Source organism: Microcoleus sp. B6-A1 (assembly GCF_036705085.1).
In the GTDB taxonomy this organism is placed as follows: domain Bacteria; phylum Cyanobacteriota; class Cyanobacteriia; order Cyanobacteriales; family Microcoleaceae; genus Microcoleus.
The window spans coordinates 1-57,167 of sequence record NZ_JAUBTU010000017.1; the positions used below are offsets into that span (position 1 = coordinate 1).

Sequence of the window (57,167 nt, forward strand, 5' to 3'; positions counted from 1 at the left end):
TGGGCTGATGTGATCAACCGCGCTAACTTGGGTATGGAAGTAATGCACGAGCGCAATGCTCACAACTTCCCGCTTGATTTGGCTGCTAGTGAAGTCACCCCAGTAGCAATGGTTGCTCCTTCTATCAATGGCTAAGTTTTAGTCTGAGATTGACAAAAAGCGCTCCTAGAAATAGGGGCGCTTTTTGTTTTGGGAAAATATTTTTACTGCGACGATGGGAAGTATCGCAGCCGCCAAGGGAGTTAGATCGAGCTTATTTGAGATGGCAATTCGCGGAGATAACAGTTCCCTCGCTTCGGGTAATTGCTGTTAGGCTGGATTGAGGTTGGCTATCTGCTGGGAGACTCACTCATGATAAATTCAAGTTGCTTTAAACATCACAATACATTCATAATTTTCTAGATCGAGAAATCGGTCAATTTGTAAAGTTCCTATTTGTTCAAATCCCTGTTTTTGGTGAAACATTAAGGAACGAGTATTAGCTATTGGCTGGGAAACAATAAACAGCGAAATAAATGAATTTGGAAAAACTTGATAAATTTCTTTATACATAAATTGAGCAACACCTCTACCCATCCAATTTAACTTGGTTGCTACTCTTTCGAGATAAAAATGCCTATCGCTTGTGACTCTTTTCTTAAAAACTTCATCTTTCCAGATAATTTTATCCAAGATTTCATCAGATATTTTGGGTTGTGATATAGCCACAAATCCTAGAATTTCCCCATCGGTTTTAGCTGACACAAAATATCTGCATGAATTATTTAAGCTTTGGACAATCTCATCTTCAGTAATTTGTGTTAGCAAAAAGCCGCGCTCGATCGACGTATTTTGACCGCGCGCATGAGAATTGTGAATATTGACGATCGCCTGTATGTCCTCTCGATCGGCTTCTCTAAAAGTTAGATATTGCATTGCATAGGGTGTAGGAACGCTGTCATACATTTGCGATTTTAACGCTCAGGTTTGTCTATTCTAACAGCTAGATATAGATCGCATACCAGATTTAGTTTTGTAAATATTTTAGGGGCGATCGCCTTGGGACAATATCATGACTGTAGGTATGTCTGCACTTGTGGGCGATCGCAAATAACTTCCCGGTAGCGTCGCAACTGCTATAGTGTTTCCCAACAAATCGAATAACTCAACGCTATAACCTGTTTCTAGTCCCTCAACGTGATGCTGTTCTACAACCGTACCGATATCGCCGGCATCAAGTCCTTCTTCTGGACGGTTGCACAGCAAGATGACATCTAAATAAAGTTTCATGAAGTGCTAAGAAGCTACTGCAAAATCGGTGTATTGCCGCATCCCAGGCTCGTGAAATGCCAACACGATATCTTCCTTGGGAACCCCTGCGCGCACCAAATCCGTTGCAATCCCATCTTCTGTCCAGTCTTCCTCGATCCAGAATTTGCGATCGCGAATCCGAACGTAAACAGCCCATCGATTTTCGATTTTCGATTTTCGATTTTCGATTGAAGAATAGGAGAATAAATGACCGTTTTGTGCGTCGGTAATTAAGAATGTTTCGAGGTCGGATTGAGGAGGGCGGTACAATTATAGATACTCGGTTAAAATATGCTCTATTACTTTGGGATACTCAGTTAGTTTATCCATTGCACTATTTTCTATACTATCGATCGACCTTTTTTCCCATCGCACTGCGCGAATTGCGATCGCATCAAATCCCTGATTCAGTAAAAGCTAGGTTCAAATCATCAATCAACCCCAATTTTTGGGCCCACTCTGTTAAGTAACCCCGATCCAAATTATCAGATTGGACTTTCAGAATTCCCAAAACATCATGCCATTGTTTTTGAGACTGAGACTGTTGCCGCCAGAGCAGTTTGGCCAACACAATATCTTCAGGAGAAGCCACCCAAAATTGTTCTACACCAGCTTCGTCAAGCGCTTCTAATCGTCGTCTTGCCATTTTTGAGCGATCGAATTCAGTATTAGAATTCAGCACAATATCAGCGTTCAATACTGAAGTCATGTGAGTGACGCTCAACACCATCCCTCTACCCTCTTGAATATCTTTGACCGAACCTGGAGGGCAGTAAAAACCAGCCGTTTCTAGTGCTTCAACTAATTGAAAAATATTGTGCCGGAGCAATTCAATTACTAAATCTAAATCGCGTGTTGTTCTCGGGTCGCCATAGACAGAAGCGGCAACGCCTCCTGTAATATAATAAGAGATACCTAATGTTTCAAAAATTGGGTGCAACAGTCTAGCAATTTCGCTGGGGTCTTGCGTCCACATAGAGGGCTCACTGGTGGGGGTTAAAATTGGCAACCACTTGCTACCTAATATCGATCGAGCAAATCGCTCTTTGTAGGTTGAGGGACAAGCTTTTTTCATCCCGCGCAAGCTAACAGTTTTTGCCCAACGATTTAATTTGGCCCCCATTTGCCACCGTTGGGAATTGGTGAGTTGTCGCAGTAGGTAAAAATCAATTGCATCAGCTTCAGGAGTTTTATCATCCGACTGGGAACGGTATCCAGGTTTGATGGATATTTTCGGTATGGATTGAATCATTTTGCTTGTTGATTTCCCTAATTCTATACATCATATCAGTTAACAACGCTCACTTTAGTTCTGTCTGCACGGGTTGGCGATCGCAAATAACTTCCAGGTAGCCTCGCAACTGCTACAATGTTTACCAACAGATCGAAAAACTCAAGGCCATAACCTGTTTCTAGTCCCTCGACGAGTGCTATTGATTTACCACTCCTCGCAGTTCCTTAATGTCGATGTGGATTCCTTGACGTTTCAGATATTGGCTCAAGTTAATCTGGATGAATAAATCTTTGAGCTCTTCAGCAATCTCTGCCGGGGGATTGCCAGATAACGCAGTTGCAATTAGACGTTCTGCCATTCGTAATTCGCCACATTCAATCGCTAAAGATGCTGCGCTGCGGTGAAGCACAGAACGAGTGGGTTCAGCATCAAGGGCGCTAGCGATTAAGGCTGCGGCCTGAGTTTCTTGTTCAAAGGCTTGGCGCGTCAATTGTGCAGCCAACTCCAACGCACCTCTTAAGCTGGCGACTGCCGCTGCTTCGGCTAAATCCATTGCTTGTTTGTGGAGCGATTGAATCTGGCTCATTGGAGTACGGTTCCTTCAGGATTTTGCTTGGCACTAATAATAGAAATCGGTCGGCTGAACTCTACTACAATGATATACGCTGGCAAGCCTTGTGCGTCTGAGGCGCGGGTTTGTTCAGTTTTCAGCTTGACTCTAGTATTGATTTGACTTTGATTGCCTTTGCGAATTCCAGAAACCTCTAGCCGAGCCATTCGCTCAAATGGCAGTGTGGTAGCTGAATTTTGACTTCCTAACCAATAGTCAAATCCAGTTCCTTTGCGAGAGCGTTCAATGACTGTGAGATTTGTTAATTGCAAAATTAACAGGAATGCGATTCCATAAGCAGCCTGCTCGGTAGTATATTCTTCGTCATTCCAACATCGTCGGGTTTGCTCGGTGACTGGCTGCCAATCTAACTTGAATGTGGCAGAAAATTCTCCCTCAACTTTAAGTGTTACTCCTGGTTGGTGAGCTTCATCGGTTAGACAAATCGCACCTGCTTCTGCGATCGCCGCTCCAAAGGCAGGTGTAATTGCAGGGAGTCCCTGGCTAAGGCTTTGTAAGTTTAAGATTTGAATCTGGCTCAAAGCGACGTTGCTCTATGGAAAGTAGATATTCAATTTTACTCTCAGTTGCGACAATTTGAGTCGATAGCCACTATTTTTAGACGATCGCCTTCATCGACTTGGGGTCATCATCGCGATTGTACTATTTCCTCTACTTACACAGCAAAACTATTAACAAGTTTAACTGTAGGTCTATCTGCACTTGTGGGCGATCGCAAATAACTTCCAGGTAGCGTGGCAACTGCTACAGTGTTTCCCAAAAGATCGAAGAACTCAAGGCTATAACCTGTTTCTAGTCCCTCAACGTGATGCTGTTCTACAACCGTACCGATATCGCCGGCATAAAGTCCTTCTTCTGGACAGTTGCACAGCAAGATGACATCTGAATAAAGCTGATAGTTTATATCGTTCTCTGTTAACTTGTGAATATCGAGCTTATTTCAGATGGCAATTAGTAGAGATGTGCGATCGCGCGGGAGTCAGAAACCGGGTTTCTCACCAAAATTTCGGTGAGATGCCAAAATTATCGCAGAAACCCGGTTTCTTGGATTTGGGGCGATCGCGTGGGAGTCAGAAACCGGGTTTCTTCCCAAAATCGGGCGTGAGGATGCTTAAATTATCGCAGAAACCCGGTTTATTGGAGTAGATGCTAAACCCTAACTACCGCCAATCCGAGCGACATCGCCAGTAATCGGTAGGGTGCATCAGGCAAAAACCTTAAAATACGCCCGAAAATCTTGATGTCTGACGCACCCTACATAGGCTTTAACTATCTTAACAAATTTATAAAACCCACATTCCGCAGCCTCAACGATCACAATCGGTTTTTACTTATTTTTATCCCGCAATAAAACTATAAATTATACTAAAATACCGTACATTAACGGTTAAAAAGCTGTTTAAAGGCATAATTTATTACTTTAAAGATAGAGTCTTCTGCGTAATTATTCTGTGTGACACCCCAAAGTGCGGAATGTGGGTATAAAAGGTCAATATCTAACTATTATTGACGAAGCCTAGCACTATTGCTAGCATATAGCTTATAAAGTTGACATTATTGCTTGTGTAACTTTTATATCCAATCAGTCGTACCAGTTTCAAAGAGGTTGATTATGCGAGTTAAAGCCTTTCGCTCCTTGTTCGCACTGATTCTTAGTTGTGTAATTGCTTAGAATGGTTTTGCAAGTCCAGCTTTTGCTGCTAGCGATTCAGTCGGTTCATTCATAAACGGTTTTTGGTATGCTGTTGGTGGCATAGTTGGTGGGGCAACAGGTACTGTAGTCACCTGTTATACCGTTGATGTTCTTATTGCTTCGGTTGCTCCACCAGTTGCTGTTTATTTAGCCCCAATGTGTGCTACTACCGGAGCGGTTGGTGGATTTGGTGGTGGTTTAGCATGGGCAAAGGCAATTGCTGGAGCGCACTAGGCTTTAAGCTGTAACAGTTGGAAAAAAGTGGGTGGGTATACAATCCCACCCATTTTTAGTTTGTAGCATGACAGCGGCATAACACCGTTAGATGAATGAGCAATCGCTTAGGAGGCGTTACTAAGTCAATGGATAGAGATACATTAAACCTTAATGATCCTGTGTTTTCATCAGATTATAGAAATCCTAAAAAATCTCTAGATACAAAAACACCCATAACAAAAATATTCTTGAGTAGCATTTGACATAAAACAAAATATGCGGTATGTATGAAAATATAAATATGGGTATTTGTCCCGCAAAGGCAGATCAATAGTTAGCCATCACTTAACCTTCAGATGAATCTATATGGATCTACCTGATTTGCTTTATGAGAAACCGGCATTACCAGCCGAGGAAACCTTTGACCGCTTTGTAAAAAACTTGGAAGGTCAAAAGATTTCAGACTTCCTCCCCGGGGTGCCAAAATTTGAAAATGCTGATTATATCTTCAGCAATGATAATGTTAGCCCAGAATCACAAACTTTACAGACCGACTTTGGGGCCAGTGATTTATTTCGATATAAGCACATTCAGCTTGTCAAAAAGTATCTTTCGGAAGGTCGGATGAATCTCTGTTCAATTTTTCATAGGAACCAGTCGAGTAGGGTGCGTTAGGCGGTAGCCGTAACGCACCCATACTAATACTAACTACCCCCAATCCGGGCCACATCGCGAGCGTTTTCTTCAAACGCAGCCGTCAGCGCATCATCACCGCTTAAACCCGATGCGATCGCCCTTTCAATAGCCTGCAACACCCGCTTATAATCCCTCGGCATCACCTTCACAAACACCGACACCATCTCATCCCACGCAGCCAAAACCTTCGATGCCTTCGCACTTCCAGTCAAATCAACGTGAGTTTGAAGCATCTGCCGCAAATCGCTAATTTCCTCAACATCCTCCAATTTTTCCAAATCCACCATCGACATATTGCAGCGAGTAGCAAAATCCCCCGCCTCATCCAAAATGTAAGCAACACCGCCACTCATACCCGCTGCAAAATTGCGCCCGGTTTCGCCCAAAACTACAACTTTGCCGCCAGTCATGTACTCGCAACCGTGATCGCCCACACCTTCAACTACTGCATTCACGCCGGAGTTACGCACCCCAAAACGTTCGCCCGCCATCCCTCGGATGAAAACCTCGCCGGATGTCGCGCCGTAAAGCACTACGTTACCGACAATCACGTTTTCTTCCGCGACAAAGGTAGAAGCTGGCGACGGATACAAGATAATCTTGCCGCCGCTGAGCCCCTTGCCCAAATAGTCGTTAGCTTCGCCTTCGAGTTCCAGGGTGACACCCTTGGGCACGAATGCGCCAAAGCTTTGCCCAGCGCTGCCTTGGAAGTGCAGGTGCACCGTGTCATCCGGCAAACCTTCCCAGTTGCGTTTGGTGATTTCGTTGCCGAGAATTGTGCCGACAACGCGGTTGACATTGGTAATCGGCAGTTTGGCCTGTACCTTTTCGCCATTTTCGATCGCACCTTTGCACAAATCCAACAACACCGTCATATCCATCGACTTTTCCAACCCGTGATCCTGCGCCATCTGACAATAGCGCCCGACATCCGCCCCAACCTCCGGCTGATAAAGGATTTTCGAGAAATCCAAACCCTTAGCCTTCCAGTGTTCCACAGCTTGCTGAGGTTCCAAAACATCAGTGCGGCCAACCATTTCATTCAGCGTGCGGAAGCCCAACTGCGCCATAATTTCCCGGACTTCCTGCGCGATGAAAGTCATAAAGTTTACCGTGTGATCGGGGTCGCCGGTAAAGTTTTTCCGCAACAGCGGGTCTTGGGTCGCCACGCCCACCGGGCAAGTGTTCAGGTGGCAAACGCGCATCATAATGCAGCCCAATGTCACCAGCGGCGCCGTCGCAAAACCGAATTCCTCAGCGCCAAGCAAGGCAGCAATTACTACATCGCGACCGGTTTTCATTTGACCGTCAGTTTCCACGACAATCCGGCTGCGGAGATTGTTGAGTACCAAAGTTTGGTGAGTTTCCGCCAGTCCCAATTCCCAAGGTAATCCCGCGTGTTTGATCGAAGTTTGCGGCGAAGCGCCGGTTCCGCCGTCGTAGCCGGAAATCAAGACGACATCGGCGTGGGCTTTCGCAACCCCGGCCGCGATCGTCCCGACTCCAACTTCCGACACGAGTTTCACGCTAATCCGCGCTTCCCGGTTGGAATTTTTCAAGTCGTGAATCAATTCGGCCAAATCTTCGATCGAATAAATGTCGTGGTGAGGAGGAGGCGAAATCAAACCCACACCCGGAGTCGAGTTCCGCACCTTCGCAATCCACGGGTATACTTTTTTACCGGGCAACTGTCCGCCTTCACCGGGTTTCGCGCCTTGCGCCATCTTGATTTGCAGTTCCCGCGCTTGGGAAAGGTACAAGCTGGTAACGCCGAAACGCCCGGAAGCAACTTGTTTGATCGCGCTGTTTTTCGAGTCGCCCCGATCGTTCGTCCAAGTGTAGCGATCGGGATCTTCCCCGCCTTCACCGGTGTTCGATTTGCCACCAATGCGGTTCATCGCTACTGCTAGCGATTCGTGGGCTTCTTTGGAAATCGAACCATAACTCATCGCCCCAGTTTTAAAGCGTTTGAGAATAGATTCGATCGGCTCAACTTCCTCAATGGGTATCGATTCCCGCTGCTTGAATTGCAACAAACCGCGCAAGGTAAAATGCTGCTGGTTTTGTTCATTAACCAGCCCAGAATACTGTTTGAAAAGCGTATAACTGCCCTCGCGCACCGACTTTTGCAGGGCGTGAATTGTCTGCGGACTAAACAAATGCGCCTCGCCTTCTTTCCGCCACTGATATTCGCCGCCAACATCTAGAGTATGTCCGCTGGATGGGCGATCGGGGAATGCGTGATTATGGCGCAAAATTGCTTCTTGGGCGATGACTTCGAGGTCTACCCCTTCAATCCGGGAGGCTGTCCAAGCAAAGTATTTATCGACTACGGATTTGTTTAAGCCGATCGCCTCAAAAATCTGCGCGCCGCGATAACTTTGAATTGTAGAAATCCCAATTTTCGAGGCAACTTTCGTCACCCCTTTAGTTGCGGCTTTGACGTAGTTTTTGCAAGCTGTTTTGTACTCGACATTTAGCAGCAATCCTTCGCGGATCGAATCGGCGATCGTCTCAAAGGCTAAATACGGATTAATCGCGCCGCAACCATATCCAATCAGTGTCGCAAAGTGATGCACTTCCCTCGGTTCGCCGGATTCGAGCACGAGTCCCGCCCGCGTGCGCGTACCTTTACGGATCAAGTGGTGGTGCAGGCCCGCAACTGCCAGCAGCGCCGGAATTGGGGCTTTGTCTGGACTGATACCCCGATCGCTCAAAATGAGGATATTCACCCCGGAGGCGATCGCGCTGTCTGCTGCTGCAAAAACCTCTTCTAAGGATTGTTCTAGACCTTTCACACCGCTTTTGGGGTCAAACAAAATCGGCACAGTAACGGACTTGAAATTGCCCTCATTTACGTGTTGCAGCTTAGCTAATTCTTCATTGCTGAGAATTGGCGTTTTCAGTTCGATTAAATGACAGCTTTCCGGTTCTGGTTTGAGCAAATTGCGTTCAGCGCCGATCGTAGTTTCGGCAGAAGTTACAATTTCTTCGCGGATCGAATCAATTGGCGGATTGGTAACTTGAGCAAACAACTGCTGGAAGTATTCGTAAAGCAGTTTTGGTCGGTTGGAAAGCACCGCCAGCGGCGTATCCGCACCCATTGCGCCGACAGCTTCCACGCCATCTTTCGCCATCGGTGCTAACAGCAACCGCAGTTCTTCAAAGGTGTACCCAAATGCCATTTGCCGCTGCAATAATGTTTCGGGATGAGATTCTGGCAATGTCGGCGCATCTTTGAGTTTGGCGATTTCGACCATGTGCTGGTCGATCCACTGGCGGTACGGGTGTTCTGTGGCGATTTTGGTCTTAATTTCCTCGTCAGAGACGATGCGGCCTTCCTCGGTATTTACCAGGAACATCCGCCCCGGTTGCAAGCGACCTTTTGATACAATTCGTTCTGGGGCGATCGGCAAAACTCCGGCTTCCGATGCCATAATTACCAAGTCGTCTTTGGTAACGCAGTAGCGGGAAGGGCGCAAACCGTTGCGATCGAGCACTGCCCCGATCGATGTACCATCGGTAAATGCGATCGAAGCGGGGCCGTCCCAAGGTTCCATCAAGCAAGAATGGTATTCATAGAAAGCCTTTTTCTCGTCACTCATCGACTCGTGGGCTGTCCAAGGTTCGGGAATCATCATCATTACGGCGTGCGGCAAAGAACGCCCAGCCAAAGTCAGCAATTCCAAAGCATTGTCAAAAATCGTCGAGTCGCTGCCTTCGATATTGATTAAATTGGGGATTTTCTTTAAGTCATCGCCGAATAGTTCCGACTCGAACAGCGATTGCCGCGCGTGCATCCAGTTAATGTTGCCGCGCATCGTGTTAATTTCGCCGTTGTGAGCGATGTAGCGGTAAGGGTGCGATCGTTCCCAACTCGGAAAAGTATTGGTGCTGAAGCGCGAGTGAACCAGGGCTAGAGCGCTTTCCATGTCTGGGTCGTGGAGTTCGGGATAGTAATCGCCGACTTGCACCGGCATTAACATACCCTTGTAGACGATCGTCCGGCAGGAGAGTGTGGAATTATACCAGTAGGGGTCTGTGTTAGTCCTGCGAATCGCATTGTGAGCCCGTTTGCGGATGACGTACAGTTTCCGCTCGAAAGCCGCCTCGTCAATACCTGCGGCGCGCCGGAGGAACACTTGCTGCATGAAGGGTTCGCTAGATTTGGCGGTGTCGCCGAGGGACGAGTTATCCGTGGGAACATCGCGCCAGCCCAGCACTTCCTGGCCTTCTTCTGCGGCGATTTCCTCAAAAATGCGTTTGCCGTTTTCCCGTTCAGTTTGATTTGGCGACGAGTAAATCGCGCCAACGCCGTACTCGCCGGCTTCGGGAAGTTCGATGTTTAGGGCCGCTGTTACTTTTTTGAGAAACTTGTGGGGCACCTGCATCAAAATCCCCGCCCCGTCTCCGGTGTTGGGTTCGCAGCCACACGCGCCTCGGTGGTCGAGGTTCAATAGGATTGTCAGTGCCTGCTCGACAATTTCGTGGGATTTGTTACCCTTCATGTGTACGATGAATCCGACTCCGCAAGCGTCGTGCTCGAACTGCGGATCGTACAGACCTTGCTTTTGTGGCAGTCCGTTGCTGTTCATTTTGATGCTCCTGTCAAAGTGCCGAAAAGATGTTGATCTAGAGTGGATGGTGGGATGCCGATCGATCTAGTATCATTTATTATAGGTGGATCTACTGCATTGGGTAGATGCACGAAAAAATCAAAGCTGATGCGATCGAGCGTAAAAAAATAGTTAAAGCCGATAACTTACCTATGGAACCCGGAGGTTAAAGATTTATGCTTAAAGACTCTTCAATTATTAGCGTATCTCCTGAGATTATGGGCGGGACCCCAGTATTTGCTTGTACGAGGGTTCCGGTACAAACACTTCTGGACTATCTAAAAGCAGGAGAATCCATTGATGATTTTTTAGATGGGTTTCCCACCGTAACTAAAGAGCAAGTTATCGCGTTGCTGGAACAGGTAGAAAAACAGCTCGTTGGCATGGTAGCATAACCCATGAAGCTTCTTTTGGATGAGTGTATAGATCGCAAATTTGCCAGAGAATTTGTTGACTATGAGATAAAAACAGTTCCACAAATGGGATGGGCAGGTGTAAAAAATGGTCAACTTCTTGCACTTGCAGAAGCAGAGTTTGATGTTTTCATCACCGTCGATCGCAACTTATCATTTCAACAAAATTTACCACAGTTTGATATTGCGCTAATTGTTCTACAAGCACCATCTAATCGCTTGGCAGATTTGAAGCCTTTAGCTTCAAAAGTTTTAGCGATTTTAGCAATGGCAACTACTGAACAAGTTACGATTGTCAGTGCATAGTTTTAATAAATACGCTCTATGCAGTTATTCCCAACTACTCAATCCCCGATCGCCAATCAACTCTATCATAACTTTATCGCACTGTTAGTCCGACTTTATCCTCAGCGTGTGGGTGACATTCTCCACCAGCATTTTGCTTTCTCATCAGCAATGAGCATTTCTGAAAAATTGCAAAAAGTCGATCGACTCAAAGCGTGGTTAGATAGCTTTCGGCCGCTTTCTCCCACCCTGGTTGCAGAATTGAAAAAACTTTACGACGTTCGGTTCACTTATCACTCCAATGCGATTGAGGGAAACACCTTGACGCAACGCGAAACCGAATTAGTCCTCGAAACCGGCATTACTGTCGGTGGCAAAACTTTGCGCGAACACCTAGAAGTCATCGGACATCGAGATGCGATCGACTACATTGAAATGCTAACGCGATCGGACACCGCGATCGGTGAATGGGAAATTAAACAAATTCACAATTTAATTATAAGGGCGATCGCCCCGGAGGAAGCTGGACGCTATCGGCAGTTAGATGTCAAAGCCGCCGGTACCGAATACCTCTATCCGCCTCATTATTTGCTTTCGGGTTTGATGCCGGAATTTATCCAATGGCTCAACAGTGATAAAATCCGATCGTTACATCCGTTAGAGTATGCAGCCGAAGCACATCTTCGCTTTGTGTCGATTCATCCATTTCGGGATGGTAACGGACGGACGGGACGGCTATTGATGAATCTCCTGCTGTTGCGGGCTGGATATCCCATTGTGATTATCTCTAACCAGGTGCGTGCTGCCTACATCGATGCGATCGCAGAAGCACAGCAGCATGGTTCTGGGATTCATCCGCTCCTGGATCTTATTGTAGATGCGGCCCGATACTCGCTGATCGAAACCTTGCAAATCCTAGCAACCGCTAGCGATAGCCAAAGTCAAGGGCGGCCTTTCTATCAAGAGATGCTAGAAGTTTTGCAACAGCAGTCTCAAGACCTGGATTAGATGGGAGGCCCAGAAACCGGGTTTTTGCCCAGAAGACGCCCTACAGCCGGAAAAACCGCCAAAAACCCGGTTTCTTTGGTTTAGATACGTAAGTCCCGTTAAATAAAGAATCAGCAGCCCCAGATAAAGATTTGATGTAGATTTGGACGATCGCGCCCATGACAGGTGACAACAGCTATGTTGGTTTTGCTATGGTTGTTAAGGCAAGTCGATCGGGCTGAGCGCAACTCTTGCAAAACTCTACAGTCGGCTAACCAGTCCCCGCAGGTGGGCTTCGATTTTAACTATATATTAGTTAATCTCAAAAAACAACGTCGTTTACCAAAGGATTCAGCAAGCAATCCTCAAGGAGTGAAAATCATGGTTCAGATTCAAGAAATTTCTCAAGTATCTACCCTGCACGCACCTGCAGCACCCAACGGAATAGCCGCTACAGAATTGCGGCCTTGGGGCTCGTTTACGACTCTAGAAGAAGGCCCAGGATATAAAATTAAGCGGATCGAAGTTAAGTCGGGACACCGCCTCAGCCTGCAAATGCACCACCACCGCAGCGAACACTGGATTGTGGTTTCTGGTACTGCAAAAGTTACTTGTGGCGAAACTGAACAAGTTCTGTTTACAAATCAGTCTACCTACGTTCCTCAGTGCACTTCTCACCGCCTGGAAAATCCGGGAGTTATCCCCCTGGTTTTAATTGAGGTGCAGAATGGCGAATATCTCGGAGAAGATGATATTATCCGCTTTCAAGACGATTATGCTCGTAGTGAAAAAGCTAAGTAACTCAAGTTGCTAACAATATAGGGGTAAGGTGCGCGGCCCGGCGCACTTTACATTCTCCGGGTAAGGTAGAAGCCTAGGCAGATTCTACATTTTCAAAACTCAACATTACTTCCCAATTGCCAATTACCAATTACCAATTACTCATAATGATTCATCTGAGCAAAACAGCAGCAACAGAAGTAACGCGCCTCAAGTCGAAGCATCCGAACCCCAATGCTTTATTTCGTCTGGGCGTGGAATCGAGCGGCTGCTCCGGTTTGTCTTATACAATGGCATTTGACGATGCGCCAGCCCCAGAAGACGCTGTATGCGAGTCGGAGGGAGTTCAAGTGGCGATCGACCCCCAGCACTTAAAATATCTCAATGAACTCACCTTGGATTATTCAGAAGACTTGATGGGCGGAGGTTTCCGATTTCACAATCCCAATGCCGCCCAAAGCTGTAGCTGCGGCAACTCCTTTTCTGCCAAGGAATAACCAACCTGTAGGGTGCGTCAGTTGCAGATAATTATTCAATCTAAAATCTAAAATAGATTGACGCACCTGACAAAATAAGCAATAACCAATATGATTTAGAGTGCGTCAGTTGCAGATAATTATAAAATTTAAAATCTCAAATCTCAAATTTAAAATTTAAAATCTCAAATCTCAAATTTAAAATCTCAAATCGTATGATGACACTCAAAGACTTAGAAAAAGTCCAAAAAACCTTCAAAGAAGCCGGTCAAGACTACCAAGTTGAACTAGAAAGCGGGAAGATTATCATTGTGGGCCCGTCAGACATTGTATCTAGTGAAATTGGCATTCGCTTGAGTGCCTTTCTCTTCGTTTGGGTGAATCCCCGCCGTTTGGGTCGAGTTTTTGACTCCGCAGGCGGCTTTATCTTACCTAATGCTAACCTTACAGCACCTGATGTTTCTTTTGTCCGAGCCGCACGTCTGAGGCAAAGTCCCCGTTATTTCGGAGAATTAGTCCCAGACTTGGTAGTAGAAATTAAATCACAGAGCGATCGCATTAAACCGCTAGAAAAAAAGATTCATAATTTCCTAGAACTCGGAGCGCAAGTAGGAATTTTGATCGATCCAGATGAAGAAACTGTAACAGTTTATCGTCAGGAACGTGAACCGATTGTGTTGGGAAATGAAGATATTTTGACTGTCCCCGAACTTTTCCCTGGTTGGGAATTGCCAATTGCTGAACTGTGGCCGCCAATTTTTACTGAAGCAGAAACTCAAACTGAAGCCTAATAAAGTTTATGCAGATTTTACATAGCCAGAAATGCGAAAAACCTCTCTTCTCTTCCTCTGTGTCCTCTGCGCTCTCTGCGGTTAAATAATTCCTATGCAACCGTAAACGATATCAGTGCAATGGAAAAGCTTTCAATCAAGCTGGTGTACCGAGAATCATCCACTGCATTAACTGCTGCCACTCTGCAGATTGAGCTAATAAATCTGCATCGAATTCATTTCCCGCATCCTGCGAAAACTCGGCGAAAGCTTCCGCCCAATTAATTACTGTTTCCACAGGCAAATAAGGCGTATAATTCCAAGAACGCTGCAAAAACTCTACCATCTCAACAGAATGACCGGTGCGGTACAAATACCAAGCAATCCAAACTAAGGTACTGTACTTGATTTGCTTTTCCAACAAACGTATTTTATCCGGCAATTCGGGGCGGGAAAAAAAATTATCCATCACTGCGGCGAGGGATTTAGCCTGCGGTAAACCTTTGTACATGGCGCTTTGTTCGTGCTGGCGGTAGCAAACAGTTACTTGCTGCAACCACTCTGCTTCGCATCCCATTAAGGCTAAACGCAGCACTAAATCTGTATCTTCTGCCGGTGGAAATCGAGGATCAAATCCGCCGACGCGCTTTAACCACTGACGGCGAAATACCATCGCGCTGGGTAATACTGGTTTCCACCGCAGCCACATTTCTAAGTCTAATTTAGGGACGTTTTGCCAGGGTTTGACATCTTTTAGCGGTTCGCCTATACTATTAACTAGACGCCAACCGCTGTGGACGATTCCTAGATTTGGTTTCGCTGCAAATACAGCCATTTGTGCTGCTAATTTGTCGGGGAAAAAGTAGTCATCTGCATCGAGAAAGGCGATAAATTCTCCTCGTGCTAGCTCAATACCGCGATTTCTGGCAATCGAAACTCCTTGATTTTGTTGGTAAATGTAGCGAATTCGATCGCCATATTTCTCTAAAACTAATCTGGTATCGTCTCGGGAGCCGTCGTCTACTACAATAATTTCCCAGTTAGCATAGGTTTGGTGCAGAACGCTATCTACGGCTTGGCCGACGTAATCCGCGCAGTTGTAAGCCGGAATTACTACGCTCACCAGGGGGGTGCGATCGCTCGTAACATTACTCATAATTAATTATCTTAAATTCGATTGCGTCTTTATTTTACAATGAGCGTAGGGTGCGTCAGTTCCTGACGCACCCAGCAAGGGGTTATTGTGTTCATTAATTTTGGTTCAAGAATTTGCCAGGGTAAGTTGTCGTGGATTAAGTATATCTTGGGGGCGAATTGCTGAAGGGTAGCGATCGCCTTTTACCTTCAAATACTTGTCAACTATTTGCAAAACCTGTTCGGGATTGGCTGGCTTGCTCAAAAAATCGGAAGCACCTGTCAATTTCGCTCGCGTGCGGTCAATTATACTGTCTTGACTGGTCAAAAACACGATCGGAGTTTCCCGAAAAGCAGGTGCTTTTCGCAAAAAATTGCACAAAGCAAACCCACTTGTCTTCGGCATTACCACGTCCATAAAAATTAAGGCAGGCTTTTGTTTGGCGAGGATGCCCACTCCCTGCATGGGGTCTTGAATTTTTAGGACTCGATATCCCTCCGGCAACAAAATTTGCTCTAAAAATTCGCATACTGTCGGACTGTCATCGATACAAGCAATCAAAGGGCGACCCGGCCCAGCCATCGCCGCGGCCAGGCGCCACTGTTCTATAGGCGACGGCAAGTCTGGTACTGTTCGGAAATTTACTAAACCCTGTTTGATGTAATTAACTAAAGCGCGAGTTGCCACTGTCACGCACTGCTTTTTCTTAAATGCAATATCCCAAAGAGTATTCTCGCCGTTGAATACGTTACCCAAAGCGATCAAAGAATTAGAACTAAATCGATTTTGCTCCAACTGGGCCGACGGTTTTAAAAGCGGTGCTTGTTCTGGATCTACCAGCCACAAACCCATTGCTTTCCACTTCTGCCAAATTTCTTCTGTACAACACAGAATTTTCTCTACTTCTGTTAAAGACACCAGCAAAGAAGAGGTAATTGTAGAAAAATATTTCTGGGACGGACGCCACTCCCGGCGCAAACCCGATTGACCGATCAGGGCAAATAACACTTCGGAAAGGCTGGTGTGGACGATCGCCCTAGCTTGTTCCAGACTCATTTCGCTGGCTGCTATCCCTCGCTGAAGCAGTTGATATTCCCACAGTTCTCCAGCATTGAGGTCTCTGAGATCCACTTGAAAGTTTCGACAGTGTTGCCCGATCGCCCTGTACCAGCGCCTCGATCTGTGCGATCCTCCCGTGGCATAAACCAAACTACCCTGAAAAAAGTAAAGTTGCCACTGTTGTTCCCCTTGCTCTAACACCAGTTTCCCCGTTGCTTGTTTCTGGCTGAGTACAGCCAGAGTATGGGACAACATTTTGTATCCGATTGCGGTAGCAGACATATCAACTCGCATCCCCTGTACTCTGTTTGTACCATTATATAGCTGCTGAGTTTTGAAAGATAACAGTAATATTACTGAATTTGGGTTAAGAAACACCACTAATTGTGCGAATTTCACCCTCTTAGGGAGTGATTCCCCTCGGTAGTTTTAGCCATGAGGATGTAACGCCTATTTGCACTATTAACTAATAACTAAAATACTATTTTTGACTAATAACTAATCGCCCTCGCTATCTGCAGGAGGTACTGGATCGTAACCCCCTGGATGAAAAGGATGACAGCGCAAAATCCGCTTAACTGCCATTGAGCTGCCGCGGGCGGGCCCAAATCTTTCTATTGCTTCGATCGCGTATTGCGAACAAGTTGGCTGAAATCTACAGGCGTTAGGCAGGTAAGGAGAAATTCCCATTTTGTAGCCTCGGATTAATCCGATCAGCAATATTTTCACAATTTTTACCTCAGCGATTGATTAGATTTATAGGCCAATCTCGTCCGGTCCCGCTGTAAGCTAGGTGAATCTAGGGGATTCCCAGCGGTTAGAGTTCCGCCAACTTTTCCCGTACCAATTATACCTTTTTTCATTTTTATTTTAGATACTTAAAGCACAATTTGAGGAGATAATATGGTACTTGTCTCTGAGTTCGCTACTTGACCGATACCTAAAAAATTACCATCTCGATCGTAAACCTGCAAGGGATAGGGAGGTTGGGGTATTGGGTTGTGGGGGGGGTGGTTGCTACTTTCCTCATAGGGCCCGATCGGCGTTTCGGGAATCGGGAGGCGCTGTCCTTGAAACCAGCGTTTGGTATATTCAGGGGAAAGGACGATCGCCCCTAAATGTCCCAAAACCGCCGATGGCAAAATCGGGCAGAATTTATTTTCCTGCAATTGCAGTTCCAATTGTTCAAAAGTTAGACTTTCCTCGATCAAAAAACCGCTACTTTCGGTGCGAGTCAAACAAGCCAAAGTACCGCCTGTCTTCAACACCGCACCCAAATCCCGCGCGATCGCCCGAATGTAAGTGCCCGCCCCGCAGGCGATCGACAAATCCAATTCAGGAAAATCCCCCGATCGCCAATCCAATATTTCCAGCCGAAAAACCTCAACATTTCTAGCAGCAACTTCCACAGTTTCGCCTTTTCTAGCTAACTCATAAAGGCGTTTTCCTCCCACCTGCACCGCACTAAAACTCGGTGGAAATTGCTCGATTTTTCCTAAGAATTTTGGCAGTGCAGCTTGCACTTGTTCCAAACTCAACTCCCGCACCGGTCGAGAATGGATAATTTCTCCTTCTAAATCGTCAGTAGCAGTAGTTAAGCCAAATCGAATTGTGCCTCGGTAAGCTTTATTGTGTTGGAGATATTGCAGCAGTCTGGTTGCTTTGCCCAGGGCGATCGGCAAAACGCCAGTCACAGCAGGATCGAGGGTTCCTCCGTGTCCGACTCGCTTGAGTTTCAATAGCCGGCGCACTCGCCCCACGCAGTCGTGAGAAGTCATGCCCGCAGGTTTGTTGAGATTGAGAAAACCGTCAATAGTCATTAGTCAGTAGTCAGTAGTCAGTAGTGATGAGTCAGTAGTCAGTAGTCATTAGTCAGTTGTTATTTGTTATTTATTATTGGTTATTTGTCATACCAAATCCTGCTTAAATAAATTTCTCTATCTTAGTCTGCGAAGGCAGACTTCGTTTGTGTAGTTTGAGGTCAAAAGCGGTTTCAAGCACCGAGTCTCATAAAATGGTTAGCCAACCCGGATTTTGTATCAGTCAACAGTCAACAGTCAACAGTCAACAGTCAACAGTCAACCGCCAACAGTCAACCGTCAACAATTCCCAATTAAAGAATAAAGTCTGCCTGAGTGATTGAAGTGCGGGTAACTCCGAATAAAGTAGCCAGAGTTTCCTTGGTGCTTGTAAGCTGAATAATTGTACTCGGCGAAGTTCCGGTTCCAGCGGAAATGGTGAGTTCGCCAAAAGTAAGGCCGGCAGCCAAGCGAATTCGATCCGTACCATCAGTAAAATCTGTAATCACATCCCCGTCTGCGAAACGCCCGATCGCAAAAGTATCGTTTCCGGCGCCACCAGTTAAAGTATCTCGGCCGCGATCGCCCGATAAACAGTCATCGCCGATGCCACCAAACAGCGAGTCATCGCCGGCACCCCCAAAAAACGTGTCATTACCCGCGCCGCCCAACAAAGTATCGGTGTCTTGGTTGCCAAATAGCAAATCATTACCCTCGTCGCCCAGCATTGAGTCAGAACCTTTGCCGCCGTAGAAAGTATCGTCGCCGGCGCCGCCCAAAACGCTGTCACGGCCGGCACCGCCGAACAGTCGGTCATTGCCAACGTCGCCCAGCAGTGAGTCATCGCCGTCGCCGCCGTAGAGGGAATCGTCTGCGCCTAAGCCCAAAATGCTGTCAGGCCCACCCAAACCAAATATCAAGTTAGCGCCCGCAGTACCCCTGAGAGAGTCGGGGCCGCTGGTGCCGCGAGTGCCGCCAGCGGCCCCTCCGGGACTGGTACCGCTACCGCCAGTGGGGGTTGGGGTTGTGATGGGAATTGGTACAAGTGGCACTGCTGATGGCATGATTCTGAAGATGGGTAGAAATTTGCAATTCTAACTTAACTTAAAAGCGGAAGTTATAAGCACGCCAACCGCCCAGATCAGAAATATCGATCGCATCCGCCACAGCATAAGGTTCGCACAAAAAGCCCTGCACCGTCGAGCCGTCCTCCAACACCAGCGTACCAATTCCCAAGGGCGGGGGAATTTTAGCGACAAATCCGCCGAAAGCCGCGATCGACAACTCCCAAACTTCCACCTCGATCGCGCTACCGCCCTCTATCTGACGCACCAATCCCGGCTTGCCCAGAGCAGTACCCGTCAAAGCATACAGCTTGTAAATCGGGCTGGTACGGCAGGCGCGAACTAAAACGCCTCCGAGCTCGATTAGTTGATAATTCAGCGGCTCACCGCTTAAATGAGCGCCAACCACGGCTATTTTGACTCGTTCTTCTGAGGAAGATTTGGCGGCGATAGCGGGTTCCGGGACGGTTGGCAGCGGTAGGCCGGTTGCGCCCATAGTTCCCCCCAAGCTAGCGTGGAAAGCAGATCCCAGGCTGCAGAGCGATAGATCGTGCCACGCAGGAGCCATCAGTGTTAATCCTGCAGGCAATCCGCTGCTTTGAAACCCGCTGGGAACTGCGATCGCGCACAAATCGAGCAAATTCGCAAAGTTCGTGTAGCGCCCGAGATTGGTGTTGAGCGCGATCGGCTCGGCTGCAACTTCTGCGACAGTATAAATCGTACCTGTCGTCGGCACCGCCAACACATCCATTGACTGCCACTGAATTTCTGCCTTCTGGCGGAGTTCGGCTAACCGGTAGGACGCGCGGTAGGCAGAGACGGCATCGTAGCGTTTGCCGCCGCTGATAATTTCGTAGACGATCGGATCGATCGCATCTGGGTGCGCGTCGAGGAAATCGCCGATCGCCGCCAGCCTTTCTGCTACCCAAGGCCCGCCGTAGAGCAGTTCGGCAGCATCCGCAAAGGGTTTGAAGTCAATAGGTGCGATCGTGCAGCCCAAAGATTGCAAGCGCGCGATCGCCTCTCGGTAGCGCTGTTCGGCTTCTGCATTCCCGAAAAATTCGAGTTCGCCGTCTGCGGGAACTCCCACCCGCAAGCTGGATAAATCCGGCAAAACTTTCGTTTCAGGGCGGCGAGAAAACGCATCCTCAGCGTCAAAACCGCTGGCTGCTTGCAGCACCGAGGCCACATCCGCACAGGTGAGAGCGAACACAGAAACGCAATCGAGCGATCGCACCGCTGGCAGCAGGCCGCGAGTGCCGATCGAGCCGCAACTTGGCTTCAGCCCGACAATGTTGGTAAAAGCAGCGGGAACCCGCCCCGATCCTGCGGTATCGGTACCCAGAGCAAAACTCACCAATCCGGCGGAGACTGCTGCGGCGGAACCGGAACTCGATCCGCCCGGAATGTAGCGCCGATCGAAGGGATTGCGACAAACTCCATAAGGCGTGCGGGTTCCGACTAATCCTGTGGCAAACTGATCCATGTTTGTTTTGCCGATCGCGATCGCACCTGCCGCGCACAGGCGCTCTACGACTGCGGACGATCGCGCTGGAGTGCGAGCAAACTGCGGACATCCCGCCGTAGTCGGAACGCCCGCCCAATCGAGATTATCTTTGATCGCAAAAGGTATCCCGTAGAGCGGCAATTTTTGCGGGTCTAGGTTTTCCAAGGCTTTGGCGCGTTCGAGGGTTTCCGCCAGCGGTGCTAAATAAATCCATACTGCCGGATCTGCATAGCGTTCGATCCGATCGTACACGCTGGCGATCGTATCTGCAGGCGCGATCGAGCCGGTGCGGTAGCGATCGAGCAGCGAATGAATGTCTAGACTGTTGCTGTGGTTAAATTTTTCCATAGTGCACCGTCAGTCGATTTTAGATTTTAGATTTTAGATTTTAGATTGAAGAAATGACTTCATATCATTTCTGGTTATATGAGGATGATTTAACCGCAGAGAACGCAGAGAACGCAGAGGGAGATCCCAGAGAGATGAATAATTCCAATGCTAACGGATTTGACTTCACAGGCTGTGTTAGGCGATCGTTATTACAACAAATAGAATTTTAGTTTACCGCATTGTCGATCGCCTCCGCATCTAGTCTGGGGCGATCGAAGTATTTCTTGAAAAATCTTCAATTCTGGCCTTGCGGGCTTCGTCTTTGTGTGTGTAAACTTCGCGATTTCCCATCGCCCCCTCTCATCGCCCGCTTTAATCTTCCAAAAAGTTTAATTAACAACTCCCAAAAAAACTGTTTTTTGTAACATCTTACACATTTTCGCATCAAGTTTGCTGTTACCGTTTGAAACGTAGCAATCTAGTAAAATTGCACGCTACATTGTGCTGACTTTTAAAAAAGCTAAGTGCATTGCTGTTACTAACAGTCTCGAATAACTCCTTGGGTTGCAAACAGGACTTATACAGACAAAAACCGAAAAAATTTAACCGCTTCTAGGGTTCCGATTTGAATTAGTTTCTAACTCAGCTTAGAAAGTTCAAGTGCTGGTCCGAGAGAAGCAGACTGGTTCTCCCAATATTTGATTAATTTGAGGGAAACACTAGCCAGTTACACGGCGGGATAAAAGCCCGGGAGAAACGCGATCGGTCAGCAAGACTCGGTTCGTTAGCTCTCGGGCTTTATCCTTGTATATCAAGGGGGTTTGCAGCAGCTAAGGAAGCCAAAGAAGGTGCAAAAGCTCGATCGACATATTCACCTCTAACCAGCAACCAGAATATGCTATGAATATCCGATATTGCTCCCCAAAAATAACGCGCTCGCCCTTATCCTACTGCGCCATATTTTTCATCACCTTGCTTTTCGCTGTCGGCTGCGTCAACCCGGCAATTTATATCAAAACAACCACAGAAACCGAAGCAGCTTCTTCAGTAAGTGCTAACGCAGTTCGCCTCGGATTCAGCGCGTGGCCCGGCTGGTTTCCTTGGCAAATTGCCAAAGAACAAAAGATATTTGAAGCCAACAATGTTCCTGTAGACTTAAAATGGTTTGACGGCTACTTAGAATCGATCAGCACCCTCACAGCAGGACAGATAGATGCTAACAGCCAAACCCTCGGCGATACCGTAAACTCTATATCAGGCGGCGCCGACCAAGTAATTGTTTTAGTCAACGACAACTCGACGGGAAATGACAAAGTGATTGTCGCCGAAGGCATCAATTCCGTTGCCGATTTGAAAGGCAAAAAAGTTGCCGCAGAGGAGGGTACTGTCGATCACTTTCTATTGCTGTTAGGGCTGAGAAGAGCAGGTTTATCAGTGCAAGACATTCAATTTGTACCGCTGGAAACCGGCAAAGCTGCGGCGGCTTTCGTCGGAGGGCAAGTCGATGCGGTGGCAGTATTTGCGCCATTTACCACGCAAGCATTAAAACGAGCGAACAGCAAGGAACTGTTTAGTTCCAAAGATTTTCCGGGGGCGATTTCCGACCACTTGGTATTCACGCGAAAGTTTATTGGCGAACACCCCGATCGAGTGCAAGCCCTGGTCAATTCATGGTTTGCAACATTGGAATACATGAAATCAAATAAAGAGAAATCTTACGAGATTCTCGCCAACCGCGCCGGAGTTAGCGTTGACGAATACAAAGAATATGAAAACGGCACTAAGATATTTACGATCGAGGAAAACTTGAAAGCCTTTCAACCGGGAAATGACATGACATCATTGCAGTTTGCAGCGGCTGAAATGACTAAATTTCTCGTCGATGTAAATTTAGCAAAAAGCCAACCCGATATCAGCACATTATTTGATGATCGTTTTATAAAAGCTTATTCAGAAGGTAAAAGCTAGAATGCAGAATTTACGATTGGGCAGACACAATAAAGTTTCACAAATATTCCTTTAAAAAATTTCCCAAAGCTACTCAAATTACTCGCTCAACCATTCTGCAATTAAATCATGCCACCAAATCCCGAACCGCGATCGATCCAATCCCACCTCAAGCAAAAAAGCCTAAATCCCACCGTTTTCTGGCGGATTGCGGAAGAGATACCACAACCCCTCAATATTGGGTTAACGGTAACATCGATCGCACTGCCGCTGCTGCTGTGGTGGCTAGTAACAACCTTCGCCAACGTAGACCCCAAATTTTTGCCTTCCCCCGGCAAAGTTTTAGAGGCATTTGGTCGGCTGTGGAACACTCGCGAACTTTTGAAAGACACAGTAGCGAGTTTGTGGCGGGTGGGAGTGGGCTTTCTGTTCGCCTTGGTTTTTTCCATACCAATTGGCGTGCTGATGGGCAGCTTTCCCAGTATTCGCGCCTTGCTGGAACCCATGTTCGGCTTGATGCGATATATGCCCGCACCAGCATTCATTCCCTTGCTAATTCTCTACTTGGGAATCGGCGAAGAACCCAAAATAATGCTGATATTTATCGGCGTCTTTTTCTTCAATTCGCTGATGGTGATGGATACAGTCAAGTTTGTTCCAAAAGACTTGATCGAATCTACTTATATGTTGGGTGGGAATCGCTGGGAAATCCTAACTCAAGTTATTTTTCCCCACGTTTTGCCGGGAATTCTTGATGCTAGCCGCATCAACTTAGCTGCGGCTTGGCAATTGGTAATCGTCTCGGAATTGATTGCCGCCACCGAAGGCTTAGGCCGCCGGATCAGCGTCGCCGGTCGATTTCTGCGAACCGATGAAATTTTTGTGGGGCTGATTGTCATTGGGGCGATCGGACTGACTTTTGACTTGCTTTTTCAATATCTGCTGCGGGTTTCTTGTAAATGGTCAAGTCAGAAACAGTAAGCAGATGTTGAAGGAAGAAGGAAGTTCGGCAACGGATTATGTAACGGATGTAACGGATGTCAGGAAGATGGAAGAACGCAGCCCTATCAACCTAAGATTGAAAGACTCGATACCTATCGTTTTGATTGCTAAGCTTGATAAGCTTTGGGAATAAACAAATTCAGTTTTTACTTACAATACAGAGGATAAACTCATGTTTCTACAAATCAACAATCTGCACAAAAACTTTGAAACGAAAAAAGGTAAATTAGTTGTCCTCAAGGACATCAATATGAGCATCAAGCAAGGCGAATTTATCTGCGCGGTAGGCGCATCGGGTTCGGGCAAATCTACTCTTTTGAGGCAGATTGCGGGATTGGACAAGCCGACAACAGGGGAAGTGAAAATTGACGGCAAGGAAGTTGTTTCGCCTGGGCCAGATCGAGGTATGGTATTTCAGCATTACACTCTTTATCCTTGGATGAACGTGCAGGAAAATGCCGAGTTTGGCCTCAAACTTCAAGGCGTTTCCAAGAAAAAGCGACGCGAACAAGCGAGCTATTATTTGAATGTGGTAGGATTGACGCAGTTTGCTTCGTCGCTGCCGAAGGAATTGTCGGGCGGGATGAAACAGCGGGTGGCGATCGCCCGCGCCCTCGCTTCTGAACCTAAAGTATTATTAATGGATGAACCTTTCGGCGCCTTGGACATCCACACCAAAGAATCGATGCACGAATTTATGCTCGATTTGTGGCGCCGCACTCAGATTACAATCTTTATGATTACCCACGATGTCGAAGAAGCGGTGTTTCTTTCCAATCGGATTTATGCTTTGGGCGCTCGTCCAGGTACAGTGAGAAAGGAAATGTCGATTAATTTGCCCGATCGCACTCCCAGCATTAAACGCCACGCCAAATTCCACGATTACCGCGACGAACTCATGGATTTGATGCGGAAACACGGACAGGAAGCAGTTGCAATGGCTGCTTAAATAGAAATAGGTTTGTAGTTGCACTTTTTGCACCCGCGCCAACAGTACAACGGCAAACCTAACTAAGTGGAAACTTAACATCTTGCACCATTGTCAATTACCTATTTAGGAACGGGCTCTTCGGCCCGTTCTACAATAAAATTGAGTTTTGTGGAACGGGCCGAAGAGCCCGTTCTTGAGAATGGTGCAAAATATCAGTGGAAATAAATATTACTTTGGGAGAGGGCGGGTTGTGCCGCTACAAAATACTATTGTTTTATTTCGCTGACCTACCCAAATACATCAAGAGGAACTTATGGTGCAACTATCATCGATCGACACAAACTCAGAAATTGATTCAAGCCTAGTATTAGTCGAAGAAACCGTACCCGGCGGCGCGTACTGGTCGGGGGTCATCAAGCGGGGAAACACCCTGCGAATCACCGATTTAGAAGGCTCTCGCGGCGTTTCCATGCTGTGCTACAACGCCGACAATGCGATCGAACGTTTCAACGCAGCAGACACCGCCAAAATTCAATTCAACGCCTTTCTCAAACAAGGCATGGTGCTTTACACAGACATGGGGCGCATCCTATTTTCTATCACCCAAGACACCTCCGGCTGTCACGATTTGCTAGGAGGATGCAGCAACGCCATTAGCAATGCCAAAAAATACGGCGAAGGAGACTGGAAAAACTCCCGCGACAACTTCCTCAAAGCCCTAACTCGGTGGGGATTGGGCAAAAAAGATATCATGCCCAACCTCAACTTATTTACTCGCATTGCCGTCAAACCAGACGGCACGATGGAGTTTCGCGAAGGCTGCGAGAAACCGGGTAGTTTTATCGATTTGCGAGCAGAAATGAACGTATTGACCATTATCTCTAACTGTCCCCACATCCTGCATCCGGGTTCAATTTACGATCCAAAACCCATCCAAATTCAGATTGTGAAATCCCCCGCACCCGCACCAGACGACTTGTGCCGCACCGCCAACCAGGAAGTCGTGCGCGGCTTCATCAACACCGATGCTTTGTTCGTGCAATAGACGCGATTCCAGCACTCAATCTTGTCCGCATCAATCGGCGGTAAAAAATTCTGCAATTCCATCACAAAAAGTGAACCATGACTGCAACTACTCAACAAATTCTCGATCCAAAAACTGCCATTTATAACGAAGTCTTACCGGCCAGACATCCCTGGTCTCGCGTCATCAAAAAAGGAGAGATTCTTCGTATTGTAGATTTAGGCGGAAATCAAGCAGTAGATTTTTTAGTTTACAATGCCGATGACCCTTCCGAACGCTACAGCGCCCCCGATACGATCGTCAATCAAGGCAACATCTTTGTCACTACAAACAGCCAACTCATTTCTAATGAAGGGCGAGCCATTATGACCATAATTGCGGACTCCTGCGGGCGGCACGATACCTCCGGCGGCGCCTGTAGCTGCGAGAGCAATTCGGTGCGGTTTGGACTCGATAAAAAATACCAGCACGCCTGTGTAGAAAATTTCATCGCCGCAATTCTTCCCTACGGTTTGGGGAAGCGAGATTTAGTCAGCAATATCAACTTCTTTATGAATGTTCCGGTTAGCGAAGATGGCACGCTTGAAATTGTTGACGGCATCTCCGATCCGGGAAGTACAGTTGATTTGCGAGCCGAAATGAACGCGCTGGTTGCTATTTCTAATTGCCCGCAAATGAACAATCCTTGCAATGCTTACAATCCTACGCCGATTCAGTTGATTGTTTGGGATTCTGTGTAATCTGAAAATATCTAATTATTAGGACTTACGCACTCCGAATAAAGAAACCGGGTTTTTAACCGAGATTGAAAGTTTTAAGCAATTATTTTGGTTAAAAACCCGGTTTCTGAGCCCCTGCCCCAAGTCCAAGAAACCGGGTTTCTGCGATGATTTTGGCATCCTCACCCAGATTTAGGAAGAAACCCGGTTTCTGAGCCCCTGCCCCAAGTCCAAGAAACCGGGTTTCTGCGATGATTTTTGTATCCTCACCAAGATTTAGGAAAAAACCCGGTTTCTGAACCCCTGCCATTAGCAATTCCCAATTCCCAATTACCTAAATGTTTAACAAAGTTTTGATTGCAAATCGCGGTGAAATTGCCTGCCGAATTATCCGCACCCTCGATCGCCTCCAAATTGCTTCGGTAGCAGTATATTCGGAAGCCGATGCCCACGCCAAACACGTTTTCGCCGCCACCGAAGCTGTTTGTATCGGTGCAGCCGCCGCAGCCGAGAGTTATTTGCGGTTCGATCGCATTCTCGAAGTTGCGCGCCAAACAAAAGCTCAAGCTATCCATCCGGGTTACGGCTTTTTGAGCGAAAATGCTGAATTTGCCGAAGCTTGTGCAAGCGAAAATATTGCATTTATCGGCCCGACTCCGAGTCAGTTGCGCTGCTTTGGATTGAAGCACACCGCGCGGGAAATAGCCGCTGCAAATCAAGTGCCGCTAACTCCCGGAAGCGAACTTTTAGCAAGTTTGGAGGATGCCCAAAAAGCGGCTGGGGCGATCGGCTATCCGGTGATGCTCAAAAGTACCGCAGGCGGAGGCGGCATCGGTTTGCAGGCTTGTTTTGGCGATCGAGATTTAGCAGAAGCCTTTGAAAAAGTACAGCGTTTGAGTCAAAGCAATTTTAAACAAAGCGGCGTTTTTTTAGAGAAATACATTCAAACAGCTAGACACATTGAAGTCCAAATCTTTGGAGATGGCAAAGGCAATGTCATAGCCTTGGGCGAGCGAGATTGTTCGGTGCAGCGGCGCAATCAAAAAGTAATAGAAGAAACCCCCGCCCCTGCTATTACCGACGAACAGCGAAATCAGTTGTACAGTGCAGCAGTGCGGTTGGGAAAAGCGGTAAATTACCAGTCAGCCGGTACTGTTGAATTTGTATTTGATGTCGATGCGAAACTGTTTTATTTTTTGGAAGTCAACACGCGCTTGCAAGTCGAACACGGCGTTACTGAAGCTGTCAACAACATCGACCTCGTTGAGTGGATGGTAAAACAGGCTTCGGGAGATTTGTTCCCCCTGGAAGAGTACCGCTATCGACCGCAGGGACACTCAATTGAGGTGCGAATTTATGCGGAAGATGCCGGCAAGAATTTTCAGCCGAGTTCCGGGTTGCTGAATCAAGTTGCGTTTCCCGAAAACGTCCGCTGCGACAGTTGGATAGAAACCGGAACTGAGGTAACTCCTTTTTACGATCCGCTGCTAGCCAAAGTAATCGTTTGCGGGGATAATCGAACCCAGGCGCTCGCTCAACTGAAAGCTGCTTTAGATGCCAGTGAAATAGCGGGAATTGAAACTAATTTAGATTACCTCCGCCAGATTTTGGACGATTCCCGATTCAGCCGGGGCGAACTGAACACGCGCTTTTTAAACTCTTTTGAATACGCACCTTTAACGATCGATGTATTGGATGGGGGCACCTACAGCAGCATTCAGGATTATCCGGGGCGCATTGGCTATTGGGATGTGGGCGTGCCGCCTTCTGGGCCGATGGATCATCTGGCATTTCGATCTGCAAATCGTTTAGTAGGAAATCCCGAATCTACAGCAGGATTAGAATTCACAGCGACAGGCCCAACTCTGCGCTTTAATGCCGATACAGTTATTAGTTTGACTGGTGCAACTATGAAGGGAACGCTAAACGGCGAATCGGTGCCGTTTTGGACGGCAATTCCCGTAAAAGCTGGCAGCATCCTCAAGTTAAAAGCCATTCAAGGCGGCGGCTACCGCACTTATTTAGCGGTAAAGCACGGCTTGAATGTCCCCGATTATTTGGGCAGCAAATCAACTTTTGTACTGGGCAAATTTGGCGGACACGCGGGCCGCACGCTGCGTCCGGGAGATGTGTTAAAACTCAACCAAACTGCAACTCTGGAAGCGGAAATATCTTTGCCTCCGGAACTCATTCCCACCTACAGCAATAATTGGGAAATTGGTGTTTTGTACGGGCCTCACGGCGCGCCGGATTTCTTTACTGAGTCAGACATTGAAATGTTTTTCTCTACAGAATGGCAGGTGCATTATAACTCGACGCGGACGGGCATTCGGCTGATCGGCCCGAAGCCCACCTGGGCGCGTCAAGACGGGGGAGAAGCGGGTTTGCACCCGTCTAACATTCACGATAATGCTTACGCGATCGGCACGATCGATTTTACGGGCGATATGCCTGTAATTCTCGGTCTTGACGGCCCGAGTTTGGGAGGTTTTGTCTGTCCTGCTACTATTGTGCAGTCGGAATTGTGGAAAATCGGGCAACTAAAACCGGGGGACAGCATTCGCTTTCACTGTTTGAGTTTTGCTGAAGCTTTGCAGCGGGAATTAGCACAAAATAGGCAAATTGCTACTTTTTGCTTGCCTGTTTTTGGGGAAAATGCGGAGGAATTGCCTGCAGTTCCCGCTTCTCCTATTTTGCACGAAATTCCCGAATCTCCCGGACAGGTTGCTGTTACTTACCGTCAAGCTGGGGATAAATATATTCTAGTTGAATACGGCCCGTTGGTGCTGGATTTAAATTTGCGTTTTCGGGCGCACGCATTGATGGAACAGTTGAAAGCAAATCCGTTGCCTGGTGTTATCGAATTAGTGCCGGGAATGCGATCGCTCCAAATTCACTTTGAGGGCCGCCAGATTTCGCAACAGCAGCTAATGCAGGCGCTGATTGCGGCGGAGGCGGAACTTCCGGCGATCGAGGATTTGGAAGTGCCGGCGCGAATTGTGCACTTGCCTTTATCTTGGGAAGATGAATCGACGCTGTTGGCCATTGAAAAATATATGCAGTCTGTGCGATCGGATGCACCTTGGTGTCCCAGCAATATTGAGTTTATTCGCCGCATAAACGGGCTTGACAGCATCGAACAAGTCAGAGAAATCGTATTTAATGCTAGCTATTTAGTGATGGGTTTGGGAGACGTTTATTTAGGCGCGCCCGTCGCAACTCCCCTCGATCCGCGCCACCGTTTGGTTACTACTAAATACAATCCCGCCCGCACTTGGACTCCTGAAAATGCAGTTGGCATTGGCGGCGCGTATTTGTGCGTTTACGGGATGGAAGGGCCCGGAGGTTATCAATTTGTCGGCCGCACGGTGCAAATGTGGAATCGGTTCAAACAAACGGCGGATTTCCAGTCTGGTAAACCTTGGCTTTTGCGCTTTTTTGACCAAATCCGATTTTATCCGGTTTCTCATGAGGAATTGCACCGCTGTCGGGAAGCATTTATCGAAGGGAAGTTTAAATTAAAGGTTGAGAAAATCACTTTTAATTTGAGAGAATACAATGAGTTTTTGCATTCTATTGCGGGCAGTGCGGCTGAATTTAAAGCGCAGCAGCAGACCGCATTTAATGCAGAGCGCGATCGCTGGGCCGCATCCGGGGAATTTGAGGCTGAATCTGCCACAGAATCCTCGGCGGATGCGGGTTCTGAAACAGCGGCGGAGGTTACTTTGCCGATCGGCTGTGAGGCAGTTGTCGCTCACGTTTCGGCCAATGTTTGGCAGGTGCTAGTTAATGTGGGAGATGCGGTTGCAGAGGGCGATCGGCTGTTAATTTTGGAAGCGATGAAAATGGAAATTGCTATTACTGCTGATGTGGCGGGCACTGTTGCCGAGTTGTTTTGTGAAAAGGGGCAAACGGTGACAGCCGGACAAATTCTAGCGGCTGTTCAACAGAATTAATCCCTCTGTTGTCACTTCGGGGAAAGTAGAAGCCCTTGGATAATTGCGGCATGATTTTGATTGTTTTGTGGGATGGGATATGGTAGCCAGTCAGGTGTATTTTCACTGAAGGCGAGACACCTCACAAGAATCATCATCAAATTGTGCAACCCCGGCTCATTTAATGAAGGTTTAGCAGCAGTTAGGGCTTCAAAAGGGTGCGGATACATCAATCAAACAGGCTAGTGGGCGATCGCCCCTAAGTTTCCGCTGTAGGCAGTTTTTCCGAAGGCTTAGCCGCTGTCAAGCGCAATGACAAATCTGGCTTCATCAATCAAGCTGGAAAGCTGGTCATTTAGCAGGTTCGATGCTCTGTTTAGGCTTTAAATTTGTTTAAGTCTCGTAACTTAACTCCAGCCGTCCAGAATTGACCGGCAAACCATCCTGAAATACCAGCAATTCTCCCGGCTGAATTTGCGTCCAAACTTCGTTATCTGTCAGCGGAAAAGTGGCAATAACAGCCACGCGATCGCCCTCGTTGGTCAATTCCCGGAAATCGACTGTTACATCTTCGTCGATCGAGTGAGCGCTAGCAAAAGGTGCTTGTCGCACAATATAATGCAGATTAGTAGAACAGTGGGTGAACAAGTGTTCTCCATCGGAAAGTAAATAATTAAAAATTCCGTGTTCTGCCAAAGTTTTAGTAATTTCCTCCAGAACAGGGTAAATTTCCGCTAAAGCAGGCTTACTTTGAGGAAAATTAGAGCGTAGCTTTTCTAATATCAAACAGAATGCTTTTTCGCTGTCTGTTTTGCCAACGGGTTTGTAAACTCCGGCACATTCTGGATAAAAATTTTCGAGATTTCCGTTGTGAGCAAACACCCAATAACGTCCCCAAAGTTCCCGAATAAAAGGGTGGCAGTTTTCCAGAGCAATTTCGCCTTGCGTAGCTTTGCGGATGTGAGCAATCACGTTAGTTGAATGAATGGGATAGCGACGCACTACTTCTGCCACCGGAGAAGCAATCGCAGGTTTTGAGTCTATAAAAAGGCGACATCCCAAACCTTCAAAGAAAGCAATTCCCCAACCGTCTTGATGAACGTCTGTTCTGCCACCTCTTGCAGAAAAACCCTCAAAAGAAAAGCAAATATCTGTCGGAACATTGCAGTTCATTCCCAGTAATTGGCACATAGCTTTTAAATTTCTGGAGTTTGAATGGATGTCGCAGCTATTGGCAGCTACAGAGTTGCGATTATACTATTATAGTATGAATTGATTTAGCCTTATAAAAAAAACACAATAATTTTGGATTGTCAACCATAATGCTACTTAAATTTTCAAAAATGCGTGAAGCCAAGCTATCCCGAACGCGCGTGCGAGCCCGTTGCGGTAGGGAAGCGCCCAAAATTTAATAGCCTTCCCCGCAGAACAGTCTTCATCGTTCCATTTGTCCTGCAATTAAATTTATGTAAAATTCACTTTTGTGGGGGAAAGTCTGAAAGTTGTTTGATATCCTTCAAAACTATTTGAGGCTTCCCTTTGTACTGTTCTACCTTCCCACTGACATACACATATCCCCGTCCCAGACCCGCATAACGCTTCTCGATTAGCCGCTTCAATGGAGCTCTTTCATCAGTTTCAGCATCCGGTATCCACAAATCTAATTTATGATAAACTGAGCCAGCATAAATCAGAGCGCTTCCGCCGATCCATTTATTAATACCAGCCTGCAAATCGCAGAAAATAGTAATAGATTTAGCTTTTTCAGAAGCAGCTAATATTTTCGGGTAGTCCAACCTCAAAGAAAGCGCTCCTGCGGTTGCTTCCGACAACCGAAACTCTTCAACAATCGAGCCTCGCATCGACCACCAAGGCAGTAAATTAGCATAGTTGCGAGAGGGAATTTTGGCATTGATAATCGGATTCCAAATCATCAGATTGTAAGCTTTAGCTGCCGATTCTGCCTCAGTCATTTGTCGGTGATACAATCTGGAGCGCCCGTATTTGACGAAGTAGGGACTCCAGCCTTCTTCAATCAGTTTAAGATTGTAATTTTCTCCGTCTTTATGTACGTAACAGAGGAGACGCCCGTAGTTGTCGCGGTGTTTTTGTAGAGCCACTTCAACCGAATCGTCTGTATCAAATTCTATGTCAATTTGAGCAAGTCCGCCATCTGCTGTCGCAAAGTATTTTTTAGCCATTTCCGTACCTGCTTTCCCCGCCGCAGTTACAGGTTTGGAGCCTCCCGGATGACTTTCTTCTGTATCGACGCAAATCAGCCGCAGAGACTCGGTTTTGCCGTTGAGAGAAATTTTGATGCTGTCGCCATCAACTACTTTAGTTATTTGTAGGTTCGGAATTCTGGTTGCCATATTTTGAACCCTGTTGCACTTGAGATTTCATACAGGTATCGGTTGAATCATACACGAGTTCGCTATCAATAGCAACTGTAATTTTTGTTGTTTGTATTAATATTTGTCAAGTGTGGCGTATTTTATCAAGTCGGGGAAAAAATCTCGAAAATCGGATTCTAATCGCTGATAGTTAGCTGTCAAATCTTCTATGCCGCTTGCCAAGTTATTTGTCCGCTTTATTCGGGCCGACATTCTTGTAAGAGTGATGCCGATTTCGGCGATGTCCTGATAAGATGAAAGCAAGTCGCGCGCAATTATTGTTGGCAGCAGCCGCTGGAGAGATTCAGGCAATATATCGCGGTTGTCTTGCAGGAGTTTATACACATGGCAAGAAAAATCGCGGAGGGGAATTTCTGAATATTCCAGCCAATTTTTAGCCAAGAAGTGGTCGTAAAACACGTCAATCAAAACTCCAGCAAACCTGCGTCTCTCGGCGCAAACAAGGCTTTTACTCGATCGCACTATTGGGTGAGAGTCGGTGTAGCTATCTACTTTGCGGTGCAAATCGATGCCTTTTCTAATTTCATCGGGATAAAGGTTGACAGCCGAACCTTTGACAAAATCTCCTAAGAGGTTGCCAATCAGGGATTCTGGCGTGCCTTTTGATAAGAATAGATGAGCCAAATAATTCATTAACTACACAACTGCATAACCTGTATGAGGTCTGACATCTGCGGGATGAAAACCTAAAACAATGGAATCCTTGGAAATTCCAGCCGCTACAAGTTCTTTTGTCACGCCGTATTCTGTCTCATCTCGCTGTACCCAAATCTTATCATCAATAATATCTATATGAACCAAACAGCCGTGAATTCGTTTGGCTTTATCCCAGCCTAAAGTAACTAGCAGGTAACAATCAGATTTTTCATCAAACACGGCTTTACAAATTATATCGCCATGAGAGTAAGGAATTTTTGTGTAAGGTTCGAGAACGGTTTTAATCGTGTTTCTAAAGTTAGCTAAAGTATCCATTTTACGATCGCCTCTTGATTTGGGTCGAATACAATCAGCTTGAGCTTTTCATCTTCAATCATTAATTGACCGATCGGTTCTTCAAATAGAGATTCATAGGTGATATCGCGAACAGCCAGATAAAGCGTATGTTCTGGATAAGTTCTCTGAAGCACAGATCGATAAATAGTAAATTGTCCGATCGCCTCTCTCAAGTCCTGCATTTCTGAATCGCTGACAAAGCTTTTGACTTCCACAGCAATTTTCTGTTCTCCTCGTTCTGCTGCGAGTACCTGTTTTGCTCCCAGATCCACATACATATCTTTTTTTCCCCATTTCAGATGGAGAGGATCGTGAGTAATTATCCACCCATCATTGATGAGAGATTTTTTGACTGTATTGTGGTACAGGTCTAAAGCAGGCATAGAACAACACGAGTAATATTAGACTTCATGGTTATATAATAGCAAATAATGATGCAATTATCTTAAACCGCAACTACAAGGAGAAAGAGTAATGGCTGTTCTAGAATGTGTAAAACCTGGTGCTAAACTCGGTCAAATTATTCTTGCCGTCGATCTGACTGTTGCCGGTGCTGTCGATCGCATTTTAGCAAAAATTCAAGACTTAGGATATGACCCAGAAATCCGCCATGTCAACTATCCGTCAGGAGTGCACGTCTTAGCAATTCTCAAAGACGAACAGCATTCTGAAGCAGTTGATGATGACTACTTGTTAGAGGATTGGCTACAGGTAAGGTCGCAAATTAACCCAGATGCGGTTCATCTGTGGCGCGGTAAATAAGCTGTTGTTGGTCTATCCATGAATCTTTGATAACAAAAGAGCGATCGCCTAACTGTAGTATGCAGGCATCGCTGCACCCATGCTCAAATATTGCTTGCGATTGACTGAAGATCGATCGCTTCACAATAGAAGCTTAAATCTTTGTAAACCAATTAGCATCCACTTCCACAGACTCAATCATTTTTATCTTGACACCAAGCCCCAACTCTTTTAGTCGTTGAACTAACTGCTCACCATCAATCAAATCTATTGGGGGTGCGCCATCTCGTGTTGCTTCTTTGACAGCATCTCTGGTAAATGTTCCAGTTGTAATGAATAAACCTTTGTCGGTTCGTCCCTGCATTGCCCCACGGAAGTCTCTAATTTGACTCGCCGTAACCGAACCCTGATAGCGCTTGCACTGAAACAGAACATGAAAGCTCAAGAAACCACTAATACGGGCAATACCTACACCATCAATTCCACCATCGGCGGACTTACCTGTAACCTGTACTTGTATAAAGCCTGATTCACGTAGTAGGCGCTGTGCCAAACGCTCAAATGCAGAAGGTTCTAGTGATAGCAGTATTTGATGAAGCTGCTGATGCCATGCAACTTCTTCTAAATTTTCAACTGCTCCAACATTTGCGTTTAAATTATCTGGCGACATCACCTTTTTCTTGTCAGTCTCTCGAACCACCTTGACAATTTCTTTTGCATCCAGAATATCAAAATCTATAGATGTTGAAACTAAAGACCACACGCCACGTGAGGAATTTTGTAAAAGCCCGTATTTTTTCAAGTAAGTACGACTCCAACCAAGTCGATACTCAACAGCACTCTGGGATTTGTTTCCATGTGGGATATCCAGCACCTCGTTAGGTAAGTTGAGAATCTGGGCTACTCGGTCATAAATCTCTTCAGTAGTTCCCGATCCACCCAGCATTTGTAGAGCCTGAATTGTGGGCAAGAGCATTGAGTCAAATGTAGGGATTGAATGGGTAGCTCTGTTCATCTAAAAACTGTTGATATAATTTGCCAAGCACTGCTTTTTTAATGAGAAACTGATGGCATCAAAATACTGACCGTCTATTGGCGGCTACCGTCATACATAATTTGCTAAATTGCGATCGGCTACATCTCTCGACGGAACGCTCTAATAGCTTCCCCAGCATCAGTTTCCGCCATTAAAATACAGCGTTTCATCAAATCGAGATCGAGGTTGTTGAGTCCGGGTAGCTGACTGCGATCGCTATTTTCATAGCTACCATCTTGGAGATGATATATCTTCAGTAATCCATCTTCCCAAAACCAAACCTCTGGAACACCCAAAGCTTTATAGCGCTCTAACTTACTGATTCCTCCACTGGTAAAGACAACTTCGATCGACAAATCGGGAATTGGTTTTACACTCCCAATGCAGTAGGATTCGTCTGCTTGCACAGAGACAACTCCCGATCTTTCCTGCGTCATTGCCCCTGTGGGCTTGAAGAAAATTCCCTGTTCGACGAGAAAAGTAGTCACTAAGTAACCGATAACATGAGCCAAAGTTTCGTGGTCTTCTCCAGGCATCAGAATCTCGATCGTCCCATCATAGTAAAATAGTCGCACTCTAGGGGAGCCTTCAAAGCCTTTTTGGATAAATTTAAACCGTTCCCACATTCCATGATGAACAATTCGCTGATCTGTGGTTTTGCTAAGTAGTGGAGGCATCGCGCTCAGATCCAGTCCAGAAGTTATGTTGATTGTAGCTCATATTTAACAATTAAACCGCAGATGAACGCCGATAAAATTACATCAGCATTCATCCGCGTTAATCTGCCTACATCTGCGGTTAAAAAATCCCCCTACGCACCTCCCCGCAACTTATCCAAAACAGTCCGATCTTCCAAAGTCGAAGTATCCCCAGAAACCTCTTGTCCCGCCGCCAAAGAACGCAGCAATCGGCGCATAATCTTCCCGCTTCGAGTCTTCGGCAAAGCATCAGTAAATCGAATTTCGCCGGGACGGGCGATCGCCCCAATTTCCTTAACAACGTGCTGCTTCAATTCCTTAGCCAATTCATCGCTAGGTTGCTGCGAGTTGTCCAGCGTGACAAAAGCCACAATTTCCTCACCTTTAATCTCATCCGGTTTACCAACAACCGCAGCTTCCGCCACGGCTGGATGCGATACCAAAGCTGACTCGACTTCCATTGTGCCGAGTCGGTGTCCGGCCACATTAATTACATCGTCAACGCGGCCCATTACCCAGAAATAACCGTCTTTGTCCTTGTGCGCGCCGTCCCCTGCAAAGTACACAAACTCGCCATCTTTCGGGTGCAAATATTCCCAATAAGTGCGGCGGAAGCGATCGGCATCGTTGTAAAGTGTCCGCATCATTCCCGGCCAAGGATGTTTCACCACTAAATAACCGCCGCTTTCGTTAGTTACTGGTTCGCCATCTTGGTCAACAACATCAGCCACAATTCCGGGGAACGGTAGGGTTGCAGAACCGGGTTTTGTAGGAATTGCACCGGGCAAAGCGGTAATCATAATTCCCCCGGTTTCTGTTTGCCACCAAGTATCGACGATCGGACAATTCGACTTCCCAATTACTCGTTGATACCACATCCAAGCTTCGGGATTGATCGGTTCGCCGACGGTTCCTAACAATCGTAAAGATGACAAATCTCTGGCATTCGGCAAGTGTTCGCCCATTTTCATAAAGGTGCGAATTGCGGTGGGTGCAGTATAGAAAACGGTGACGCCGTATTTTTCAATTACATCCCAAAAACAGCCAGGATTTGAAGGGCGAGGAGCACCTTCATACATTAAAGTTGTCGCACCGTTGGACAGCGGCCCGTAGACAATATAACTGTGTCCAGTAATCCAGCCGACATCAGCAGTACACCAGTAAACATCGGTATCTTGAAGGTCGAATATCCATTTGGTTGTCATGTGGGTATAAAGGTTATAACCACCGGTTGTATGGACGACTCCTTTCGGTTTTCCGGTACTGCCACTGGTGTAGAGTACGAACAGCATATCTTCGCTGTCCATCGGTTCGGCTGGACAATTTGCCGATGCACCTTTTTGCAAATCGTGCCACCAATGATCGCGCCCTGGTTCCATGTCAATTTTCTGTTTGGTGCGCTGAACTACGAGAACGTTGGTAACGCTGGGTGTGGCATTATTTGCTAATGCTTTGTCTACTTGTGTTTTGAGGCCGACGGCGGTATCTTTGCGGAAGCCACCGTCAGCGGTGATGACGAGTTTTGCTTGGCCGTCGTTGAGTCGATCGCGCAAAGCTTCTGCACTAAAACCGCCAAAAACAACGCTGTGTACTGCACCGATTCTGGCGCAGGCTAGCATGGCGATCGCAGCTTCGGGAATCATGGGCATATAAATGCCGACGCGATCGCCCTTTTGGACTCCCAATTGTTTGATGACGTTCGCCATTTGGCAGACTTCGCGGTGGAGTTGCGCGTAGGTGAGGGTGCGGGAGTCTCCCGGTTCGCCTTCCCAAATCAGGGCGGCTTTATTTTTGCGCCAAGTGGTTAAGTGGCGATCGAGACAATTGTAAGAAATATTAATTTTACCGTTGACAAACCATTTAGCAACAGGCGGCTGCCAGTCGAGCACGGTATCCCAGTTTTGGAACCAGTGCAATTCTTGGGCGGCGAGTTCTGCCCAGAAGGCTTGGGGGTCAGCTTTGGCTTTGTCGTAGAGGGCTTGGTATTCTTCTAGGCTTTTGATGTGAGCTTTTTGAGAGAATTCAGCGGGCGGCTGAAAGAGGCGTTTTTCATGCAGAATTGATTCGATGGTATCTTGCGACATTGCTTTTAACTTTAACTTCGGTTAGTCTTTTTAACTATTGTTTGCATAAGTTGGGGCAAAAGTATGTTTATTTTCCTTAAGACTTTGGGGAAATTTGTAAATGTTGGGACTGTCTTAGAAATTATAGCACTGGTAAATTGTAAATTCTATCTTGGTACTCATTATCAAATGATGCTTCATAAATCAGAAGCAGTAGTTCAATATTTTGACCGATACTCAGCTTGAAATTCAGGATAAAGATTCCTGGTATATGGCGATTTTGCTCTAAATGATCTGTTAAATGAACGGGCATAGAGCGGCGGTTGTTGGTAACAAGAATGAAATTGTGGATTTCGCACCAAATAAGAATTTCTGGATCGAGAGTCCCTTTGGAAGGTGCTGTTAGTTCTCCCACTCCTAGAACAACCATATCGGGATTGCGTCTGCGAATTTGATTGACCTACGCAGGATCGACATTTTCATCAAAGAGATACTGGATTGACATCCACTTTTCTCCTTGCATCTCTTTCTGCTTTTAATTTGCGGAGTTTTTCAGTCACTGGAGGAGGATTGCGACGTTGTTCTTCTCGCATTTTATCGCCCCATTCCAGCCATTCGGTTATGTATTTACCGACTGCTTCTTTGTTGTGCAGGTAGTACAAAATGGTCGCATAAACTTGTTCGAGGGTGAGCGATGTATAAATGTTAGCGATTTCTTCGGGAGTTCGAGCGCGAAATAGGTATTCATAGAGAATGGTTTCGATGCCAATGCGAGAACCTTTGAGCCGAATATCGTCAGGTCTTAGGAAGCTGAAATAGTCTTCAAGTTGCGTGGTTTGGTGGTTGGCTTCATGAGATTGCTTCTCTTTATTAATGTCTGTTCCTTCGGGAACCAGCACAATTACTTCGGCTCGGCTGTTGCGATATAACTTGAGCGGTTCACCAACGCACAATTGTCCTAGATCGTCGATCGTTGCCATCACTTTAATTGCTTTCATACAATCTACCCGATTTACAGGAGCGATATCTGGTATGATTATATCATAACAAATTCGATGGTAATGCTTTTATAATTGACATTAACAGCCGATCGCACTAAAGCCATGACGCAAAATTTAGAAGCAAGTCAACTCTCGCTAAATGACGTTCGTCGCCTTCTCAAATTGGAAAGACAAACAGGAGGAGGTTTTACTGATTTTTTCTCTCTGGAACCTCTGACGGATTTTGAACAGCAGGAATTATTGCAAATCAGCAATGACTTTTGGCGCTATCTAGAAGTGGGAAAGGTTTCTGAAGAATTGGTTAAGTTTTTGTCACTTTCACCGTTAATGAGATTAACGGGATTTTTTAAAGTTCCTGTGGTGCTGACAATGGAAGATAGCATCCCCATCGAGGTTGAGGATGAGGATACTTTAATTAAAGGCCGCTTGGATGTCTTAGCGGTAAATCAGCCGGATGCAGACATAGCGGCGGCACAGTTTTGGATTTTGGTAGTGGAGGCGAAAAATAGTGCGATCGATCCTTGGGCCGGTTTGCCACAATTGCTGACTTATGCTTATAAAAGTTTGCAGCAGCAATCGTCTGTTTGGGGATTGACGACGAATGGACGTAACTATCAGTTTGTGTATCTGACGCGGGGAAATCCTTGTACTTATCAGATTTTACCGGAATTGAATTTGATTGACCCAGAGCGATCGATCTTGTTGGCGCAAGTGTTGAAAGCGATTTGCAAGTTGCAGAATGTGCAGTTGCAGTTGGCATGATGTTTGGGAATTCAGGAAGACGAATTAAGGAAGTACACATGATTTAATTACTCCCTGAGTTAATCATTAAAAACGGCAAATTTGTGCCAATATAGATTTATACCATCATAAATTTTATCATGCTTATAACTGATATAGTGAATTTTTTAGGCAAACCCTACTTCCACGCGCCAAACTGCCTCATTTATCAGATGGACTGCTTAGAAGCAATGTCCAAGCTCCCTGATGAATGCGTCAACCTTACTGTGACCAGTCCCCCCTATAACATTGGCAAAGAATACGAAAAAACACTACCACTAGATAAATATTTAAACTGGTGTGAAAGCTGGATAAGTGAAAATTATAGGCTCATCCTTCCTAACGGCGCTTTCTGGCTCAACTTGGGGTATCTATCAATTCCCAATCAAGCTAAAGCTATCCCCATTCCCTATCTACTTTGGGACAAAATTCCTTTTTACCTAATCCAAGAAGTTATCTGGCACTATGGCGCTGGGGTTGCTGGTAGTAAGTTCTTTTCACCGCGCAATGAAAAGTTTCTTTGGTATGTTAAAAACCATAAAGACTATACATTTAACCTAGATGATGTGCGCGATCCAAATGTAAAATATCCTAATCAAAAAAAGAATGGAAAAATTAAAGTCAACTCCCAAGGCAAAAATCCGACTGATGTTTGGGAATTCCCGAAGGTAACTTCTGGTAAAAATAGAGCATCAAAAGAGCGAACCTCTCACCCCGCTCAATTTCCAAGTGCTGTTATACAGCGAATCATCAAAGCTTCATCCAACCCAAATGAAATCATTTTAGACCCTTTTTTGGGTTCAGGAACTACGGCGGTTGTTGCTTTAGATTTGCAGCGCACTATTATCGGATTTGATATCTGTCAGGAATACTGCGATTTAGCTGCCAACCGAATTGATGATTTTCTAAGACAAAAGCAGATTAGCGAAGCTCAATTATCTTTATTTTAAAGATGGTAAATATTGCTAAATAGGCAATTGCAGCAACTTATATCGCTCTACATCAGGGCTTAATTTAGCTTGCTGACCAGTGGCTGCTGTTTGCCCTTGCCAATCTTCTCGATCTATCCATCCAAATCTAACTAAATTAATATTTAGAGTTTGCACGCTTGCCATTTTGGGATTGAATTTCTGGAAATTAACTACAAGGTAATAGCCGGACTTGTCTTTTTTCGGCTTTGCTCCTAGGGCGCTTTGTTGAGCATAACTGCGATTGCCGTAAGTGTTACGACTACTTGAAGAAGTTTTAATTTCAATTGAGAAATTATTGTTCGGGATGTAAACAATATCTTTTTCGAGGGTACTGTGATCGCGCCGCCAAATTCCGGGGTATTTGCTGGCGAGTTCTAATGGGATTAGTTCATGTAAAAAAAATCCCATAATTTGGGGAGTTGGGAATAAATTTATTCCTATTCTGTAGCCTCTGCTGGTTATGCTGGATTGAAAAATTTCACTCCAAACTTGAATAACCACGTCATAAATTTCTTGTGGATCTAGTGGGTGTCGATCTATGAGTTCTCGTGTCTTCTCTTCCCAATCTTCGACAGGAAGTCCGGTATAGGGTGATTGCATTTACTCTATTTCCTGCAATAGTTCGCTTGGCGATACTCCTAGAGCTTTTGCTAACCGCAAAATGTTTAATAGAGCTATGTTTCGCTCACCCCGCTCAATACCACCAATGTAGTTGCGGTGCAGTCCGGCTAGTTCTGCTAACTTTTCTTGGGAAAAGCCCTTTGATGTCCTTAGCCTGCGAACTTGCTCTCCAAATTTTTTTAGCTCTGGATTTTTTGCCACACGAGCAAGATATCGGTGAGTGCACTCCAAAATCTACACACTATAAGTGTGATTTAGGATTACATGAAAACAGCACGCCCATAATCCGACGAAGCAGACTTAACTTGATGCCATTACTTTAATTGCTTTCATTGGTACTCCGGGTAATCTAGGCCGTAACAAATAGATTGATGTCTAACGCTTTAGATACCGTCAGTCTGATGTTGGGTAAAATTTTACTCATGACAACCGACTTAATACCTTCGGAATTAGATATCAAGATTTGTTAAAAGTCTGCAATCAGACACTGACAGAGTACACATATTTATCTAAAATAAGAGACAATTTGACCCGGAAACTGAAGGTAAAAAAGTGTCTGAACTTAGACAAAATTTAATTACCAGAGATTGGGTAATCATCGCCACCGAACGGGCGACAAGACCGGATCAATTCGCTAACAAAAAAAAGTCGGCCACCGTAGTGCCACCGCACCGCGCCGATTGCCCGTTTTGCGTGGGAAATGAGGAAGACGGAACCTTAGAAACTTGCCGTTTGGGCGATTCCCTACGGGATAGCTTCGCTTCACGCGCTGGCTGGAAAGTCAGGGCAATTTGCAACAAATATCCCGCCCTCTCCCCGACAGCAAAATGGATGAGGATATCATCGGGAATTCACCGCACGATGGCGGGAATCGGCGTGCACGAAGTAATTGTCGAACACCCGCGACACGATTTGACGACAGCTTTGTTGAGCGTTGAAGAAGTTGCCAACATACTTTTAGTATACCGCCAGCGTTATGTAGAAATTAGAAAAAATCCCCACATTGAAACAATTATTATCTTCAAAAATCACGGAGAAACTGCCGGAACTTCTCTCGAACACCCCCACTCGCAGATAGCAGCGACGCCCGTTGTACCCAGCCAATTTCGCAGCCGCATCGACGAAGCTATTAGATATTTTGATGACACGGGAGAATGTCTGTTTTGCCGGACTTTGGAAGATGAATTAGCGGCGAGAGAAAGAGTGATTTGTGAGAGTGAACATTTTGTGGCTTTTATCCCTTACGCTGCACTTTCACCGTTTCACACTTGGATTTTTCCGCGCCGACATTCCTCTTCCTTTGATGAAATTACTGATGGGGAAATTACGGATCTTGCTGATACTTTGAGAACTGTACTAGCTAAGCTTTATTACGGATTGAACAATCCTGATTACAACTATAATATTCGATCGGCACCGATCGCCGAAGGGGGAACAAAATACTTTCACTGGTATATCGCAATTATTCCCAGAGTCACCAAGCAAGCTGGATTTGAGTTGGGCAGCGGGATGTTTATCAATACTGCTTTGCCCGAAGAAAGTGCGGCTTTTTTGCGATCGATCGAAATTCCTAGTGACAGTAATTTCCCGCCCATCTAAAGTATCCTACATCACAATAGGTCAAGTTTACTGAAACTGGGGGTGGAAATGCACCCAGCTATTCTGAGTTGCGAGTCTGCGTTGAGGGAGGAAATTGATATTATTTGAGATTTGAGATTAAAGGATTGGGAATAACGGATGATCTAATGGTTTAGATCACCTGCCGAAAGTTGGATTCTTTTTTTAAACTGGTATAACTTACGCTCTAAAGTGATGAACGTACAAATACTTAGGGATTTTACCAAACTCACAATAAACTTTCGACATACTGCCAGCCGTCGTCGCTAAAAGTAGCTCTCAACATATCTCTAATTTTGGCATCGATCGATAAGATTCCCTCGCCAGAGTCACCATTCTCGCCGATGTCGCAACTGTCATCAGACATATGTTCTTGGATGAGGGCCAGAGTATCGGCGAAATTAGCCAGAAAATAATGTTCGTGCACCCACGCTGTCGGATCTGGTATTGCTGCACTCCCAAAAGCTCGATCGACTAAATCTTTTTTGGCAACATCGTCAGTCTGGTTTTTCATGTTGAGCTCGATTTAGGTAGAACTGGTAACTTATCCCATTTTAAGCTTAATTGTCAACAGGAACGCGATCCTGATCGACCACAGCAGTGACAAATTTGTGTAGTTTGTGCGATCGCGATCGTAATTTTTTGGTCGCTCGTGTGTTATCATATTACCTCAAACTCGGTGGTCAATAATGTTCACATCGAGCAGAATACACTTGGGAATCATTCCGTGAACTCCTTTTTGAGGATTGTTAACAGCCTGCGTAATCCGAAAATTTACCGCAAGCGAACACAAAACATAAGCATCTTCCTCTTTGAAACCTGCAAACTTTTGCAGCCAATAAACCGTCTGTTTTACAGCCATCTCAAACGCTTCATCTAATGTTCTACCAAATCCCATAATCACAATATGAGTGGGCGTTTCCGCAAACGGAAATATCAGAAATAAATCCTTGCGTAAGATGATTTGAATAGTCCCGTTCATCGAAGTTTCAATCGCAGTACCGTCAACTTCACCATCTCCTTGTGCCGAATGTCCGTCGCCAATGGACAGTAAACCGCCGCGCAGAAAAACAGGTAAAAATAACCGCGTTCCTGGTTGCAGTTCCTGATTGTCCATATTGCCGCCGTAGCGCTCTGGAGGAATAGAAGAACGGTTGATTTGTGCATTAGCCACGCCGATAATTCCAAAAAAAGGATGCAGGGGAATCCGAATGCCGCTACCTGTGGGAAATTCAGCAGTTTTTTGCTCTAAATCTAGCGGAATAAACCGCAATTTAGGTTCGGGGAAATACTCAGGTAAAGCTCCCCATCCGGCGCGAATTGCATTAAATCCTACTGGCAAACTTGGGTAAACATCCTCAATGTGAATTTCTAAAACGTCTCCCGGTTCGGCGTTGTTAACATAAATCGGGCCTGTCAGCAAGTGGGGCCCCGGCCCAACTTTGCGGTTGGGGGGCAAATTCTGACAAATATCTAAAAATTCGGGGGTGAGAAATTCGGGCGGCGCTTTGTCAGCAACATAATATCCTGAATAGGTTTCGATATCGATGCGATCGCCCGAATCGACAGTTAAAGCAGGTTCTAGCTTCGGAGAGAAACCGCCCAAGTGTACGGTTTTGCAGTTAGCTTTGAGAAGGTGGCGAGTCATGGGATTTTAGATTTTAGATTTTAGATTTTAGATGGAAGGAAGGGTGTTAAGAATGTTATATCGCAAGTCTCAAGCATTTTGGATAATTTTTTTTAATGAACCACAGAGGGCGCAGAGGGCACAGAGAAAGAGAATGGAGAGATCAGAAGAGGTCAAAAAATGGTTTAGGTTTGTTTGATGGGAAATATTTTACTAATTTCTTAGCTTTTTGATAACGTGGGTAGTTTAAAATTTAAAGTGGGTGGCGCGGGTTTATATATTGGGGTGGGGAGTTCTGTTTGGCTGGTGCAACCCGCCCTTACAAACTAATGACTAATGAATTATGTTAACGCCTTTGCCCAATAAAGTAGAAATTTCTCAAGGTTATTCTCGCAATCCCTGGTTTTTTGGTGTTTTGATTTTGATTGTCCTATTGCTAGGTTTCATGATGCAATCTTACCTTAACAAACCTCAGCTTTTAACCGACCCGTTTCTGCAAGTCCCAACAGCAAACTCGGTGCGAGTTGTCTGGTTCACAGAGTTTGCCGGTACTCGCAACACTGTTGCTTACGGCGAAAATTTGAATCAAGTTGTGACGGCAAATACTACCAAGCTAAGCCGCACTCGCGAAGACAAAGACTCGCGCATTTCCGATGAAATGAAACAAAGCATCATTGACAGCAATCCAATTGTCCGCGACATCTGGCGCCACGAAGCAGAAGTCCCCAATTTAATACCCGGTGCTCGCATTCCTTATCGAGTCACCAGCGAAAGGAAAGACGGCGCATCTGTCAGCAGCAAAGTTTTCACTCTTTCTCCGACACCAGCAGCAGGAAGGCCGCTCAACATCCTCCTCACTTCCGACCATCAATTGATGCCTATGACAGCGGCAAATCTCCAGAAAGTAGCCGAAACAATTGGCCGAGTTGACGCGGTTTTCATGGCTGGGGATTTAATTAATATACCCGATCGCGCTTCTGAATGGTTTGACGATTACCGAGGCCGCGCCTTCTTTCCGTCTCTGCAAGGTCGCGCATTTTCCGAACTCGACAAAAACGGCATCAAAACCGTTTACAGCGGCGGCGAACTGATCCAACACGCGCCTTTATTTCCGGCCATTGGCAATCACGAAATCATGGGCCGCTTTGCAACCAACAGCAAACTCGATGACCAATTTAACGATCCTTTTCCCCGCGCCGCTGCCGAGAAAATATACGCCCAACGTGCTGCCTCTTTGAATCCTAGTAATGACTCTTCCGTGCGGGAAAGATGGCTAAAAAATCATAGTTTTAATAGCGATACCTATGACGAAATTTTCAATTTACCTGGAGGTAAAAATTACTATGCTGTGACTTTTGGGGATGTACGCTTAGTGACTTTGTATGTTACGAATATCTGGCGAACTCCGAATTTAGATCCGCGTGCGAGAGGCCGGTATCGGGAACGGGACGAAGATTTTAATCATCCCGAAAAATGGGGATACGGACAGCATATTTTTGAGCCGATTGTCAAGGGCAGCGCTCAATATAATTGGCTGCAACAAGAGTTAAAAAGTGCGGAATTCCAGCAGGCAAAATATAAAATTGTGATGTTTCACCACCCGCCGCATTCTCTGGGTGACAATATTGTACCTGCTTATACCGATCCAGTGCAAATAGTCGATCGCGCTCTCGATGGCGAGATTAAAATGGTGCGTTACGAGTATCCGAAACAGCAAGATTATCTGATTCGGGATGTAGTGCCGCTACTAGAAACAGCGGGGGTGCAGTTGGTATTTTACGGACATTCGCACTTGTGGAATCGGTTTGTAAGTTCCAGCGGAATGCACTTTTTGGAGACTTCTAATGTGGGTAACAGTTACGGTGCTTTTGTGGGGGAAAAGCGCCGATTTGTGCCGCCGGCATATCGGGAAGATTACAGCGCTATTGGAGACCCGAACGGATTGGAACCTGTGGTGCCGACTGTTGCGCCTTTGTTGGGGAAGGATGGGCGGCCGCTGCCGTATATTGATAGCAATGATATTACGGCTTTTACTATTTTTGATACGGGGGAGGGTACGGTTAGCAGCTACTATTTTGATACGCGGAAACCGGAGTCGCAAGTGGTGAAGTTTGATGAGTTTAAGTTGAAAAATTATCCCTCTAGCTTAAAAATAAGTAAAAATTAAAAGCGCTCGTTTTCATAATCGATAAATTAGTTACTGCTATGATAACTTAAGGCTTCTGACTTCTGCTATACTTAGGTATCTGTATCCAAATTAAACTTACCCAGTAGAGCGCGGTCATGCCTGAACTAAACCTCTTAGAAAAACCAGAAGAAGTAAGCTTCGAGGAGGAAGATGAAGCTCTAGATTATGAGCTTGAATCTAATGGTAATCCCAAATCTGTCTTAGACGAAATTTCCGAAATAATTGTAGCTGGAAATGACTGGACGACAGCCACCATACTCGATCAACTTGTTCGTGACAATATTCAACTTAATCCAAGATTTCAAAGGCGAGATGCTTGGGATATAACTCGTAAAAGCAGGTTTATTGAATCTATTTTTCTAGGATTTCCCATTCCAGATATAGTTTTGGCTTCTCAAGATAAAAAACGCGGAAAATTTGTAGTTCTTGACGGCAAGCAACGCTTGCTTACGATTCTGCAATTTTATGGAAGGAGCGAAACTCCCAACGATAGTTTTGCTTTGAAAAACTTAGAATTTAGACCTGAACTCAATGGTTGTACGCATGAGGATCTAAAAAACGATCTTCTCCATAGTTCTGTACTTGATGCACTGGATAATCAAACTCTTCGTACTACATTGATTCGGAATTGGCATACAGAAAGTTTACTCTACAAAATTTTTCTCCGTCTGAATGTAGAAAATACTCCGCTATCTCCACAAGAACTCAGGCAAGCATTGCATCCAGGTGATTTCATCAATTTTTTAGATGACGAATCAATTAAAAATCAGGCTTTAAGAAAAATACTTAAATCCCAAAATCCCGATCCTCGGATGCGCGATGTCGAATTATTACTACGATATGTAGGATTCCATCATTTTTTATCCGATTATCGCGGTAATCTTAAAGTGTTCCTGGATATGACTTGCAAAAAGCTCAACAAGGATTGGAAAGAGAAAGAAACTGAGGTCAGATATACAGTTAGCCAATTTGAAAAGGCAGTGCAAACAACCACTACAATATTTGGAGAAGAAAATATATTTCGTGTGTGGTTGAGTAGTTCTAATAGTTACCGAGGCAAGTTTAATCGAGCTATTTTAGATGTAATGGTTTTTTATTTTTCAGATCCAGTTATTAGTGAAGTTGCTGAGAAGAATCCGGCGGGTGTGCAAAAAGCTTTTAAAGAGTTATGTTCATCATCTAATAGCGAATTCAGAGAAGCTGTTGAGAAAAGCACAACTAGCATTCGCGAAACTCATACTCGTCTCTCACTGTGGGGCAAAGCTTTGTTAAAGGTTTTGGATGTAGAGTTTAATGTACCTGAACTCGTAGATAACCATATTATCTTTAACGGTTTGAGGTAAGTTATTAAGAGGTATGCCAAAATCCGTTAGATTTCGTACTCTAACCCAGCAGTTAAATAGGTTAAAAAAACAATTTTTTCCTAAGATTAATCCTCTAGGTTCATATTCCGAGCGGCAGCTAGCCTTAACTCTTGCCTACAGAGTTTTAGTTCATGCCGAAATTGAGGCTTATTTTGAGGACAGAGTTTGGGAAGTAGCCCTTAATGCTAAAAAGAATTGGGATAGTCAGGGTAAGAGTTGCCGTACTTTAATCTGCTTGCTTGGCTTTTCTGGTCAAATGATGGAAGCACCACCAGATACACTGACTCCAACTAAGGGAAGTAAAGCTTTGCCACCGGAAAAAATAAAAGTCAACAAAAAAATAGATTTAGCTATTAATAGTTTTAAGCGAAGTATTGACCAGAATCATGGCATCAAAGAAGCTAATCTTCTGGCGTTGCTTTTGCCAATAGGAATAGATACCGATGATTTAGATTCTGTTTGGCTGGCTACCATGAATACGTTTGGGGAAGAAAGAGGTGTGGCGGCACATACTTCAGCTACATCCCCGAAAACTATTAGAAGCATAAATCCTATAAATGAACTGCAGAGGGTAGAGCAAATTATTCAAGAACTTTTGAGGGTGGATGAGCTGATTAATAATTTAATGAGATAAATGAATAAACCGACACCAATTGTCAAGAGTTTAATCTTTTTGGTAGGCTTCTAGCCGGAACGGGCAAGATGCCCGTTCCACAATACTTTATTTTCTTGTGGCACAGGCATCTTGCCTGTGCTCAAACAGCTTATTCAGAATGGTGCAAAATTTCCGATTAAACTTTGTCTTTCGCAGGCGGAACCAAACCTGTTTTATTCAAACCCGCATCAATCTGCCTGAGCAATTTAAAATCATCTTCGGGTAAGGAATTAACAGGCGAGTGTTTTTCCAGAAACGAGAATGCTTGGCGAAATTCACGCGGCCGGGAGTCGATCGCACCATCGAAGTGACAAGGTACAATTTTTTCAAAGTCCCAACTCGCCACTTGATCCACCCAATCGAGAGTTTCCCTGGGGGCGCGGTTGAGAATCAAAGTCTGCAAAATCGGCGCGACAAACAACCGCCCTCCTCCCCGCAAAGCCTCAAACGATCGCTCCCAATGTGTTTTCCACTTGAACGGATACAACCCGAAATAAGCTTTCCTTGAGCGTTCTGGCGCTTGGCGTGCGCTGGCAAATACCTCCGACCACGGCGGCACTTCCAGCACGCTGGGGCTAAAATACATGGCAAATAAGGCGATTCTCTGCCACCCTTTGCGCCGATTTTCGTGGGTGTCTGCCACCGTGTCCGAGGCGCTGTCTTTGGCGTGAAATAGCAGCGGGTAAGAGTCGAGTTGGACGATCGCGGGCGGATTTTCGGGAATGGAAACTATGGAATCTGTTAACATCAGCGTGCGCGATCGTCTGTGAAATAACGCAACTTCTGCAAATTTGCCCAAACCAAGGTCCAGCGGGCCGAGAATTGCCCAGTCAAATTGATCGGCTAAGGGCGTGTTGCTGCTGTCAAAGGGCAGTACAGACGTGCGTTTGGAGGGCAAACCCAGCCAACTCAGCGGCAAATTCACCGGGAAACTCCACTGCTGCGGGGCGACAAACACCTGCGCTTCGGGAAAACACCTCGCAAAGGGGCCAACAAAAACTTTGTGCTCGATCCCCGAAACCGTTGTCAGCAGGATGTACTTCACCTCGCCGTGCTCTGCTACTAACTCCTTTACCAAGCGGATGCACTCAGGAGTCGGTGCAACGGGGGCGTAGACGAGAAGGCCTTCGGGTTCTAATTTAATTACTGTCATCCGAATCGGGACGACTACGTAGAAAATGCCTTGTAGTTGGTCAAAAGTCCAGATTGTGTCCTTGACTATTTCCTTGCGGATGGTGCGCCGCTTGCTGTAGGGATAGAGGGGGACAACTGGCCAAAAGGCCCAAGAATAGTCCCGATAATCAATCTGTGCTGATGTTGGTATGCCTTCGCCCTCTGCCACTGGTGCGACTCCTTGCCGATTTTTTTGTACGTGCGTGCGATCGAACTATTTTTATCTTATTTCACTCCTGTTGCGCGGATTCGAGGAGTTGAAACCGGGTTTCACCAGGCCTGGGTGCGAGAACTATTAAACCAACTGTTCAGGATCAATGCCTAACTCCCGCAACCGCGCCGCTAGTCTTTCCTCTCGCTGTTGAGATTCTGTCAGTTGCTGTTGAGATTCTGTCAGTTGCTGTTGAGATTCTAGAACTTGCTGTTGAGCTTCTATCAGTTGCCGTTCCGCCGCCGTCGCCCTTTCACCCGGACTCAAAATCAACCCTCCTTGGGCCGTAAACCATCGCAACCACAACCGATTCATACTCTTATAAGTGCCTTGCCACCAACCTAAACTCAACTGCAACTCAGGAATAAATAACCGCCCATCAATTAATTCTGCCGGTTCATAGTGGCCTCCTACAAGATGAAAAGCTCGCAATTCATCCGTGTAGCGACTGAAAATAAAATAGTAAGGAATCCGCAAAATTTGTTCATAAACTTGCCACTTAGTCGGCGGTTCCCCAGCTTGCTGAACAGTCCGCCCTAAATCTTCATCTTCAGTGCCCGGCGATAGCAATTCCACCACCACAAACGGATTTACCCGTTCTTGCCAAACTACATAACTCAAACGCATATCGCGCCCTTGATAAAGCCTTGGCACACCCACCGCAGCAAACCAATCCGGGCGTTTATGCCAGCGCGGTTGTGTTGCATCGTAATACAAATTTAGGTCGCTGGCTGTAAAGACTTGTTCCGCATCCCATCCCGGCGGCAAAAACGTGAATTCCAAGAGTTGCGGCTGATCTAAATGAAATGTATCTGGCAAACCGGGCTCCTTTGGGTCTTCGCTAGGTAAATCATACATTGTTGGCAAACTCTGCCGGGGGTCTAAAGGCGGTTCAGCTTGAGCAGGCGGGTAAGTCGGGAATGTCATAATGAATTCTGAGGTTGCTTATCCTGATATGATTATAACCTTGTGAGAATGTCTTGCATTTCCAAAGAATTCCCATTAACTCTCAATCTCAAATCTCAAATCAAAACTCCCAAATCGATATGACTCAAAACTACCGCATCACTCTTTTACCAGGAGACGGCATCGGCCCTGAAATTATCGCTGTGGCGGTAGATGTCCTGAAACTTGTCGGTCAACAATTGGACATCGGCTTTGAATTTCAAGAAGCTTTAATGGGCGGCGCTGCTATTGATGCCACAGGCAATCCGCTGCCAGAAGAAACACTGGAAAAATGCCGCAACTGCGATGCAGTATTGTTAGCAGCAATTGGCGGTTACAAGTGGGATAATTTGCCCCGCGAACAGCGCCCGGAAACTGGATTATTAGGACTGCGCGCCGGATTGGGATTGTTTGCAAATTTGCGTCCTGCGACTATTTTACCGCAATTGGTTGATGCTTCTAGTTTGAAACGGGAAGTTGTCGAAGGCGTGGATATTATGGTCATCCGCGAACTCACAGGCGGCATTTACTTCGGTAAACCGAAAGGTATTTTTGAGACGGAAACAGGCGAAAAACGCGGTGTCAATACGATGGCTTACACCGAGTCGGAAATTGACAGAATCGGGCGAGTTGCTTTTGAGACGGCCAGGAAGCGCGGGAAAAGGCTGTGTTCCGTTGATAAAGCGAATGTTTTGGATGTTTCGCAACTGTGGCGCGATCGTATTATTGCCCTTTCTTCAGAATACCCTGATGTCGAACTTTCTCACCTCTACGTTGACAACGCAGCCATGCAGTTAATTCGCTGCCCCAAACAGTTCGATACAATTGTCACCGGCAATTTATTCGGCGACATTCTTTCCGATGCGGCGGCAATGCTAACTGGTAGCATTGGGATGCTGCCTTCTGCTAGTTTGGGAGCAAGCGGGCCGGGAGTTTTTGAACCCGTGCACGGTTCCGCACCAGACATCGCTGGACAAGATAAAGCAAATCCCATCGCCCAAGTTTTGAGTGCGGCAATGATGCTGCGCTACGCCTTAAATCAGCCGGAAGCTGCTAATAAAATCGAGCAAGCCGTTGTCGAAGTTTTGGATCGAGGTTATCGTACTGGTGATATCATGTCGGAAGGCATGAAACTCGTTGGCTGTCGGGCAATGGGCGATGCTTTAATTGAAGTTTTGCAAGGTTGATTTATTTACCTTGACTCGTTCCCAGGCTCTGCCTGGTAACGCCTTTCAGGAGGCTCTGCCTCCACTAAAACAACCCAAAGGAGACATAAATAAAGGAGGCAGAGCCTCCGGGTATTAATTACCAGGCAGAGCCTGGTAACTAGAAAACGAGACAATTAATTCTTACTCGTTCCCAGGCTCTGCCTGGTAACGCCTTTCAGGAGGCTCTGCCTCCACTAAAACAAGGCAAACGAGACAGAATTTTGGAGGCAAAGCCTCCGGATCTTAATTACCAGGCAGAGCCTGGTAACTAGATATTTTATAATTTAATGTTCCGCCGTCAAAAGCTTGAATTGCTCGGTATCAATGCGGCTTGCTCGATACAAAACTTCAGCTATTTCCGAAAGCGCTAGCACAGAATGTGCGCGATAACCGTTGGCCTGCATCTTATCTTTTACTCCCTGTTCGTGGTCGATTAATACCACGATATCTTCCACATTCAAGCCAGCCGATTTTAACTTAGCCGCGCCTTCCATCACGCTTTTGCCACTAATCAAAATGTCATCGACTACGACAATCGTTTCTCCTGCCTGAAAATGCCCCTCAATTAATTTGCCTGCACCGTAAGTTTTCACCTCTTTGCGCGGGAAAATCATCGGGCGTTCCATCCGCAAGGCTAAACCGGTTGCTGTGGGTAAAGAACCGTAGGGAATTCCCGCAATGCGATCGAATTTTAAATCCTTGAGAATGTCTGCATAAGCGCTGACAATTTGATGGAAAATCTGCGGAATTGAGATAATTTTCCGCAAGTCGATGTAATATGGAAATACGGCGCCCGATGCTTGTACGTGGTCGCCAAAAACTACGCAGCCGATGTCATAAAGTTGCAAGATTAAATCGCGGTGAGGTTCGGGTTGTAAAAAGCAAACATCGGGCAGCCACAATTCGCAAGTGGGGCTACCTTCGATCGCGCGCAGCCTCTGTTGATTAATATTATCCCGCAATTTCTCAATTTCTCGCCGCGGTTCTTTCCCCGCTAATAAACTGGGGGGGACGGGCAGCAATAAACCTTCACCATTCTTGCTTAAACCGGCCGCCAGCAGTTGTGCGAGGTCGTTTTCTTCTGTGAGGTCATTTTCTTCGGCGATGTCTCCTTCGACTAAAATTAGGCGTTCAGGAGCCTCTTTGCGGATGCGGGCTAACATATCCGGCATTATTCCTACTTCTAAACCGACTTTTTCGGGAGTTCCCCAAGTTTGAGAAAGTCGGACTAATTGCAAGTACAAAGGGTTTTCTGGCGTCGGGTATTCTTGCAAAGCCGCCGCTGACGGGTTGGCGGTGGCACAGAGGACAAAAACTGTTTTTCCAGCGTATAACAAAAATGGCGCTACTTGGTCGAATCCGGGATAGGGACTTAAAGTAATAGCGTCAACTCGCCAGTCTTGAAATACAATTTTGGCAAACACTGTGCTGGTATTTAAATCGCAGTGTTTGGCATCTAAAATTACTGGCAGGTGAGGGGGAATAATTGTTAAAATTTCTTGCAGCAATGCCCAACCGGGAATACCGAGAGATTGGTAAAAACCGAGGGTGATTTTGCAAGCACAAATTAAATCGGCTGTTTGGTCGATCGCACTTTTTAGCTTAGCAAACAAATCAGTTACAAAACTTTGAGTTTCTTCCCCAGTCATGGAAACCTGCGGGGGCAAGGTTTCTGGGTCGGGATCGAGGGCTAAATACAGCAAACTTTGATTGCTTTCAACAGCCGCTAACAGTTTATCGAAAAAGTCGGTGCGATCGCTCATAGTGTGTTATGGAGGTAAGGGGAATTAAAAAAATTGCAGGTCAAAGTGGGATTGGTGTTGTGCCGGAAGAAACCGATCCCCGTTGAAATTGAAAGTAAGAATCTTTTAAGATTGTAGAATGTAAAGAGCAGGAAATCTGTAACTTTGGGAGCAGTTTCATGGGGAATGATTTTCGGGTTGGCTACACCAGTGATTGCACCTAACCCGCAGCAAATCAATTAGTTGCGGTAAACTAACCAGTGTCCGGGCGGCGATTTGATCTGCCTTCGCCTGCGGTACGCGAGTTTAGCAAATGCGAATTTGCAAGGGGCAGATTTGAGAGGATCAAATTTTAGGGAAGCTAATTTATCCGGGGCAAATTTGAGCGGGGCTTCTTGGCGGCAAGCTAATTTACAAGGCGCTAATTTGACTCAAGTTAATTTAATCCAGAACCCGTTTGATGGGGCTAATCTAAAAAATACTACCGTTGCAGGTGTTATTTAGGTTGAGGCTAGTATTAAATATAGAAATCCTTGCAGGAGTCGTAAATTTTTTACCCCACCCCAACCCTCCCCTTAGCAAGGGGAGGGAGTAAGAAATTCACAAATGATTTAGGATTGCTATAGAAGCAGAAGTTAAAGCAATGTCCGCCTTATATGATGGATAGTAATAAATGATCGGTACGATCGACTTTACGATTTGGGACGAGCTGCTGCAACGCTACGTTGACGATTTCGGCCGCGTCAATTATCGGGGCTGGAAAGCTGAGGGGGCAGATGTTTTGAGGGCGTGGCTGGAAAGTTTGGCGGATGTGGATTTGGCGGATTTTACTGATGCGGATGCGCGGCTGGCGTTGTGGCTGAATGCGTACAATGCGATCGCAATTTCTCAAGTTCTCGAAGTATATCCGATCGCGTCGATCCGTCCAAAAGTTTTGGGAATTCCCAATTGGCTGAGTTTTTTGGATTTTTTCACTCGTTCAAATGTGATTATTGGCGGCAAAAAGTACAGTCTCAATCAAATCGAACACGCAATTTTGCGGCCGGAATTTGCGGAACCGCGCATCCATTTTGCATTAGTTTGCGCTTCAGTCGGGTGCCCGCTGCTGCGTCGCGGGGCTTATTTCCCCGAGTCGGTACGGACTCAACTAGAAGCAGATGCGAGCCGTTTTATTCACAATCCTGATAAGGTGCGATATGATGCCGAGAAAAAGACGCTTTATTTGAGCAAGATTTTTAAGTGGTACGGCGAGGATTTTGTAAAGGCGGCGGGTTCGGTGGCTGAGTATGTGGGCGGTTATTTGGGGCCGGAGGCGGCTGTGGGCGATGGATGGGCGATCGTTTTTTTGCCTTACGACTGGAATTTGAATCGGGTTGATGGATGAGATTTGCGGAAGTGGATAGGTGTTTTTTTGAGGGGGTAATTTTTTTAGTCTGTCGTTACCCCTTCAAATTGCCAGATTCAACAGGGCGATCGGATGACTCCGAGGCGATCGACTGTGACCAGGTGAGAGGCGATCGGACTGCTGGCACTGGCACGGCTTCAAAATGCACCATTTAGGGGGGTCTAGATGGTTTTTGGGATTGGATGTTTGGGAGTGTGAAGGCTTGCAGAATCGCACCACAGGCACGGCTGGCACGGTTTAGCAGTTGGAGAGGCTGGCAAGGTCGGAGCGGTGGCAAGGTCTAGCGGCAAGGTCGGAGCGGTGGTGGTCTAGCTTTTTTGCTTCACACTCGCACCTGATAACTCACAGCTTTTTTAAAAACTGAGATGTGGTGGGAGCGGTGGCACGGTAGAGTGATAGATTACAACGTATGTTAATGTTGAACTAAATGATTGTTGGGGTGAACAATAATGGAAGAATTTGTTAGTTTAGGTGAATGGTGGCTTCCAAACAATCCAGAAGTAGTAGTCGCAGGGAAACTGAGCTTTTCACCAAACAGTGGGGCAAAGTTAGAGTTACTAGGTTCTTTTTATGATTCGTTATCTGAACAAGTAACTATTTCGGATTCCATTAAGCCTGAAGAAATTATTATTTTAGGTTTCTTAGAAAATAATGAAAAAATTACTTTGTATAAGTGTTTGGGGTCTATAAAAACTCTTCAACTTATTGAAAGAGCTAATTTTGTGTTTGAAGCTACTTATGTTTTTCGCGAAATTCACTTTGAAACGGAACAAGAAATTAAATTAAATTCTATTTCGATACGATATCATAACTTAGAAGAATGGATTGGAAAGTCTGGCGTTGAAGCTATGTGGTCACGCGAGGAAAATAAAATATGGATTAGTTATCAACCACCCTCCTGCATTCCTATTGGTAAATTTGAAGAAATAGATCTATCTATTTCTTTTTCACCGATATATATCAATCCTTATTTTGAGAGATATTTTAGGACAACTTCTTATAAAAGGAGTATTGAACAAAAAACGTTTTTAACTTTAAATAATCCACAGAACAAATCAATAGATAAGTGTTTTGAAACAATCGTTTATTTCCGTGATTTTTTGACTCTTGCGATGTCCAAACCTTCATCGGTGTCTGCAGTCACTGGAAATGTAGATATTACTTATGAGAAACCA

Annotated in this window: 55 protein-coding genes, 2 pseudogenes and 1 riboswitch (1 of these 58 running past the window's edge); of the genes and pseudogenes, 26 read left to right on the forward strand and 31 right to left on the reverse strand. The window is 45.9% G+C overall.

Annotation, left to right across the window (positions count from 1 at the left end):
* Window positions 1-135: pseudogene (locus QUB11_RS08280) on the forward strand (photosystem II q(b) protein); the annotation flags it as partial.
* Between the two features lie 225 nt (window positions 136-360).
* Here the strand turns inward: QUB11_RS08280 and QUB11_RS08285 are convergent.
* The 7 genes from QUB11_RS08285 to QUB11_RS08315 form a co-directional block, all read right to left on the reverse strand.
* Window positions 361-945 carry a GNAT family N-acetyltransferase gene (locus QUB11_RS08285; RefSeq protein WP_333206880.1) on the reverse strand — a complete coding sequence of 195 codons (585 nt, stop codon included), beginning with the start codon at window positions 943-945 and terminating at the stop codon, window positions 361-363.
* Between the two features lie 78 nt (window positions 946-1,023).
* A complete protein-coding gene (locus QUB11_RS08290) occupies window positions 1,024-1,269 on the reverse strand; it encodes a DUF4926 domain-containing protein (protein ID WP_333206881.1) in 246 nt (81 codons plus the stop codon).
* 6 nt (window positions 1,270-1,275) lie between these two features.
* A complete protein-coding gene (locus QUB11_RS08295; RefSeq protein ID WP_333206882.1) occupies window positions 1,276-1,560 on the reverse strand; it encodes an element excision factor XisI family protein in 285 nt (94 codons plus the stop codon).
* 124 nt (window positions 1,561-1,684) lie between these two features.
* Window positions 1,685-2,542, reverse strand: a complete 858-nt coding sequence (locus QUB11_RS08300) for a hypothetical protein (RefSeq protein WP_333206883.1) — start codon at window positions 2,540-2,542, stop codon at window positions 1,685-1,687.
* Between the two features lie 178 nt (window positions 2,543-2,720).
* On the reverse strand, window positions 2,721-3,110 hold the full coding sequence (locus tag QUB11_RS08305) for a hypothetical protein (protein WP_333206884.1): 390 nt from the start codon (window positions 3,108-3,110) through the stop codon (window positions 2,721-2,723).
* The gene (locus QUB11_RS08310) at window positions 3,107-3,676 is read right to left on the reverse strand and encodes a hypothetical protein (RefSeq protein WP_333206885.1); all 570 of its coding nucleotides are present in this window, start codon (window positions 3,674-3,676) and stop codon (window positions 3,107-3,109) included. The genes QUB11_RS08305 and QUB11_RS08310 overlap by 4 nt, the downstream gene beginning before the upstream one ends.
* A 134-nt stretch (window positions 3,677-3,810) precedes the next feature.
* Window positions 3,811-4,083, reverse strand: a complete 273-nt coding sequence (locus QUB11_RS08315) for a DUF4926 domain-containing protein (protein WP_333206898.1) — start codon at window positions 4,081-4,083, stop codon at window positions 3,811-3,813.
* A 1,347-nt stretch (window positions 4,084-5,430) separates the two neighbouring features.
* Between QUB11_RS08315 and QUB11_RS08320 the strand changes: the two genes are divergently transcribed.
* Window positions 5,431-5,739, forward strand: a complete 309-nt coding sequence (locus tag QUB11_RS08320; RefSeq protein WP_333206886.1) for a hypothetical protein — start codon at window positions 5,431-5,433, stop codon at window positions 5,737-5,739.
* A gap of 29 nt (window positions 5,740-5,768) precedes the next feature.
* Here the strand turns inward: QUB11_RS08320 and gltB are convergent, their stop codons facing one another.
* Window positions 5,769-10,355, reverse strand: coding sequence for a glutamate synthase large subunit (gene gltB / locus QUB11_RS08325; RefSeq protein ID WP_333206887.1), 4,587 nt, complete (start codon window positions 10,353-10,355; stop codon window positions 5,769-5,771).
* Between the two features lie 197 nt (window positions 10,356-10,552).
* Between gltB and QUB11_RS08330 the strand changes: the two genes are divergently transcribed.
* The 6 genes from QUB11_RS08330 to QUB11_RS08355 all read left to right on the forward strand — a co-directional run bounded on the left by QUB11_RS08330 (window position 10,553) and on the right by QUB11_RS08355 (window position 14,108).
* Window positions 10,553-10,771 (forward strand): DUF433 domain-containing protein, encoded by a 219-nt coding sequence (locus QUB11_RS08330; protein ID WP_333206888.1) that lies wholly within the window; start codon window positions 10,553-10,555, stop codon window positions 10,769-10,771.
* Window positions 10,772-10,774: 3 nt separating this feature from the next.
* Entirely contained in the window at window positions 10,775-11,095 is a 321-nt protein-coding gene (locus QUB11_RS08335) for a DUF5615 family PIN-like protein (RefSeq protein ID WP_333206889.1), read from the forward strand.
* Between the two features lie 18 nt (window positions 11,096-11,113).
* Window positions 11,114-12,082, forward strand: coding sequence for a Fic family protein (locus QUB11_RS08340; RefSeq protein ID WP_333206890.1), 969 nt, complete (start codon window positions 11,114-11,116; stop codon window positions 12,080-12,082).
* Between the two features lie 360 nt (window positions 12,083-12,442).
* A complete protein-coding gene (locus QUB11_RS08345) occupies window positions 12,443-12,862 on the forward strand; it encodes a phosphomannose isomerase type II C-terminal cupin domain (protein WP_333206892.1) in 420 nt (139 codons plus the stop codon).
* A gap of 146 nt (window positions 12,863-13,008) precedes the next feature.
* Window positions 13,009-13,338: an iron-sulfur cluster assembly accessory protein gene (locus QUB11_RS08350; RefSeq protein ID WP_333175585.1), complete on the forward strand. Its 330-nt coding sequence runs from the start codon at window positions 13,009-13,011 to the stop codon at window positions 13,336-13,338.
* Window positions 13,339-13,535: 197 nt separating this feature from the next.
* Window positions 13,536-14,108, forward strand: a complete 573-nt coding sequence (locus tag QUB11_RS08355) for a Uma2 family endonuclease (RefSeq protein ID WP_333206899.1) — start codon at window positions 13,536-13,538, stop codon at window positions 14,106-14,108.
* Between the two features lie 136 nt (window positions 14,109-14,244).
* Here the strand turns inward: QUB11_RS08355 and QUB11_RS08360 are convergent, their stop codons facing one another.
* From QUB11_RS08360 to atzF, 6 genes are all read right to left on the reverse strand, one after another.
* Window positions 14,245-15,243, reverse strand: coding sequence for a glycosyltransferase (locus tag QUB11_RS08360; protein ID WP_333206893.1), 999 nt, complete (start codon window positions 15,241-15,243; stop codon window positions 14,245-14,247).
* A gap of 105 nt (window positions 15,244-15,348) precedes the next feature.
* Window positions 15,349-16,563: a response regulator gene (locus tag QUB11_RS08365; protein ID WP_333206894.1), complete on the reverse strand. Its 1,215-nt coding sequence runs from the start codon at window positions 16,561-16,563 to the stop codon at window positions 15,349-15,351.
* Between the two features lie 216 nt (window positions 16,564-16,779).
* Complete coding sequence (gene yidD, locus QUB11_RS08370; protein ID WP_333154515.1) at window positions 16,780-17,010, reverse strand: membrane protein insertion efficiency factor YidD; 231 nt, start codon at window positions 17,008-17,010, stop codon at window positions 16,780-16,782.
* A gap of 149 nt (window positions 17,011-17,159) precedes the next feature.
* Window positions 17,160-18,101: a tRNA pseudouridine(55) synthase TruB gene (truB, locus tag QUB11_RS08375; protein ID WP_333206895.1), complete on the reverse strand. Its 942-nt coding sequence runs from the start codon at window positions 18,099-18,101 to the stop codon at window positions 17,160-17,162.
* Between the two features lie 293 nt (window positions 18,102-18,394).
* The gene (locus QUB11_RS08380; RefSeq protein ID WP_333206896.1) at window positions 18,395-19,144 is read right to left on the reverse strand and encodes a calcium-binding protein; all 750 of its coding nucleotides are present in this window, start codon (window positions 19,142-19,144) and stop codon (window positions 18,395-18,397) included.
* Window positions 19,145-19,184: 40 nt separating this feature from the next.
* Entirely contained in the window at window positions 19,185-20,999 is a 1,815-nt protein-coding gene (atzF, locus tag QUB11_RS08385) for an allophanate hydrolase (RefSeq protein WP_333206897.1), read from the reverse strand.
* A gap of 583 nt (window positions 21,000-21,582) precedes the next feature.
* Window positions 21,583-21,737: riboswitch (guanidine-I (ykkC/yxkD leader) on the forward strand.
* Between the two features lie 144 nt (window positions 21,738-21,881).
* Here atzF and QUB11_RS08390 point away from each other — a divergent pair.
* The 7 genes and pseudogenes from QUB11_RS08390 to QUB11_RS31250 form a co-directional block, all read left to right on the forward strand.
* Window positions 21,882-22,949: an ABC transporter substrate-binding protein gene (locus QUB11_RS08390; protein ID WP_333202073.1), complete on the forward strand. Its 1,068-nt coding sequence runs from the start codon at window positions 21,882-21,884 to the stop codon at window positions 22,947-22,949.
* A gap of 108 nt (window positions 22,950-23,057) precedes the next feature.
* Complete coding sequence (locus QUB11_RS08395) at window positions 23,058-23,909, forward strand: ABC transporter permease (protein WP_172186088.1); 852 nt, start codon at window positions 23,058-23,060, stop codon at window positions 23,907-23,909.
* 193 nt (window positions 23,910-24,102) lie between these two features.
* Window positions 24,103-24,879 (forward strand): ABC transporter ATP-binding protein, encoded by a 777-nt coding sequence (locus QUB11_RS08400; protein WP_333081668.1) that lies wholly within the window; start codon window positions 24,103-24,105, stop codon window positions 24,877-24,879.
* A gap of 295 nt (window positions 24,880-25,174) precedes the next feature.
* Window positions 25,175-25,906, forward strand: coding sequence for an urea amidolyase associated protein UAAP1 (locus tag QUB11_RS08405; protein WP_333202077.1), 732 nt, complete (start codon window positions 25,175-25,177; stop codon window positions 25,904-25,906).
* Window positions 25,907-25,983: 77 nt separating this feature from the next.
* Window positions 25,984-26,625: an urea amidolyase associated protein UAAP2 gene (locus tag QUB11_RS08410; RefSeq protein WP_333202079.1), complete on the forward strand. Its 642-nt coding sequence runs from the start codon at window positions 25,984-25,986 to the stop codon at window positions 26,623-26,625.
* 317 nt (window positions 26,626-26,942) lie between these two features.
* The gene (uca, locus tag QUB11_RS08415) at window positions 26,943-30,560 is read left to right on the forward strand and encodes an urea carboxylase (RefSeq protein ID WP_333202081.1); all 3,618 of its coding nucleotides are present in this window, start codon (window positions 26,943-26,945) and stop codon (window positions 30,558-30,560) included.
* 251 nt (window positions 30,561-30,811) lie between these two features.
* Window positions 30,812-30,898 (forward strand): annotated as a pseudogene (locus QUB11_RS31250) (WG repeat-containing protein); the annotation flags it as partial.
* Between the two features lie 34 nt (window positions 30,899-30,932).
* Here QUB11_RS31250 and QUB11_RS08420 read toward each other — a convergent pair.
* The 5 genes from QUB11_RS08420 to QUB11_RS08440 all read right to left on the reverse strand — a co-directional run bounded on the left by QUB11_RS08420 (window position 30,933) and on the right by QUB11_RS08440 (window position 34,329).
* Window positions 30,933-31,730, reverse strand: a complete 798-nt coding sequence (locus QUB11_RS08420; RefSeq protein WP_333202083.1) for a class II glutamine amidotransferase — start codon at window positions 31,728-31,730, stop codon at window positions 30,933-30,935.
* Window positions 31,731-32,014: 284 nt separating this feature from the next.
* The gene (locus tag QUB11_RS08425; RefSeq protein ID WP_333202085.1) at window positions 32,015-32,911 is read right to left on the reverse strand and encodes a thermonuclease family protein; all 897 of its coding nucleotides are present in this window, start codon (window positions 32,909-32,911) and stop codon (window positions 32,015-32,017) included.
* A 96-nt stretch (window positions 32,912-33,007) separates the two neighbouring features.
* Window positions 33,008-33,586 (reverse strand): ACP phosphodiesterase, encoded by a 579-nt coding sequence (locus tag QUB11_RS08430; protein ID WP_333202087.1) that lies wholly within the window; start codon window positions 33,584-33,586, stop codon window positions 33,008-33,010.
* Window positions 33,587-33,589: 3 nt separating this feature from the next.
* On the reverse strand, window positions 33,590-33,925 hold the full coding sequence (locus tag QUB11_RS08435) for a XisI protein (RefSeq protein ID WP_333202089.1): 336 nt from the start codon (window positions 33,923-33,925) through the stop codon (window positions 33,590-33,592).
* Window positions 33,913-34,329, reverse strand: a complete 417-nt coding sequence (locus QUB11_RS08440) for an element excision factor XisH family protein (RefSeq protein ID WP_333202090.1) — start codon at window positions 34,327-34,329, stop codon at window positions 33,913-33,915. The genes QUB11_RS08435 and QUB11_RS08440 overlap by 13 nt, the downstream gene beginning before the upstream one ends.
* Before the next feature lie 91 nt (window positions 34,330-34,420).
* On the opposite strand from QUB11_RS08440, the gene QUB11_RS08445 reads away from it, so the two are divergent.
* On the forward strand, window positions 34,421-34,708 hold the full coding sequence (locus QUB11_RS08445) for a hypothetical protein (protein WP_333202092.1): 288 nt from the start codon (window positions 34,421-34,423) through the stop codon (window positions 34,706-34,708).
* 133 nt (window positions 34,709-34,841) lie between these two features.
* Here the strand turns inward: QUB11_RS08445 and QUB11_RS08450 are convergent, their stop codons facing one another.
* From QUB11_RS08450 to QUB11_RS08470, 5 genes are all read right to left on the reverse strand, one after another.
* Window positions 34,842-35,702, reverse strand: coding sequence for a restriction endonuclease (locus QUB11_RS08450; RefSeq protein ID WP_333202094.1), 861 nt, complete (start codon window positions 35,700-35,702; stop codon window positions 34,842-34,844).
* A gap of 119 nt (window positions 35,703-35,821) precedes the next feature.
* Window positions 35,822-36,400: a Uma2 family endonuclease gene (locus QUB11_RS08455; RefSeq protein WP_333202096.1), complete on the reverse strand. Its 579-nt coding sequence runs from the start codon at window positions 36,398-36,400 to the stop codon at window positions 35,822-35,824.
* A gap of 134 nt (window positions 36,401-36,534) precedes the next feature.
* A complete protein-coding gene (gene acs / locus QUB11_RS08460) occupies window positions 36,535-38,505 on the reverse strand; it encodes an acetate--CoA ligase (protein WP_333202098.1) in 1,971 nt (656 codons plus the stop codon).
* Between the two features lie 121 nt (window positions 38,506-38,626).
* Complete coding sequence (locus QUB11_RS08465; protein WP_333202100.1) at window positions 38,627-38,914, reverse strand: hypothetical protein; 288 nt, start codon at window positions 38,912-38,914, stop codon at window positions 38,627-38,629.
* Between the two features lie 52 nt (window positions 38,915-38,966).
* The gene (locus QUB11_RS08470) at window positions 38,967-39,482 is read right to left on the reverse strand and encodes a DUF433 domain-containing protein (RefSeq protein WP_445300746.1); all 516 of its coding nucleotides are present in this window, start codon (window positions 39,480-39,482) and stop codon (window positions 38,967-38,969) included.
* A 105-nt stretch (window positions 39,483-39,587) separates the two neighbouring features.
* Between QUB11_RS08470 and QUB11_RS08475 the strand changes: the two genes are divergently transcribed.
* Together QUB11_RS08475 and QUB11_RS08480 are read left to right on the forward strand one after the other, a co-directional pair.
* Window positions 39,588-40,247, forward strand: coding sequence for a restriction endonuclease subunit R (locus QUB11_RS08475; RefSeq protein ID WP_333202234.1), 660 nt, complete (start codon window positions 39,588-39,590; stop codon window positions 40,245-40,247).
* Between the two features lie 119 nt (window positions 40,248-40,366).
* Window positions 40,367-41,215, forward strand: coding sequence for a site-specific DNA-methyltransferase (locus tag QUB11_RS08480; RefSeq protein ID WP_333390258.1), 849 nt, complete (start codon window positions 40,367-40,369; stop codon window positions 41,213-41,215).
* Between the two features lie 15 nt (window positions 41,216-41,230).
* On the opposite strand, the gene QUB11_RS08485 is transcribed toward QUB11_RS08480, so the two are convergent.
* Together QUB11_RS08485 and QUB11_RS08490 are read right to left on the reverse strand one after the other, a co-directional pair.
* The gene (locus QUB11_RS08485) at window positions 41,231-41,836 is read right to left on the reverse strand and encodes a ScaI family restriction endonuclease (protein WP_333202103.1); all 606 of its coding nucleotides are present in this window, start codon (window positions 41,834-41,836) and stop codon (window positions 41,231-41,233) included.
* The gene (locus QUB11_RS08490) at window positions 41,837-42,058 is read right to left on the reverse strand and encodes a helix-turn-helix transcriptional regulator (protein WP_333145260.1); all 222 of its coding nucleotides are present in this window, start codon (window positions 42,056-42,058) and stop codon (window positions 41,837-41,839) included.
* Window positions 42,059-42,409: 351 nt separating this feature from the next.
* Between QUB11_RS08490 and galT the strand changes: the two genes are divergently transcribed.
* On the forward strand, window positions 42,410-43,456 hold the full coding sequence (gene galT / locus QUB11_RS08495) for a galactose-1-phosphate uridylyltransferase (RefSeq protein ID WP_333202105.1): 1,047 nt from the start codon (window positions 42,410-42,412) through the stop codon (window positions 43,454-43,456).
* A gap of 247 nt (window positions 43,457-43,703) precedes the next feature.
* Here the strand turns inward: galT and QUB11_RS08500 are convergent, their stop codons facing one another.
* Both QUB11_RS08500 and QUB11_RS08505 read right to left on the reverse strand, forming a co-directional pair.
* A complete protein-coding gene (locus QUB11_RS08500; RefSeq protein ID WP_333202107.1) occupies window positions 43,704-43,988 on the reverse strand; it encodes a hypothetical protein in 285 nt (94 codons plus the stop codon).
* Between the two features lie 156 nt (window positions 43,989-44,144).
* Entirely contained in the window at window positions 44,145-45,122 is a 978-nt protein-coding gene (locus tag QUB11_RS08505) for an acetamidase/formamidase family protein (RefSeq protein ID WP_333202108.1), read from the reverse strand.
* Between the two features lie 322 nt (window positions 45,123-45,444).
* On the opposite strand from QUB11_RS08505, the gene QUB11_RS08510 reads away from it, so the two are divergent.
* From QUB11_RS08510 to QUB11_RS08520, 3 genes are all read left to right on the forward strand, one after another.
* Entirely contained in the window at window positions 45,445-47,268 is a 1,824-nt protein-coding gene (locus QUB11_RS08510) for a metallophosphoesterase family protein (protein WP_333202110.1), read from the forward strand.
* A gap of 116 nt (window positions 47,269-47,384) precedes the next feature.
* The gene (locus QUB11_RS08515) at window positions 47,385-48,632 is read left to right on the forward strand and encodes a DUF262 domain-containing protein (RefSeq protein WP_333202112.1); all 1,248 of its coding nucleotides are present in this window, start codon (window positions 47,385-47,387) and stop codon (window positions 48,630-48,632) included.
* Window positions 48,633-48,645: 13 nt separating this feature from the next.
* Complete coding sequence (locus QUB11_RS08520) at window positions 48,646-49,287, forward strand: HEPN domain-containing protein (protein ID WP_333202114.1); 642 nt, start codon at window positions 48,646-48,648, stop codon at window positions 49,285-49,287.
* A 157-nt stretch (window positions 49,288-49,444) separates the two neighbouring features.
* On the opposite strand, the gene QUB11_RS08525 is transcribed toward QUB11_RS08520, so the two are convergent.
* Both QUB11_RS08525 and QUB11_RS08530 read right to left on the reverse strand, forming a co-directional pair.
* Window positions 49,445-50,650 (reverse strand): DUF4336 domain-containing protein, encoded by a 1,206-nt coding sequence (locus QUB11_RS08525; protein ID WP_333202116.1) that lies wholly within the window; start codon window positions 50,648-50,650, stop codon window positions 49,445-49,447.
* A 126-nt stretch (window positions 50,651-50,776) separates the two neighbouring features.
* Window positions 50,777-51,619, reverse strand: a complete 843-nt coding sequence (locus QUB11_RS08530) for a Uma2 family endonuclease (protein ID WP_333202118.1) — start codon at window positions 51,617-51,619, stop codon at window positions 50,777-50,779.
* 119 nt (window positions 51,620-51,738) lie between these two features.
* On the opposite strand from QUB11_RS08530, the gene leuB reads away from it, so the two are divergent.
* On the forward strand, window positions 51,739-52,824 hold the full coding sequence (gene leuB / locus QUB11_RS08535; RefSeq protein ID WP_333202120.1) for a 3-isopropylmalate dehydrogenase: 1,086 nt from the start codon (window positions 51,739-51,741) through the stop codon (window positions 52,822-52,824).
* 305 nt (window positions 52,825-53,129) lie between these two features.
* On the opposite strand, the gene QUB11_RS08540 is transcribed toward leuB, so the two are convergent.
* Window positions 53,130-54,608 (reverse strand): bifunctional orotidine-5'-phosphate decarboxylase/orotate phosphoribosyltransferase, encoded by a 1,479-nt coding sequence (locus QUB11_RS08540; protein ID WP_333202122.1) that lies wholly within the window; start codon window positions 54,606-54,608, stop codon window positions 53,130-53,132.
* A gap of 255 nt (window positions 54,609-54,863) precedes the next feature.
* Between QUB11_RS08540 and QUB11_RS08545 the strand changes: the two genes are divergently transcribed.
* From QUB11_RS08545 to QUB11_RS08555, 3 genes are all read left to right on the forward strand, one after another.
* Window positions 54,864-55,091 (forward strand): pentapeptide repeat-containing protein, encoded by a 228-nt coding sequence (locus QUB11_RS08545; RefSeq protein WP_333202124.1) that lies wholly within the window; start codon window positions 54,864-54,866, stop codon window positions 55,089-55,091.
* Between the two features lie 169 nt (window positions 55,092-55,260).
* Window positions 55,261-55,971, forward strand: a complete 711-nt coding sequence (locus QUB11_RS08550) for a DUF547 domain-containing protein (RefSeq protein ID WP_333390261.1) — start codon at window positions 55,261-55,263, stop codon at window positions 55,969-55,971.
* 470 nt (window positions 55,972-56,441) lie between these two features.
* Window positions 56,442-57,167: the 5' portion of an ApeA N-terminal domain 1-containing protein gene (locus tag QUB11_RS08555; protein WP_333390265.1), read on the forward strand. 630 nt of this gene lie beyond the right edge of the window; only the first 726 of its 1,356 coding nucleotides appear in the window; it begins with the start codon at window positions 56,442-56,444; its stop codon lies off the right edge, out of view.

What these genes read in the sequence shown, in the direction of transcription:
- QUB11_RS08350 (WP_333175585.1), top strand. Translation starts at nt 13,009, where the DNA reads ATGATTCATCTGAGCAAAACAGCAGCAACAGAAGTAACGCGCCTCAAG.
- QUB11_RS08345 (WP_333206892.1), top strand. Translation starts at nt 12,443, where the DNA reads ATGGTTCAGATTCAAGAAATTTCTCAAGTATCTACCCTGCACGCACCT.
- QUB11_RS08365 (WP_333206894.1), bottom strand. Translation starts at nt 16,563, where the DNA reads ATGTCTGCTACCGCAATCGGATACAAAATGTTGTCCCATACTCTGGCT.
- QUB11_RS08330 (WP_333206888.1), top strand. Translation starts at nt 10,553, where the DNA reads ATGCTTAAAGACTCTTCAATTATTAGCGTATCTCCTGAGATTATGGGC.
- QUB11_RS08455 (WP_333202096.1), bottom strand. Translation starts at nt 36,400, where the DNA reads ATGCCTCCACTACTTAGCAAAACCACAGATCAGCGAATTGTTCATCAT.
- QUB11_RS08540 (WP_333202122.1), bottom strand. Translation starts at nt 54,608, where the DNA reads ATGAGCGATCGCACCGACTTTTTCGATAAACTGTTAGCGGCTGTTGAA.
- QUB11_RS08435 (WP_333202089.1), bottom strand. Translation starts at nt 33,925, where the DNA reads ATGGATACTTTAGCTAACTTTAGAAACACGATTAAAACCGTTCTCGAA.
- QUB11_RS08450 (WP_333202094.1), bottom strand. Translation starts at nt 35,702, where the DNA reads ATGAACAGAGCTACCCATTCAATCCCTACATTTGACTCAATGCTCTTG.
- QUB11_RS08390 (WP_333202073.1), top strand. Translation starts at nt 21,882, where the DNA reads ATGAATATCCGATATTGCTCCCCAAAAATAACGCGCTCGCCCTTATCC.
- QUB11_RS08395 (WP_172186088.1), top strand. Translation starts at nt 23,058, where the DNA reads ATGCCACCAAATCCCGAACCGCGATCGATCCAATCCCACCTCAAGCAA.
- QUB11_RS08420 (WP_333202083.1), bottom strand. Translation starts at nt 31,730, where the DNA reads ATGTGCCAATTACTGGGAATGAACTGCAATGTTCCGACAGATATTTGC.
- QUB11_RS08340 (WP_333206890.1), top strand. Translation starts at nt 11,114, where the DNA reads ATGCAGTTATTCCCAACTACTCAATCCCCGATCGCCAATCAACTCTAT.
- QUB11_RS08445 (WP_333202092.1), top strand. Translation starts at nt 34,421, where the DNA reads ATGGCTGTTCTAGAATGTGTAAAACCTGGTGCTAAACTCGGTCAAATT.
- QUB11_RS08380 (WP_333206896.1), bottom strand. Translation starts at nt 19,144, where the DNA reads ATGCCATCAGCAGTGCCACTTGTACCAATTCCCATCACAACCCCAACC.
- QUB11_RS08550 (WP_333390261.1), top strand. Translation starts at nt 55,261, where the DNA reads ATGATCGGTACGATCGACTTTACGATTTGGGACGAGCTGCTGCAACGC.
- QUB11_RS08440 (WP_333202090.1), bottom strand. Translation starts at nt 34,329, where the DNA reads ATGCCTGCTTTAGACCTGTACCACAATACAGTCAAAAAATCTCTCATC.
- atzF (WP_333206897.1), bottom strand. Translation starts at nt 20,999, where the DNA reads ATGGAAAAATTTAACCACAGCAACAGTCTAGACATTCATTCGCTGCTC.
- QUB11_RS08505 (WP_333202108.1), bottom strand. Translation starts at nt 45,122, where the DNA reads ATGACTCGCCACCTTCTCAAAGCTAACTGCAAAACCGTACACTTGGGC.
- uca (WP_333202081.1), top strand. Translation starts at nt 26,943, where the DNA reads ATGTTTAACAAAGTTTTGATTGCAAATCGCGGTGAAATTGCCTGCCGA.
- QUB11_RS08480 (WP_333390258.1), top strand. Translation starts at nt 40,367, where the DNA reads ATGCTTATAACTGATATAGTGAATTTTTTAGGCAAACCCTACTTCCAC.
- QUB11_RS08430 (WP_333202087.1), bottom strand. Translation starts at nt 33,586, where the DNA reads ATGAATTATTTGGCTCATCTATTCTTATCAAAAGGCACGCCAGAATCC.
- QUB11_RS08300 (WP_333206883.1), bottom strand. Translation starts at nt 2,542, where the DNA reads ATGATTCAATCCATACCGAAAATATCCATCAAACCTGGATACCGTTCC.
- QUB11_RS08405 (WP_333202077.1), top strand. Translation starts at nt 25,175, where the DNA reads ATGGTGCAACTATCATCGATCGACACAAACTCAGAAATTGATTCAAGC.
- leuB (WP_333202120.1), top strand. Translation starts at nt 51,739, where the DNA reads ATGACTCAAAACTACCGCATCACTCTTTTACCAGGAGACGGCATCGGC.
- QUB11_RS08515 (WP_333202112.1), top strand. Translation starts at nt 47,385, where the DNA reads ATGCCTGAACTAAACCTCTTAGAAAAACCAGAAGAAGTAAGCTTCGAG.
- QUB11_RS08335 (WP_333206889.1), top strand. Translation starts at nt 10,775, where the DNA reads ATGAAGCTTCTTTTGGATGAGTGTATAGATCGCAAATTTGCCAGAGAA.
- truB (WP_333206895.1), bottom strand. Translation starts at nt 18,101, where the DNA reads ATGACTATTGACGGTTTTCTCAATCTCAACAAACCTGCGGGCATGACT.
- QUB11_RS08510 (WP_333202110.1), top strand. Translation starts at nt 45,445, where the DNA reads ATGTTAACGCCTTTGCCCAATAAAGTAGAAATTTCTCAAGGTTATTCT.
- QUB11_RS08410 (WP_333202079.1), top strand. Translation starts at nt 25,984, where the DNA reads ATGACTGCAACTACTCAACAAATTCTCGATCCAAAAACTGCCATTTAT.
- QUB11_RS08285 (WP_333206880.1), bottom strand. Translation starts at nt 945, where the DNA reads ATGTATGACAGCGTTCCTACACCCTATGCAATGCAATATCTAACTTTT.
- QUB11_RS08500 (WP_333202107.1), bottom strand. Translation starts at nt 43,988, where the DNA reads ATGAAAAACCAGACTGACGATGTTGCCAAAAAAGATTTAGTCGATCGA.
- QUB11_RS08475 (WP_333202234.1), top strand. Translation starts at nt 39,588, where the DNA reads ATGACGCAAAATTTAGAAGCAAGTCAACTCTCGCTAAATGACGTTCGT.
- QUB11_RS08305 (WP_333206884.1), bottom strand. Translation starts at nt 3,110, where the DNA reads ATGAGCCAGATTCAATCGCTCCACAAACAAGCAATGGATTTAGCCGAA.
- gltB (WP_333206887.1), bottom strand. Translation starts at nt 10,355, where the DNA reads ATGAACAGCAACGGACTGCCACAAAAGCAAGGTCTGTACGATCCGCAG.
- QUB11_RS08290 (WP_333206881.1), bottom strand. Translation starts at nt 1,269, where the DNA reads ATGAAACTTTATTTAGATGTCATCTTGCTGTGCAACCGTCCAGAAGAA.
- QUB11_RS08320 (WP_333206886.1), top strand. Translation starts at nt 5,431, where the DNA reads ATGGATCTACCTGATTTGCTTTATGAGAAACCGGCATTACCAGCCGAG.
- QUB11_RS08520 (WP_333202114.1), top strand. Translation starts at nt 48,646, where the DNA reads ATGCCAAAATCCGTTAGATTTCGTACTCTAACCCAGCAGTTAAATAGG.
- acs (WP_333202098.1), bottom strand. Translation starts at nt 38,505, where the DNA reads ATGTCGCAAGATACCATCGAATCAATTCTGCATGAAAAACGCCTCTTT.
- QUB11_RS08400 (WP_333081668.1), top strand. Translation starts at nt 24,103, where the DNA reads ATGTTTCTACAAATCAACAATCTGCACAAAAACTTTGAAACGAAAAAA.
- QUB11_RS08530 (WP_333202118.1), bottom strand. Translation starts at nt 51,619, where the DNA reads ATGACATTCCCGACTTACCCGCCTGCTCAAGCTGAACCGCCTTTAGAC.
- QUB11_RS08485 (WP_333202103.1), bottom strand. Translation starts at nt 41,836, where the DNA reads ATGCAATCACCCTATACCGGACTTCCTGTCGAAGATTGGGAAGAGAAG.
- QUB11_RS08470 (WP_445300746.1), bottom strand. Translation starts at nt 39,482, where the DNA reads ATGAAAGCAATTAAAGTGATGGCAACGATCGACGATCTAGGACAATTG.
- QUB11_RS08425 (WP_333202085.1), bottom strand. Translation starts at nt 32,911, where the DNA reads ATGGCAACCAGAATTCCGAACCTACAAATAACTAAAGTAGTTGATGGC.
- QUB11_RS08355 (WP_333206899.1), top strand. Translation starts at nt 13,536, where the DNA reads ATGACACTCAAAGACTTAGAAAAAGTCCAAAAAACCTTCAAAGAAGCC.
- QUB11_RS08360 (WP_333206893.1), bottom strand. Translation starts at nt 15,243, where the DNA reads ATGAGTAATGTTACGAGCGATCGCACCCCCCTGGTGAGCGTAGTAATT.
- QUB11_RS08465 (WP_333202100.1), bottom strand. Translation starts at nt 38,914, where the DNA reads ATGGTTGTTCTAGGAGTGGGAGAACTAACAGCACCTTCCAAAGGGACT.